Raw genomic sequence first — 56165 nt, 5'->3', positions numbered from 1 at the left:
CCTCGATCAGCGCCCGGCCGCGCTGGCGGCGGGTGGCGCGGTCCGGCTCGGAGCCGGAGGAGAGCGTCAACCGGGTGATCTGCTGGTGCAGTTCGGCCGCGACCTGGCGCTTGAGCTCGCGGGCGACCTGCGGGTCCACGACGGGCCGGGTGGCGGAGCCGCGCAGGTCCAGCGAGGGCAGCTGGGAGGGCACGGCGGTGGGCCCGGCGGCCGCACCCGGCGGGACGGGCTGCGGCGCGACGGGCTGCGCCGGGCCGGGCTGGGGCGCGACCGGGCCGGGCTGGTACCCGTGCGCCGGGGCGACCGGACCGGTCACCGGCGCGGGCCCGGTCACCGGCCCCGCCCAGGGCAGCGCGGCCGGATCGGCGCTGGGACGCTGGTGCAGGGGGCTACCGCGCACGGAGCACCTCGCCGGGGTCGTGCGGGTACGGCCCGTTCACGTTGTCCTGACTGTCTGTCACAAACGGCTGCTGGAGCGGGTACTGGTCGTCCGGATCGCCGTACGGGGCGGACTGGACGTGCGCCGGGAACGGCGCCGGCGCGGCCGGCTGCGGCGCCAGCCCGGCCAGCGGCGCCACCGGTCCGGTGGTGATCACCGGCGGGACGGGCTGCGGCGGGGCGTACGAGGGCTGCTCGCCCTCGGCCGTCCCGTAGCCGGAGCGGCCGGGCCCGGAGCGGCCGTGGGCCGCCGCACCGTACGGGCCCGGCGGGTACGGGCCCTGCCCATGCGGGGTCTGCGGGTACGGGCCCTGGGCCTGCGGGCCCGGCGCGTACGGGGTCTGGCCGTGACCGCCCTGCCCGTACCCCGGCCGGCCGCCCGGACCGTACGCCGACTGCCCGTACGGGCCCGGCGCGGGCGCGGGCATCGACGGCTGCGGCGCCATCGGCACGGGCGGGGTCGGTATCGGCGGGGCCGGGGCCTGGGCCGCCGGCATCGGAGCGGCCGGGACCGGCGGCGTCGGCACCGCCGCCGCGACCGGGCCCGCCACCGGGCCGCCCGCCGTCAGCTGAGCGGGCGCCGCGCCCGGCGCGAGCCGCTGGCGCCGGCGGCGGACCAGCAGCTGCACCTCGTCCGCCGCCGAGCGCGCCGTACGCATCAGCTCCGAGCGGATGAACCGCCGGTCGGTGGTGTCCCCGCCGTCGGAGAGCACCTTCGCCGTCCGGGGGGCGTGCGGCAGCACCCCGAGCACCGGCAGCCCGAGCTCCCGGGTCACCTCCGCCCGGGCGTACGGCCCCTCGGCGACCAGCAGCAGCCCGAGCGCGTCCGCGCCGGTGCCGGCGGCGGCCAGGTCCTCGGTCAGGGCGGCGAGCCGGGGCCGGACCGCGCTCAGCCCGCGCAGCGTGGTGCGCACGGTCGCCACCACCGCGTCGGCGCGGCGGGCCAGCACCGCGCTGTGGCCGGTGGCGCCGGAGCGGCCGAGGTCCACGATCACGTCGTAGCCCTGCTGTTCCACGCCGTGCAGCAGTTCGGCGAGCGGCTCCCAGGTGTAGGCGAGGCCGGGCGCCTGGGTGGGGTCGGTCAGCCCGGGCAGCAGCAGCCGTTCGGCGTTGCCCTCGGGCGAGAGGTCGATCAGCTGCTCCCAGATGGTCTGCGCGAGCAGCCCGCGCCGGTCGGCGACGGCCAGGTTGCGCAGCCCGTACACCGCCTCGACCCGGCCCTCCAGGGCGCCGGCGAGCACCGCGCCGCCGTCCGGGTCGGCCTCGACCAGCAGGATCCGCCGACCGGGCGGCAGCGGCCAGGACAGCAGCAGTGCCAGGGCGGTGGTGGTGGCTCCCGGTGCGCCCGGGCCGCCGACCACCGCGATCACGGCCATCAGGCGCCGCCCGTCGCGGCCGGTCCCCCGGACGTGGCGGCACCCGGCGTGGTCGCCCCGGGGGTAGGAGCGGCGGGGGCGGGGGCGGCCGAGGGCGCACCGCTCGGCGCCGGGTTCGGCGCGGCGCCGCCCGCCGCCCCGCCGCGCGGCGCGAGCAGCACCTGGATCCGCCCGCTCGCCACCCACTGCGCCAGCCGGGGCCCGTCCGCGGTGCCGACCGCCACGTCGATCACCTGGCTGCCGTCGGTGTCCACCCGGCCGACGGTGATCACCGTGGCGGGCAGCGAGTCGGCCCGGCCGTTGTCGGGGGTGAAGACGACGACCAGCTGCACGCCGGGCTGGAGCCGGCTGGCGGGCAGCTGGCTGCGCTTGGCCGACACCCCGACCACGATCTGCCCGGGCTGCACCGACAGTCCCTGCGCGAGGTCGGCCCCGGTGAGCATCGCGCCGCGCTTGAGGTCGGTGGCGGCCCGCATGCCGACCGCCTTCGTCCGGTCCTGGGCCGCCAGCGGGTGCAGCGCCGGGTCCCCCGCGATCCGGGCGACCACCAGGTCGTCCTCGGTGATCACCTGCCCCCACGGCACGTCCCGGGCCAGCGCCAGCACCGCGACCCGCTGGCCGGTGCTGTTGTAGAGGACGGCCCCGCCCAGCCCGCCGGCCGCGATCAGCGCGACCGCCATCGCCAGCACCGCCGGGCGCCGCCGCCGCGCCCGCATGGTCCGCCCGGGCGCGTGCGGCAGCCCCCGGCCCTTGCCCGGGCCGCCCTGCTCCGGCTGCTCCGGGAGTGCCACGGACGCCGCCGCGCCCGCGGAGGTGCCGGATCCCGGCGTCGCGAACGTACGGTTCTCCACCGGGTTCCGCCCTTCCCTCGTTCGTCTCTGGCTCGTCTGGCTGGTCTGGCTGGTCTGGCTGGTCAGTGCGCGGATCGCCGGGCCGGCGCGCTCAGTTGAGCACCTGCATCTCGGCGACCTTGAGCTCGAAGGGCTTGCTGCTCTGGTTGATGCCCGGGATGGTGAACTTCCGCGGGTTCGGCCCGCCGGTGACCACCACGGCGGCCTCCCAGTGCATCGTCACCGTGGCGCTGAAGACGCCGTTCTTCTCACGGGCCGAGCTGGTCCTGAACTCGTAGCCGCAGTCCGGGGACTTCGCGTCGCCGTACGCGGGGACGTACGGCGTGCCGGGCGTGGTGCAGGAGGTCTGGAGGTGGTCGCCGAAGCTCCAGTCCGCCTTCACCAGCCGGGGCGTGACGGTGACCGAGATGCCCGCGACCGACGCGTTGCCCGGTGCGGGCAGCGCGGCGTCGTCCGCCCAGAGCCAGACCGGGGCGTTGACCACCGCCGTTTTCTGGGGCGCGGCCCGGCCCACCGGGGGCCGGAAGCGGACCCGGTCGTAGGCGGTCTGGATGGCCGTGGCCTCCGCGTTGACGTTCTGCCCGTCCGGCGAGGTGGGCTCGAAGACGACCTCGGCGCCGCCCAGGCCCCCGTCGGTCTGCGGGCAGACCTTCGTGTAGAGCGAGCCGTCCTTCGGGTCGTGGCCGCCCCAGGCCGGGTCGCCCGCGGCCGGCGGGTTGTCCAGCGGGCGGAAGTAGCAGCCCTTGTCGCTGCTGAACCAGCCCAGCTGGGGGTCGTGGCAGGCCCAGGGAACGTCGTGGTAGCTGCACAGCTGCGGGCCGGTGCCCGAACCGCCGCCACCGCCGGGCTTCGATCCGCCGGGCGTCGTGGTCGTCCCCCCGGAATTGACGTCCACACAGATCACGTTCGGGTAGCACTGCTCGGCCCCGCCGCTCGGCGGTTCGTCCGCGGTCGCACCCACCGCCGAGGACAGCAGCAACCCGGCCGACATCGACGCGACGACCGAGATTCGCCGGGCCGGTTTCCGCGCGTTCAGCATGTCCGATCCACCTCCCGTTTGAAGTCGTAGATCAACCAATGTGCTTGGAACCAGCGCAGCGAAGCGGTTCCGACGTACCGGTTCAGGCGTGCTCCGGGATCCTTGGCGGCCCCGGTGACGGCATCGACGCGGTGCCAGCCGGACAGGTCGACGCAGTCCTCGATCACGGCGGTCTGCGGATCGGCTTTCAGGTCGACGGTCTTGACCACCGCGGAATTGCGCGGCGTTCCGGTCATCACCACTTTGGCGTCGCGCAGTTGCCGGAGGCTGACCAGGCTGTCGGACAGCGCCCGACCGGAGGAGTACTGCTCCAGTCCGTAACCGTCCGAATCCGACCGTCCGAACACCTCGGCCTGGGCCTGCCACCAGTCCTGATACGCCTTCAGGGCCAGCCGCGCCATGGCCCCTTCCGGACCGCTGGTCGGCGCGATCGAATCGTTTGCCGAACCACTCGAAGGAGTTAGCGGGTTCACTCCCGCGACGGTGGGCGCGGCCGACCCGATGCGATCGACGGAACCGCCCGCACCACCGCCCGCACAAGCACCGAGCAGCAACACCAGAACCGCCCCACCGACCCCAACCGCCCCAGGGCGCAACACATTTCCGCGCTGCCGCATGGCCCCACCTCATTGCGACCGACCTGATCCGTGATCCACGGCCGCCAGGAGAATTCCGCCGTCCCACCGGTGTTTCCGCTGGGGATCGATTCTTCGCCAACCCACCCCATCACGGCAACACCTCAGGCCCCCTGACCTTACGCGGAAGGCGGTTCCGTCGGGGCACTTTCCCGCCACAGAACGGCCAACAGTTCTTCGGAAAGCGACAATCCGGCCAATGCGCCCCGAACCGCGGCCCGATTGCGCATCAGGAGCCGCCCGGCGTGCGGCGGAACGAGCAGGCGCGCGCCAGGCGCACCCGAACTACCGGCCGGTTCCCCGCCGTCCGTCAGCGCGGCCACGGCCGGCTGGAGATCGAGCGGGGAGACGGCCGCGGGGGCACCCGGGACGCCCTCGCGCAGGACGGTGGTCAGGGCCCGGCTGAACGAACCCTCCCCGCCCGGCAGGACGGCGTCCCGGCCGCGTCTGCCCGGGGCGTAGCGGCTGCCCGGGCTGTAGCGGCCGATCCGGCCCCACAGCGGGACCCTCGAGTAGCTCAGCAGTTCGCCCGCGCCGTCCTCGCCCCGCTCCAGCGCCGCCCAGGCGTCCCGGTCGACCGCCGCGTCGACCAGCAGCAGCGCCTCCTCCTGGTCCCCGTGCACCATCGCGCTGACCACCCAGTCCCAGGCCAGGCCCCGGCGGTAGGCGTTGTCGGCGGTGCTGCCGGCGGTGACCAGGGCGAGCCGGCGGCCGCGCGGATCGGCCACCAGCTGGCCGACCAGGCAGACCAGCAGCCAGCGGCCGGGGTGCAGGGCGGCGTCCCGGACGGCGGTGAGCATGGCGTTGGCGTCCGCGTCCGGCGGCACCGTGGTGACCCGGCAGCCGGCCGCGCCGGTGTCGAAGCACATTCCGGGCAGCACCTCGGCGAGCAGCCGGGCACCGTCCGGCGCGAGCGCCGCACCCCCGAAGGCCCGGTCGGGCCCGCCGTCCGCCCCGATCACCACCAGATCGACCCCGCCCGCCATCCGGCCGTCCCCCTCCTGCACCATTTCTCCACCCGCCGGGCAGGCTACCGCCCCGGACGGCCGCCGACGGGGCTCCCGGCCCGTCCGCTCAGGGACCATGGGCCCTATCGATGCGGGCACCGACCGAGGACGATCGGACGCATGGAGCGTGAGGACCGTGTGGAGACCCTGAGCGAGGCCGAGTGCCTGCGGCTGCTCAGCACCGTGCCCGTCGGGCGCGTGGTGTACACCGAGCACGCGCTGCCGGCCGTCCTGCCGGTCTCCTTCGAGGTCCTGGACGGGCGGCTGGTGCTCGCCGTACGCCGGGGAAGTGCCACCGCGCGCGGGCTGGACGGCACGGTGGTGGCCTTCCAGGCGGATCTGCTGGACCCGGTCACCCGCACCGGGTGGAGCGTACTGGTGCACGGGCGGGCCGACGTGGTGAGCGACCCCGAGCAGGTCAGGCGGGTGCTGCGCTCCGGCCTGCGGCCGTGGGTGGGCGATCCGGAGCCGCTGTTCGTGGCGCTGGTGCCGGAGCTGGTGAGCGGCCGCCGGCTGTTCCCGGCCGGACCGGGCGTCCCGGGCGCCCCGGGGCTCCAGACGCGACGGCCGACGGGCGCGGGGCCGACGAGCGCGGGGCCCGTGAGGACCGCCCCCGTGAACACCGGTTTCCCGCTCGGCTCCTGACAGATACCGATGGGTAGGCATACGCTTCCGGCGTCCTGATCCCTCCCCGGGTCCGTCCCCCACCAGGAGCGCACCGTGACGACCTTCGCCTCCCTCGCCGAGCTGACCGCCGCCGTCGGCACCGAGCTGGGCACCAGCCAGTGGCACACCATCGAGCAGCGGCAGATCGACCTGTTCGCCGAGGCGACCGGTGACCACCAGTGGATCCACGTGGACCCGGAGCGGGCCAAGGAGAGCCAGTTCGGCTCGACCATCGCGCACGGCTACCTGACCCAGTCGATGATCCCGGTGCTCGCGAAGGAGTGCTACGCCGTCGAAGGCGTGCGGATGGCGCTGAACTACGGCTCCGACAAGGTGCGCTTCCCGGCGCCGGTGCCGGTGGGCACGGCGGTCCGGGCCACCGCCGAGCTGCTCTCGGCGACCGAGGTGCCGGGCGGGGTCCAGGCGGTGGTGCGGTTCACCGTGGCCAGTGAGCGGAGCGCCAAGCCGCACTGCGTCGCGGAGACGATCACCCGCTTCTACGTCTGACGGAGGGCGGACCGACGGGCGGTCGGGCCCGCGCTCCACTCGGCGCGGGCCCGCGCCGGGCCGAACCCGGGCACCGGCCCGGGCCGCCCTCCCCGGGTACGCCGATTGGACCGCGCGGGGCTCTCCACCAGGTCCGGACGGCCCACGGCGAGTAATCTCCGACGAGATGGTTGTCGTATCGCAGCAGCCCCACCCGCCGCTGTGCTGCGCGCCCCGGCACGCCCGGTAGCCGTGACCGTCCCTGGAGGAGCCGTGCCCCGCCCCGCCCCGTGGTTCTCCCGCCTCGCCGGTCTGACGTCGCAGCTCGCCCCGCCGTCCGCCGGCCCCGCGGCCGAGCGCGCCGTCCCCGGGCTGGCCGGACTGCCCCGGTCCGCCTGGCACCGGATCCGGACCGACGCCTTCGGCGCCGAGCCCCGGGGCGAACGGCTGACCCGCATCCGCCGCTCCCCGCACTTCGCCGACGGCGCCTTCCGCAACCCGGTGCCGACCCGCCGCCTGGTGTACGAGCGCAGCCCGCTGGAGATCCCCCGGGCCCAGCTGACCGGGGACAAGACCCGCCGGACGCCGACCGCCGCCGTCCCGGTGCACCGGCTGCTCCCCGTCGACCTGGCCGCGCCGCCCCGGTCCGGGCTGCGGCTGACCTGGCTGGGGCACGCCACGGTCCTGGCCGAGATCGACGGACGGCGGGTGCTGCTCGACCCGGTCTGGGGAGAGCGCTGCTCCCCCTTCTCCTGGACCGGCCCCAAGCGGCTGCACCCGGTGCCGCTGCCGCTGTCCGAACTCGGGCCGGTGGACGTGGTCGTGATCTCCCACGACCACTACGACCACCTCGACATGGGCACCGTCCGGGCGCTGATCGGGACGGGCGCGGCGTTCGCCGTCCCGCTCGGGGTCGGGGCGCACCTGGAGCACTGGGGCGTACCGGCCGAGCGGATCGTCGAACTGGACTGGTGGGAGTCGGCCGAGGTCGCCGGGCTGACCCTGACCGCCACGCCGGCCCGCCACTACTGCAGCCGGGGGCCGCGCACCAGCACACTGTTCCTGTGGGCGTCCTGGGTGGTGGCCGGCGGCGGGCGGCGGATCTTCCACAGCGGGGACACCGGCTACTTCCCCGGCTTCGCCGAGATCGGCCGTCGGCTCGGCCCGTTCGACGCGACGATGATGCAGGTCGGCGCGTACAGCGACTTCTGGCCCGAGGTGCACATGACCCCCGAGGAGGGCGTGCGGGCACACCTGGACCTGGGCGGCGAGCTGCTGCTGCCGATCCACTGGTGCACCTTCAACCTCGCGCCGCACCCCTGGGAGGAGCCCGCCGAGCGGGTGGTCACCGCCGCCCAGACGCTCGGCGCCCGACTCGCGGTGCCCCGCCCCGGCAAGCCCTTCGAACCGGCCGCCCCGCCCGCTCTGCGGCTGTGGTGGCGCGCCGTCGCCGCCGGCCCGCACGGCGTCCCGCAGCTGGTCGGCGAGCGGCCGGAGGAGGCGGTGGCCGACCCGGGGGCGGCCGGGGCGCGCGAACAGACGACGGCTTTCAGCGAACAGATTTCAAAATCTGTTCGCTGAAAGCCGCCACCCGGCCCGCGCCGCCCCCTCAGCCCGCGAGGACGTCCCGCAGTGCCCGGGTCTCCTTGACCACCCGGCCCGAGCCTCCGCGTTCGGCCGCCGCCGTCACCTCGGCGACCGGCCCGCGGGCCCCGGTGCGCCGGGCGCAGTCGGCGGCCAGCGCGATCAGGTCGCCCAGCCCGCGCGCCGACTGGTCGGCCTCGCCCAGCAGGACCGGCAGGGCCGCCCCGAGCACCGACCAGACCGTCGCCCGGGCGCCGGTCTCCGCCGCCGTGGTGAGCGCCGCCCCCAGCCGGCCGGCCATCACCGTGCCGCAGGCCACCAGGGCGCCGAGCTCGCGGCCGAGCAGCGCGCCGTCCAGGTCGCCGCGCGCGGCGAGCACCAGCAGGGCGTCCACCGCCGCCGTCCGGTCCTCGGCGTGCCGGGAGCCCAGGCCGTACGCCAGCGCGAGGTGCAGCGCGAGCCCGGCCGGGCCGCCGGCCTCGGCGAGCAGCGGGAGGTAGCGGGCGGCGCCGCGCTCGTCCTGGTCGGCGCCCCCGGCGAAGGGGTCGAGCCAGCGCGCGGCCAGCTCCTCCCGGTGCCAGGGGAGCATCGCGAACCAGTGCGCGACGGGCCGCCACGTCCAGCCGTACACCGTACGGGCCCGGGCGACGCTGGGCTCGGTGCCGTCCAGCAGGGCCCGCGGCTCGGCCGGGAGCCGCTCGCCGCCCGGCCCCTTCGGTCCGGCGCCGATGCCCGGCTGGGCGACGGCGATCCGCTCGACCTCCTCCCACCAGCGGTCCCCGTGCACGTTGGTGTGCCGCACCCCCTTGCCGGGCGCGAACACCACCCGCTCGGAGGGCTGCCCGGGCAGGCCGCCGGTGCGCAGCCAGTGCGCCAGCCACCGCCCGGCCGGGGAGGTGAGCGCCTCGGCGGCCTTCAGCACCGCCTCCTGGGCCCGCACGTCGACCCGCAGCAGGGCCTGGGACAGGTCGGCCTTCCCCGGTTTGACGCCCGCCGCCTCGTACCCGGCGAGCCGCTCGACCAGTTCGGCCGCGTCCAGTGCGCCGGTGGCGTCGGTCGGGGTGGCGAGCAGGTACGGCAGCCCGGCGTGGTGGACCTGCCAGGCGGCCTCCTCCAGGCGGGCGGCGAGGACGGCCCCGGGCACGGTGGTGTGTGCCCCGCGCAGCACGGAGCGGCCCTTGCGGCCGAGGTAGTCCCAGACCTTCCACGGCGGCGTCTCCCCGGCCACCGCGGCCACCACGTAGAGGATCTCCCGGGGCGTGCAGTCGCCCACGCTGTTGGTGCCGCGCCACGGGTGCACCCGGCGGACCGGCTCCACCGCCTCGGCCAGCGCCTTCCGGTCCAGGCGGGTGAGCCGGACCAGCCCGTCCAGCACCCGCTCGAAGTCCGCCACGGCGGGCTCCTGCGAGGCGAGCAGGGCGGACAGCTCCTCCGCGAGTTCCACCGCCGAGCCGATCGGGGCGCCGAGCGGGCGCGGTTCGGGGGCCGGCGGGAGGAGGGCGTTCCACCCGGTGTCCGGGTCGTCCCCGTCGCCGCCGACCGGCGCGCCGAGCAGGTCGCCCGCGCGCTGGTGGTGGGCCGGGTTCAGCCCCTCGGCGGCGGTCCGCAGCTCCGCCACCACCGCCTCCCCCGCCGCCTTGAGGTGCCGGGCCACCACGTTCAGCGCCCGTTCCTGGAGGGCCGCGTCGGGGTGCCCGAAGGCCTCGGCCGCGGCCAGCACCACCGGGCCGGAGCGCCCGGGCGCGCGCCGGGCGGCCTTGTCCAGCCAGGCCAGCTGGGCGCGGACCAGCTTCTTCTCGGTCCGGAACAGCACCACCGCCGAGGCCTCGGCGAGCACCTCGGGCTCGATCAGGCCGGCCTCGTCCAGCCCGGCGAGCACCTCCTGGGCGTGCCCGGCGAGCACCGACTGGCCGTCCAGCAGCGCCACCAGGTCGCGCACCCGGGCCGCGTACTCGGCCGGTGTCGGGCCGAGCGCCCGCAGCACCTCCAGGAGGGCCCGCTGGTCGGCCGGCTTGCCGCCGCGCAGCAGCCGGGCCAGGCAGCGGTCGAGCAGCTCGGCCCGGTCGACCAGGCCGGCCGCGGCCAGTTCGCCGATCGCCTCGGTCCAGACGTCGCCGGAGCGCGGGCTGTGCCGGTGCGTCAGCTGCCAGCCGATGTCCGCGAGTTCGAGCAGCTCGGGCAGCAGCACCGGGGTGAAGGCGTCCTGGCGCAGCTTCTCGGCCAGCGTGGGACGCGCGCCGCGGCTGCCGAAGTCGCTCACGCGGTCCGTCCAGCCCCGGACGAAGGTCTCGCCGCGCGGCACCTCGCAGCCGGTGCGCCGGACCACGGCCTCCATCACCGGGTACATCGACCAGCCCTGGTTGCGCACCGGCCGGACGGCGAGCCGGGCGACCACCTCGACCTGCCACTCCACCGGCTGCGCCTCGACGACCTGGTGCAGCACGGAGTTCCGGGCCCAGTCGCGGACGCCGAAGTCGCTGCCGGCCAGCCAGGTGGCGGCGGCGGCCGGGCCGGCGTGGCAGCCGGCCCCGGCCACCAGCAGGCGGCCCCTGGTCTCGGTCGCCTCCCGGGACCACTCCTGGCGCAGCTCCTTGCGCAGCGCCTTGAGCGCGGTCAGGGCGGCCCGCCGCTGGGCCGCGTCCAGCCCGGCCAGCAGCTCCGGTATCCGTGCCAGCCGCCCGGACCGGACGGTCGTCAGCAGGTCGTCGACCGGCCCCTGCCGGTCGGCCCCCTCCACCGTGCTCACGCTCCGGCCCCCTTCGTCCCCGCCGCCCCGGCTGCCGTCTCCCGCACCATGCCGACCGCGAGCGCGTGCTTGCACGGCCCGCGTCCGCCCCGGTACTTGCCCCACCACAGGCAGGTGCAGCTCAGCCGCCCCGACTCGTCCGTCCGCACCCGCTGGATGTGCTCGTCCACCGTGACGACGGCCGTCGCCCCGCCCTCCTCCAGCCGTACGGCGCCCACCTCGACCAGTGCCCGGGCGGCCCGCAGCCGGGGGTTGGCCGCCTCGGCCCGCCCGGCGTCGTACGGGAGCTGCCGGTGGAAGTACGCGGCCTCGGCGGTGTCGTAGCCGATCTGCCCGGCGGTGCCCAGCCGGGTGAGCGCGGCGCGGACCCGCTCGGGGCTCAGCCCGGACTGGGCGGCGAGGTCCCCGACCTCGATCCGGGGCTCCCAGGCGAGCAGCACCGCGATCAGCTCGGCGTCCCGTTCGGCCGTGCCGGTGGCGAGCGCGTCGAGCACCCCGCCCTCGCCGGAGAAGCCCCGGGCGGCGTCGGGCGACAGCGTCAGGGTCAGCCGCATGCCGGGCAGCACCGCCTCCCAGGCGGAGGCGGTCGGCTCCCCGGCCGCGACCGGCCCGTAGACCCGCAGGGCGAGCGCGTGCCGCAGCACCCGCTGGAGCGCCACCAGCCGGTCAGGCCCGGGCAGGCAGACCGCGCCGGGCACCGGCCGGGTGGTCGGCCGCAGCGTCCTCCCGGCCGGGACGACCCAGCCGACGCCGGCCCGCCCGCCGCGCGGCAGCGAGCGCAGGAACCGCACCGCCTCGGCGGCGGGCAGCTCGGCGCGCGGTTCGAAACCGGCGGCGACCACCTGGGTCTCGGCGAAGCCGCGCAGCCAGCGCTCCGGCAGCGGCACCTTCTTCTCGACCAGCGGGCCGTCGAAGGTGGTGACCTCCAGCGCGTCCGGCCCGACCGCGAGGTGCAGCGGGTCGGCCGGACCGATCCTGGTCAGCGCCTCGCGCAGCGGGTTGTTGACGTCCACGTTGGTGGTGCCGTGGCCGATCTCGTCCCCGTCGAGCCCGGCCCCGAGCACATCGAGCCGGGCGTAGACGCCGCAGCAGCCCGAGAAGGACTCGAAGCGCAGCCGGTCCCCGTTGGCGGTGACCACCGGGTCGAGCGAGGCACGCAGCCGCGGCTGGTAGTAGCGCGCGGCGGCGACGTCCGCGACCGCGAGCAGCGCGGCGGCGGCCGGCGCCGGATCGGCCAGGAAGCCCGCGAAGAAGCGCGGGTTGGCGGCGGCGCCGAGCGGGGTGGCGCCGCCGGAGGTGGCCAGGTCGAGGTGCCGGCCGTCGGCGCCGTCCAGGACGGCCGACGGGCGCAGATAGGCGTACGCGTGTGCGGATTGCGTCATGCCGAGCACGCTAGGTGAGGGCACTGACAATCCGTCGGGACGACCGCGGGGCGGCCTCGCGAGGGCGCCGGGAGGGCCTCGACCCGGCCGGACGCGGGGCCGGAACCGGGGATCGGACTGGAACGTGTTCTATGTCATCAGGCGAGCCCGCGGGCGGCGTTACCCAGGTCACACCACCACACGGTTGGCTTCTGCCACTATGGCCTCGTGACCGACCTCACCGAACCGCACGTCCGGGCCGAGCGGCGCGCCGTGCCGGCCGCCCCGTTCGCCGAGCTGCTGGAGATCGAGCGGCTGGACGAGAACACGTTCCGGGGCTGCTGCCACGCCGGCGCCCCGATGCGCGCCTTCGGCGGCCATGTCGCCGCGCAGGCGCTCGTCGCCGCCGGGCGCACCTGCGAGGACGAGCGCCCGGTGCACTCGCTGCACGGCTACTTCCTGCTGCCGGGCACCCCGGGCCACCCGATCGACTACCTGGTCGAGCGGGTCCGCGAGGGCCTCTCGTACACCACCCGCCGGGCGACGGCGCTCCAGCGGGGGAACGAGATCTTCACCCTCTCGGTCTCCTTCAAGCACCCCGAGCCGGCCGCCGACCGCCAGCGCCGGATCCCGCCGCTGCCGCACCCGGAGTCGCTGCCGAACGCCGTCGCCCTCCTGCCCGAGGAGGTCCGCCGGGGCTTCGCCGCGTCCGGCGGCTTCCGCGACCTCGACCTGCGGTTCGTCCCGGCGGACACCCCGGGGCTGCCGCCGGCCGTCCCCGGGCTGCTCCAGCAGTTCGTCTGGATGCGCACCGCCTCCCCGCTGCCGGACGGCGACCCGCTGCTGCACGCCGGCGCGCTCGCCTACCTGTCCGACCTCACCCTGGCCTCCACCGTCGGGCTGGACGTGCAGTCGAACTTCTTCCAGCGCACCGAGCCGCCCCGGCTGCTGATGGCCTCGCTGGACCACGCGATGTGGTTCCACCGCCCCTTCCGGGCCGACGAGTGGCTGCTGTTCGCCCAGCGCAGCCCGTCCTCCTCGGACGGCCGGGGCCTGGCGCTCGGCGAGTTCTACGACCTGGACGGCCGGCTGGTCGCCTCCGCCGTCCAGGAGGCGCTGGTCCGCGACCCGTCGTGACGCCCGAGGGCCCCCTCGTCACACCTCCGGCACCCCGGTGACCGCCGGACGAACGGAAGGGGGCCGGACGGCGTCATACTCCTGAGCGGCCCCGGCCCGTATCATGGTGCGGGTGACCAAGGTTGACCTGTCACCACGGCCGGTGGAGGCGATGTCTCCGCGTCAGCTCGAACGCCGCGAAAGCCTGATCGCGGCCGCGCTCGCCCTGGTGAACGAGATCGGCGTCGAGCGTATGCAGATGAAACAAGTCTGCGAGCGGTCCGGAGTCGCCCTGGGGACGGCGTACCGCTACTTCTCCTCCAAGGACCACCTCCTGGCTGCGGCGATCGCCGAATGGCACCGCCTGCTGCTGGCCGACCTGGTGGCCGAGCTGCGCGGACCGAGGGCCGGGCTCGGGGCCACCGACCGGGCCGTCCGGTTCGTCCGGGGCGGGATGCGGGCCTACCAGCGGCAGCCCGAACTCGCCCGGCTACGGGTGGCCGTGGCCGCCTCCACCGACCCCTTCGCCAGCGAGGCCCTGCAGGGCATGGCCCGGGCCGACAGCACCGCCCTGCAAGCGGTGACGGCCGAGGTGCCGGCCGCCGCGAGCGACCTGGTGCGGCACATCGTGGCCCACGCCTGGCAGGGCGAGCTGACCGCCTGGGTGACCGGCCGCACCACCCTCGGGGACGCCCGGCGGCGCCTGGAGGACGTGGTGCGGCTGGTGCTGACCCCGTACGAGACGCGCTACCCGGCCCCGTACGAGGTCCAGTCCACCGGCTGAGCCGCGCCGCGCCACGAGCCCCGCCGCCGGGGCTCCTGGCGCGGCTCGGACCGGCGCTCGGCTCAGACCACCGTCACCGGGTGGGCCACCACGGCACCGAACAGGTAGCCCTCCCGGTTGAACAGCGCCCGCTCGGGCTGGGTGTTCCCCCGGCGGTCCGTCGCGCGGGCGCGCAGCTCGTACGGGCCGGGCCGCCCGGGGCGCCAGTCGAAGCTCCAGCGCGTCCAGCCGTCGGCCCGCGGCTCGTCGCGCAGCTCGGCGCGCCGCCAGGTCCGGCCGCCGTCCGTGCTGACCTCGACCCGGCGCACCGCCGCCACGCCGGACCACGAGCGCCCGTGCAGCCGGTGCTCGCGGTCCGCCGCCAGCCGCGCTCCCGCGGCCAGCTCGAAGGCGCTCTTGACAACCTGGACGGTGAGCGGGTCGCCCCCGCCGGGCGGGTAGTCCGGGCCGAACATCCGGTAGAAGTCGGTGTTCCACGGCGAGTACAGCGGGTGGTCGGCGACCTCCACGCTGCCCACCCACTTGATCGAGGCGATGCCCACCCAGCCGGGCACCACCAGCCGGGCCGGGGCGCCGTGGTCCGGGGTCAGCGGCTCGCCGTTCATCTCGTACGCGAGCAGCACGTCGTCCAGCGCCTTGGCGATCGGCAGCGGGCGGCGCACCGGGCCGTAGTTGGTGCCGCCCGCGACGAAGTCCGGGTCCAGGCCGGTGGGCAGCACGTCCACCGCCGCCCCGGTCAGCCCGGCGGCCCGCAGCACCTCGGCCAGCCGGACGCCCCGCCAGCTCGCCGAGCCGACGCCGCCGAGCGTCCACGGCGTGCCCGGGACGGGCTGGCCCTGCTGGCCGGAGTAGTAGCTGCGGCCGTTGCCGGCGCACTCGATCAACGCGCTGATCCGGGTGGACGGCAGCTCCCGCAGGTCGTCCAGGCCGAACTCGACCGGGCGCCCGGCCGTCGGGGCGCCGCGCAGGCCGCTGCCGAAGAGCCTGAGGCTCCAGGTGTCCGGGTCGATCAGCGGGGTGCTGGTGTGGTTGCGGACGAAGAACCGCTCCACCGGCACGTGGCGTCCGATGGCGGCGCCGCCGTCGGCGCCGCGGAAGGTGTCCCAGCGCGTCTCCGCGTTGGTGCCGTGCGGCACGAACCACTCGGCGGGCAGCGGTTTGACGATCCCGGGCACGGGCCCGGACGAGGCCCCGGACACCGCCCCGGGCACCGGCCCGGACACCTCCTCGGCGGCCGCCCGGCCCGCGGTGACCAGCGGCGCGGCCGGGACCGGCGCGGCGAGCGCCCCGGCGGCGGAGGCCGCCCGCAGCAGCGTCCGGCGGTCCACGCCGTCGGCACGCGCGCCGTCCCGGGCGGCCCGCGTCGGCTCGGCCTGCCTCCGGTCGGTCTGCCTCCGGTCGGCGGGCGTCGGATCGGCCGGTGTCGGGACTGCTTCGTTCGGGGTGCGGACCTCGTCGTCCATGAACGGCGTTCCTTCCGTTTCAGCGTGGTCGGTTTCGGCGCCGCGCGCGACCGCGGCCGCCGCCGGGGCCCGCGGGCCGTCCTGGACGGGCTTCCGCTCCCCGGTCTGACCTACTCACCGGTGTGGACTCCTACCGTTCCCATTGTGTCGGCGAAACCCCGCCCCGCAGCGGAGCACCCCATGCCAGCCACCCCGCCCGCCCGGATCGTCCGGGTCCCGGCCCGGAACCGCCGCTCGCCCACGGGGCCGGGGCCGGCGCCCGGACACCTTCGATCTGGCCGGATACCCGCTCGGCGCCGCCGTCGCCGTCCGGATCGCCACCCGTCGCCCCGGGCGGGTCCGCTCGCTGCCACTGCTCGCCGGCGTGGCCGGGGCCCGGCCCGGTTGCGGACGCTCTCCGAGCTGTTCATCGACCTGGCCGACCAGCCGGACGAGCTCGCCCCGCTGCGGGAACATCCCAAGTCCCCGGCACCGGAGGGCTTCCGGCAGCGGTTCCGGCCCGCCGCCCGGACCGACGTCCGCGCCGAACCGGCCGCGACAGGCGTCCCCGCCCTGGTCGCCGGCCGGGCTGATCCCCGGCGTGCGCCCGGCCGAACTCCCCTGCGGGCACCAGCCGGTGGCCGGGGCGCCGCCCGAACTGCGCGACGTGCCGCCGGAGTTCCTCACGAGCCGAGCCTCCCGGGGGAACACCCCGGCAGGCGGCGGCGTTCGCCCGGTCATGCGCATCGGAGAACTCGCCCGCCTGACCGGGGTGTCCACCCGCCTGCTCCGCTACTACGAGGAACAGGGCCTGCTCCGGCCGGACCGCACGGCGGCCGGCTACCGCGAGTACGGCGAGGAGGACACCGTCCGGGTGTGGCAGATCCGCAGCCTGCTTTCAGCCGGTCTGAGCACCCGGGTGATCGCCGAGCTGCTGCCCTGCGCCACCGGTCCGGTCCCCGTCCTGGAGGCCTGCCCGGAGCTGCTCGCCATCCTGCGCGGCGAACTCGCCGACCTGGACTCCCGGATCGAGGACCTCAGCCGCAGCCGCCGGGCGCTCTCCCACTACCTCGCCACCGCGCGCGACTCCGGGCCCGACCACGGACGGCAGCACGGGCCCGGGCACCGGCACGACGACGGGCACGACTACGGCGAGGAGCAGGCGGCCTGACGGGACGTAGGTCCCGACCCCGCGCTTCCCCGGCGCGCCGTCCCTCCGCTCACGGAGCGGACTGGACATAGTGCGACATACAGCTTGAATCCGAGCGTGCCGACGCACGCCGAGTATGTCGAGGGGTCCATCCGATGAGCAGCCAGCCGCCCCAGTCCGACCAGCCCGTGGAGGAGCCCGACGAACCCGCCGCGACCCTTCCGGCCGACCGGGCGGTGTTCGGCATCGGCGCCGTCCTGGTCCTGGCGGTGGTCGCCTGGGGCGTCTTCGCCGAGGACTCGCTCGGCCGCACCTCCGACACCGCGCTCGGCTGGGTGCTGCACAACTTCGGCTGGCTGTTCGTGGTGGCCGCCGACGTCTTCCTGGCGCTCAGCGTGCTGCTCGCGTTCAGCCGCTTCGGCCGGATCCGGCTCGGCCGCGACGACGACGAGCCCGAGTTCTCCACCCTCGCCTGGATCGCCATGATGTTCAGCGCCGGGATGGGCATCGGCCTGATGTTCTACGGCGTCGGCGAGCCGCTCCAGCTCTTCGCCACCCCGCAGCCGGGCTCCGGCCTGGAGCCGCAGAGCGCGGCCGCCGCCCAGCAGGCCCTGGAGTTCTCGCTCTTCCACTGGACCCTGCACCCGTGGGCGATCTACGCGGTCGGCGGCCTGGCCCTCGCCTACACCACCTTCCGCAAGGGCCGGGGCAACCGGGTCTCCGCCGCCTTCGTCCCGCTGATCGGCCAGCGCGGCGCGGACGGCTGGGCCGGGCGGACGATCGACCTGCTGGCCGTGTTCGCCACCGTCTTCGGCTCCGCGACCAGCCTCGGCCTCGGCGCGCTCCAGGTCGCCGACGGGCTCGGCTACATCACCTCCGTCCGCAACACCCAGAACGCCCAGCTGATCATCATCGGCTCGCTGACGGCCGCGTTCGTGGTCTCCGCGTTCTCCGGGGTACACAAGGGCGTGAAGTGGCTCTCCACGGCGAACGTCGTGCTGGCCTCGCTGATCATGGTCTTCGTCTTCGTGGTCGGCCCGACGGTGTTCGCCCTGGACGCGATCCCCTCCTCGGTCGGCGGCTACCTCTCCGACCTGCTCGGGATGTCCACCCAGACCGGCGCCTTCACCGACGAGAGCTGGCTCGGCTCCTGGACGATCTTCTACTGGGCCTGGTGGCTCTCCTGGGCGCCCTTCGTCGGCACCTTCATCGCGCGGATCTCGCGCGGCCGCACCATCCGGCAGTTCCTGCTCGGCGTGCTGCTGGTGCCCAGCGGGGCGACGGTCATCTGGTTCTGCGTGATGGGCGGCACCGCGATCCGGCTGTCCACCACCGGCGCGGCCGACCTGGTCGCGACCATCCCGCAGGGCCCGGAGGCCTCGCTGTTCGAGATGCTGCGCGCGCTGCCGCTCGGCTCGGTGACCAGCGTGGTCGCGGTGCTGCTGGTGATGACCTTCTTCATCACCAGCGCCGACTCGGCCTCGCTGGTGCTGGGCTCGCTCTCCAGCCGGGGCTCGCTGCACCCGCGCACCTGGCTGGTGGTGGTCTGGGGCGTGCTGATGGGCGGGGTCGCGGCGGCCCTGCTGCTGGCCGGCGGGCTCACCGCGCTCCAGAACGCGACGATCCTGGTCGCGCTGCCGTTCGTGGTCGTGATGCTGCTGCTGTGCGTCTCGCTGGTGAAGGAGCTCCGCGAGGACCCGGCCGCCGCCCCCGCCCGCTTCCACCCTCCGCACGGCCTGCGGGACGCCGTCCGGGAAGTCGTCGGCGAGTCGGGCACACGCCGCTGACCTGCGCGTACGCCCCGCCCGGTGACGCGTGGGGCGTACGCGGCCAACCGACGCCCAACCCCCGTCCGGACTTCACCCGCACGTACCGACCGTTCACGCCGCCCTGGAAACCTCCCTGTCATGAACGCCAGCCCTCAGGCGCCCTACCAGGAACCGCGCTTCCCCCTGCCCCAACGGCACCGCCGGCTGCTCGCCGTCACCGCCGTACTCACCTCCATCGCCCTCGGCACCCTGGGCGTCGGCGCCACCGTGGAGACCGTCGAACACGGCCCCCTCGCGAGCGCCTCCGCCAGCAAGTAGCCCCTGCTCCACCCAGCACCGCGGTCCCGTTCCGGGCCCGGTGCTTCTTGCTTTCCGCCACCAGGCGGCGGAGCCGGGGCGGCACGGTGGGCGCCACCGCCACGGCGGCGGTCCGCTACGCCGGCTGTCCGGGGCGGGAGTGGCGGCCGGTGCCGGGCGTGGGGTGGAGGTCGGGGGCCGGGGCGTAGCGCGCGGCCGGGGGGCGCAGGCGCCAGGCCGGGGGGCGGGTGGGGTGGGGGGTGGGGGTGATCAGGGCGAGGCGGTGGAGCACGTCGAGGGCGTCCCGCCGCAGGGCGGTGCGGTCGGCGAGGTAGCGGGCGGGGAGGCCGAACTCGTCCGCGATGTCGCCGAGGACGCCGTCTATCAGCGCGTCCGGGATCGGGACGTCGCCGGCCACCGGCTCGTCGGGCAGCGGGCGGACCTCCTCGACCAGGCGCTCGACCAGCAGCAGGGCGGCCTGGGTGAGGGTGCCCCCGCCGGGGAGGGCGAGGTCGGTGAGCTCGGCGGCCGGGTCGAGCAGCGCGACGCCCTCGGCCCGCAGTTCGGCCTCCAGTCCGAGGAAGTCAGCGAGCGCCGCCGGTCCGCTGAGCCGGTGCTCGTCCAGCCAGGCGCGGTGGTCCTCGGGGAGGTCGGCGGCCAGGACGGCGGGCGTCTCGGCGAGCAGGCGGCGGACGGCGGTGGCGGGCTCGGCCTCGGCGGCGCGGCGGATCAGGTCGGCGGCGTCGTCGGCGAGGGCGGGCGGGCCGGCCGGGACGGCCCGGGCGAGTTCGCGGTCCACGGTCAGCACGAAGGAGTCGTCGGCCGGGCCCTCGACCGGCAGCTCGCCGAGCACCTGCCAGCCGGCCAGCGCGGCCAGCGCCATGGCGAGGTCGGTCGGTTCGGCGGTGAGTTCGGGGGCGGCGGCGTTCATCGCGTCGAGCAGCCGCCGGTAGCCGAGCTCCTCCGGGGCGTCGACCAACAGCGCGAGCGCGAGGGCGAGTTGGGCGTACCCGGCCGGGGTGAACGGAGTGCCGGTGACGGGGTGTTCGAGGCGGCGCGCGGCGCCGGGGCCCAGGCCGGCCTTGCAGAGCCGGGCGTGCCAGGGGCCGACCACGAGGCGGTAGCCGAGCAGGGTGTCGAAGCGCTCGGCGAGCCAGTCGCGGTGACGGCGGATCAGCGGAAAGCCGTCGGCGTGCGGGCCGGAGGCGGTGACCAGCGGGTGGGCGAGCAACAGCCGGGCGGCGATCCGGCGTTCGGCCGCCGGGAGCTCCTCGCCGGAACGATCCTGCGCCACGACGGTGGGCGGTGCCACCCGCGTGCGTTCGGGCCTGCGGTGCCGGCCCGGCCGGCCAGTCTTGGCCCCCGACCGGACGACGGGCAGGGCGGCGTCCCCGCGCCGGGCGCGGCGCAGTCCACCCTCGGTGCGGTCCTCGCGGGGGCGTACGGGCGTGGCCAAGTGCGCGGTGGGGCCGTGCCACCAGCTGACGCCGGGATCGGCGGCGGGCTCGGCGGCGGTGCCGAGGTGGCGGGCGGGGTAGAGGCCGAAGGAGGCGGTGCAGAGGTCGTCGGCGGTGCCGGGGGTGGCGGCGGCGAACCAGTGGGCCAGGCGCAGCAGCCCCGGGTCGGGCGAGAGCGTCGTGTCGACGGCCGGAGCGGCCGACGCCTGCGGGCCGTCAGCACCGCTCCCCATGGCCGCCCCCGGCGTCCTGTCAGCGGGACCGGAGGAGCGGCCCGCGTCGGAACCGGAGGCACCACCGGCGTCGGGGCCAGCCTCGGGACCGGCTTCGCGTACGGCGAGGACGGCGGCGGCGGTTCCCCGCCCTGCCCCGCCCGTGCGTCCGTCCGGCCTGCCGGCGGCCACCCGGGTGGCGCCGACCGCGTAGTCCTGCTGATCCATGTCGGGGTCCAGACTAGACGGTGCCCGGGCCACCCGACCGCAGCAACCGCCCTCCTGAGGAACTCTCCGCAAGAGCCCTCGAAGCGGCCGCCCGCGCTCCGCTCACCGGCCGCCCCGTCATCCGCCGCACCCCGCCCGGGTTACGCACCGGTAACCGACCCTTCCACCGCCGGTCCGGCTCCTCTAGGGTCGGTCCGAAGCAGCGGATCACCGAGAGGCGCACGCATGACCCTCCGTACCACCACCCGCGTCGGCCTCGGGGCGCGCCTGCGCTCGGCCACCGGCCTGCTGGGCGGCTTCGCGGCCACCTCGGCGGCGCACCTGGGCGCGATCGCCTCCGGCGCCTCGGTGCTCCAGAACGCCACCAAGCCGGCCCTGATGCCGCTGCTGGCCGCGCACAGCGTGGCGGCGGCCGCGAAGGCCGGGCGGGAGGCGCCGAAGCTGCTGGCACCGGCGCTGCTGCTGAGCGCGGGCGGCGACGTGCTGCTCCAGCTGAAGAACGACCCCGCGTTCCTCGCGGGCATGGGCTCGTTCGCGGCGGCGCACGTCTGCTACGTGACGATGTTCGTCCAGCGCGGCGCGCTCACCGACCGCCGCCGGGCCCTGGTGGTCGCGGCCGCGTACGCGACGGCCTGGGTGGCCCTGGTCGGGCAGCTCTGGCCGGACCTCGGGGACCTGCGCGTCCCGGTGGCCGGCTACAGCCTGCTGCTCGCGTCGACGGCCGTCACCTCGGCCGGGCTGGGCTGGCGGACCGGGCTGGGCGGGGCGCTGTTCCTGCTCTCCGACACGCTGATCGCCACCCAGCTGGCGAAGTGGCGGGAGCTGCCGGGCCATCAGTTCTGGATCATGGCGACCTATGTGCTGGCCCAGTACCTACTGGCCGACGGTACCCTCCGCCACCAGGACCGGCTGCACCGCGAGGACGCCGAACCGCGGACCGCCTGACGCACCGGCGCTCCGGAGAACCGGCACGCCGTCCCGACACGCCGCCGCGCCGCCGATCCCGTCGGGATCCAGCGGCGCGGCGCAGGGGCGCAGTGGGGCGCGAGGCCTTCAGGCACCGCGCCTCCGCAGCAGCCAGAAGCCGCCGGCACCGCCCGCGACCAGCGCGAGGCCGCCGGCCAGCTCCCCCGGGTTCGCCGCGACCGAGCCGCCGAGGCCGGTCTGCACGGCGCCGTGCGGGGCGACCTGCTGGTTGCCCGCGCCGGACTGCCCGAGCGAGCCGGCCCACTCCCCCGCGGCCTCGCCCCACTCGCCGAGACCCGGGTTCTTCTGGGGGTTCTTGTCGCCGCCCTTGTCGCCGCCCCTGTCGGGCACGGCCACGGTGGTGACCGTGACGCTGGTGGCGAAGGCCCCGCCGTCCGGGCAGGTGCCGTCGACCTTGCTGTCCCCGGCGTGCTGGCCGGCCAGCCGGGCGGAGCCGCTGTGCTTGCCGTCGGGGCCCAGGGTGAGGGTCGCCGGCCCTCCCTCGAAGGCGGCGGAGCGGGCGGTGATGGTCTTGGCGTCGGGCTTGTCCGACTTCTCGCAGGAGACCGTGACCGTCACGGTCTGGCCCGGTGCGGCCTGGGACGGGCTGACCGACGCGGAACCGTCCCTGGCGGATGCGAGGGGGGCCGTCAGGCCGGTCAGCGCCGTCGCGCCGATCAGGGCGGCGGCGGCCGTACGCATGGGGCGCATACCGGAACCTCCGGGATTCTCGGGCGCAGCCGGGGACTCCCATGTCCACGTGGTCGAGCAACTGCACCCGGTCATTCACCGACGGTAGGGACGCGCCCCACGCTCGGCCAGCGCTCACGACCGTTCGGGTTACGACCCGTGACCCGTCGTGACGCCCGCGGCGGGGCTCACGCGTGGCGCTCACCCGGAGTGGCGCTCACGCGGTGCGGCTCAGAGGTCGAGGTCCACCACGACCGGCGCGTGGTCCGAGGTGCCCTTGCCCTTGCGGGCCTCGCGGTCCACGTAGCTGTCGGTGACGGCCTCGACGAAGGGCTTGTTGGCGTAGGTGAGGTCGATCCGCATGCCCCGGTTCTTGGGGAAGGCCAGCTGGCGGTAGTCCCAGTAGGTGTACGGGTGGTCGTACTTGAGCGGGCGGGGCAGCACGTCCTGGAGGCCGATCCCGTCGAGGGCCGCCAGTGCGGCGCGCTCGACCGGGGTGACGTGGGTGAGGCCCTCGAAGGCGGCGGCGTCGAAGACGTCGTCGTCGGTCGGGGCGATGTTGAAGTCCCCGAGGACGGCGAACGGGCGGGGGCCGGCGGCGTCCTCGGTGGCGGCCTTGCGCAGCGCCTCCAGCCACTCCAGCTTGTACTGGTAGTGCGCGTGGCCGACCTCGCGGCCGTTCGGCACGTAGACCGACCAGACCCGGACCGGGCCGCAGGTGGCGGCGATGGCGCGCGGCTCGACCTCGGGCAGCAGGGCGCCGTCGGCGAAGTAGCCGGGCTGGTCGGGGAGGCCGCGCACGACGTCGTCCAGGCCGATCCGGGAGACGATCGCGACGCCGTTCCAGCGGCCGTTGCCGTGCGCGGCCGTCTCGTAGCCGAGCTCGCGGACCGCCTCGTACGGGAAGGCGTCGGCCGCGCACTTGAGCTCCTGGAGGCAGAGCACGTCGGGCTTGGCGCTCTCCAGCCACTCCAGGAGCTTGGGCAGCCGCGCGGTGACGGAGTTGATGTTCCAGGTGGCGATGCGGACGGTCACGGCGGGCGGCCTTCCCGGTGGTTCGGTGCGGACGGACATGCAGTCGGGCATACGGACGGGGTGGGCCGCCCCTCGTGCGGGAGGCCCACCCCGAACATACCGCCCGGCACCGACAGGCCGGCCCGGTCAGCCCGCGGGCCGGACCACCGCGGCCGAGCCGCCGCCGCGCCGCACCGGCTCGGCGGCGGCCACCCAGCGGCCGTCCGGCAGCCGTTCCACGCCGGTGGCGGCACCGATCTCGCCGCCGTTGACGAAACTGTGTCCGAGGCCCTCCAGCGCGGCCCGCTCGGGCAGCGCCAGGAAGGCGGGCTCGGCCTGGGTGGTGGCGCTGTTGCGCTGGCTGGCGCGCGGGGCGGCGATGGCCTGCTCCAGGCTCAGGCCCCGGTCGAGCCGGCCGAGCAGCACCTGGAGGGTGGTGGTGATGATGGTCGCGCCGCCGGGGCTGCCGGTGGCCAGCAGCGGCTCGCCGTCGCGCAGCACGACCGTCGGGGACATCGAGGAGCGCGGCCGCTTGCCCGGGCCCGGCAGGTTGGGGTCGGGGACGCCCGGGGCGAGCGGGGTGAAGTCGAAGTCGGTCAGCTCGTTGTTGAGCAGGAAGCCCCGGCCGGGGACGGTGATGCCGCTGCCGCCGGTCTGCTCGATGGTGAGCGTGTAGGAGACGATGTTGCCCCAGCGGTCGGCGACCGTCAGGTGGGTGGTGTTGGGGCCCTCGTACGGCTCGGGGACGGCCTGGCCGGTGTCGGCGCAGGGGGCCGGGTGGCGCGGGTCGCCGGGGGCGAGCGGGCTGGTCAGCGCGTGGTCCGGGCTGATCAGGCAGGCCCGGGAGGCGGCGTAGCGCTCGGAGAGCAGTTCCCTGGTGGGGACGTCGATGAAGGCCGGGTCGCCGACCCAGCGGTTGCGGTCGGCGAAGGAGATCCGGGAGGCCTCCAGGAAGTGGTGGTAGTACTGGGTGCCGCTGTACGTGGAGACGTCGCCGCCGTCCTCCAGGATGTTGAGCGCCTCGCCGACGGTGGTGCCGCCGGAGCTGGAGGGGGCCATCGCGTAGACGTCGTAGGCGCCGTGGGAGACGTGGGTGGGCGCCTGGTCGCGGACCCGGTAGTCGGCGAGGTCGGTGGTGTCGACCTTGCCGGGGCGGGCGTTGCGGCCGGACGCCGGGTCGACCGGCGGGTGCTGCACGGTGTTGGCGATGTCCTTGGCCAACTCGCCCTGGTAGAAGGCCTTGACGCCGTCCTTGGCGAGCAGCCGGTAGGTGGCGGCGAGGTCGGGGTTGCGCAGCACGCTGCCGGTCTCGGGGGGCTTGCCGTTCGGCAGGTAGAGCGCGGCGGTGGCCGGGAAGTCCTTGAACCGGGCGTAGTTGTCGGCGGTCTGGCCGCGGAAGGTGTCGTCGACGACGAAGCCGTGGTCGGCGATCCGCTCGGCCGGTTCGAGGTTCTGGGCGAGCGAGCGGGTGCCCCACTTGCGCAGTGCGGCGTCCCAGGTGGCGGGGGTGCCGGGGACTCCGACGGACAGACCGCTGGTGACGGCGTCGGCGAAGGCCAGCGGTTTGCCGTCCTCCAGGAACAGGCCGCTGTCGGCGGTGCGGCCGGCCGTCTCCCGGCCGTCGATGGTGTGCACCCGGCCGGTGGCGTGGTCGTAGTAGACGAAGTACCCGCCGCCGCCGATGCCGGAGGAGTACGGCTCGGTGACCCCGAGGGCCGCGGCGGCGGCGACGGCCGCGTCCACCGCGTTGCCGCCCTTGCGCAGCACCTCGATGCCGGCGGCGGTGGCGTCGGCGTCGACGGTGGCGACCGCTCCGCCCCGGCCCACCGCCTCGGGCGCCTTCGTCGGCGGGGTCGCGGCGCCGGCCGGTCCGACGCCGGACCAGACCAGCGCGGTGGCGAGCAGCAGTGGTGGTGCGAGACGGGTCAGAGCCCTCATCCGAATCCTCCTGAGTCTGCGTCAACTCAGTTGTTCCACAGGAGGGATGATCCGACAACCACACCGCGCCGCTACCAACGGGTAGTTGGCGGGGCGGGCGGGGGCGCCAGGAGAACAGCCGGCAGGCGCCCCCACCCCGCTACAGCGCGCTGCGCTCCACCCGCCGCCGCTTGATCGTGCGGAAGCGCCGCGCCACCTGCCGGGCCAGGTCGGCCGCGCCGACCAGGCCGGCCTCGTTGCCGAGGGCGGCGTGCACGATGGCGGCCTCCGGGCGGAAACCGCGCCCGGTGAGGGTGCGGCGGAAGGTGTCCCGGGCCGGACCGAGCAGCAGGTCACCGGCCTCGGAGACCCCGCCGCCGATCACGAAGCGGCCCGGGTCCAGCGCGGCGGCCAGGTTGGCGATGCCGACGCCGAGCCAGGTGCCGACCTCGTAGAGCAGCTCGGTCGCGACCGGGTCGCCCTCCTGGGCGGCCTCGGTGACCAGCGGCCCGGTGATGCCCTCGACCGTGCCGCCCGCCCGGGCCAGCAGCGGCTGCACCACCGGCGACTCCTCGGCGACCAGCTCGCGCGCGTCGCGCACCAGGGCGTTGCCGGAGGAGTACTGCTCCCAGCAGCCCCGGTTGCCGCACGGGCAGCGGTGGCCGCCGGGCAGCACCTGCATGTGCCCGAACTCGCCCGCCAGGCCGTACTTGCCGCGGTCCACGTAGCCGTCCCGGACCACCGCGCCGCCGATGCCGGTGCCCAGGGTGAGCATCACCATGTGGTCCTCGCCGCGCCCGGCGCCGAAGCGCCACTCGGCCCAGGCGGCCGCGTTGGCGTCGTTCTCCACGATCACCGGGAAGCGCAGCCGCTCGCTGAGCGCCTCCCGGAGCGGCTCGTTGCGCCAGTTGAGGTGCGGGGCGAACAGCACCTTGGAGCGGTCGGCGTCGACCCAGCCGGCCGCGCCGATGCCCACGGCGTGGACGTCGTGCCGGTCGGCGAGCTGGAGCACCAGCTCGACGATGACGTCCTCGACCACCTTGGGGCTCTTGCTCTTGTGCGGCGTGTCCGTGCGCAGCTTCTCCAGCACCTTGCCCTCGCCGTCCACCACCCCGGCGACCACCTTGGTGCCGCCGATGTCGACACCGATCGTGGGCAGCCGCAGTATCCCGGCGGGCAGGGCGCGGCGGCGGCGCTCGGCGCGCGGGCCGAGGCCGAGCAGGGTCGGCAGGACGGGTGGCCGGGTGCTGCCTTGGGAGCCGGTCACGGCTGCGGACGCTCCTCACGGGTGTCGGGTTCTCGGGGGTCGGATTCTCCGGAAGCCGATTCTCCGCCACCGGGGAGCCCGGTGCCGGAGCCGCCGGGGGCGGAGCCACGGGGGTCGGAGAGCGACGGTCGGGCCAGCTCGTGCGAGAGCTCGGCGAGGTCGGAGCCGCCGGCCATCTCGGTGGTGAGCTGTTCGAGGCTGATCTCGGCACGCGGATGGCTGCCCGCCATCCGGCCCCGCCGGAGCAGGGTGAAGTGGTCGCCGACCAGGTACGCGTGGTGCGGGTTGTGGGTGATCAGCACGACCCCCAGCCCGGCGTCGCGGGCGGCGGTGACGTACTTGAGCACCACCCCGGACTGCTTGACGCCGAGCGCGGCGGTGGGCTCGTCCAGGATCAGCACCTTGGCGCCGAAGTGCACCGCGCGGGCGATCGCCACGCACTGGCGCTGCCCGCCGGAGAGGGTGCCGATCGGCCGGTCGACGTCGTACAGGTCGATGCCCATCCGCGCGAGCGCGTCGCGGGTGGTGGCGCGCATCCCCTCGGCGTCCAGCCGCAGGCCGCCCCAGCGGCGCATGCCCTGCTCGGAGCCGAGGAAGAAGTTGCGCCAGACCGGCATCAGCGGGACGACCGCGAGGTCCTGGTAGACGGTGGCGATGCCGCGGTCCAGGGCCTGGCGCGGGGAGTCGAAGCGGACCGCCTCGCCGCCGACGGTGACGGTGCCCTCGTCGTGCTGGTGCAGCCCGGAGATGATCTTGATCAGGGTGGATTTGCCGGCCCCGTTGTCGCCGAGCACGCAGCTGATCTCGCCGGCCCGCAGGGTCAGCGAGACGTCCTGGAGCGCCCGGACGGTGCCGTAGCTCTTGCCGACGCCGTCGAGGGAGAGCAGTTCGGTACCCATGGCTTCCGTGTTCGTCGCGGCCCCCGTGAGGTCCGTGTTCATCGCGGCCCCCGCTCGGCCCGGCGCTTGACGTAGGCGTTCAGCAGCGCGGCCAGCAGCAGCATCGCGCCGAGGAAGAACTTGAACCAGTCCGGGTTCCACTGGGCGTAGATGATCCCCTTGCTGGCCATGCCGAAGATCAGCGCGCCGAGCGCGGAGCCGACCACCGAGCCGTAGCCGCCGGTGATCAGGCAGCCGCCGATGACCGCCGCGACGATGTAGATCAGCTCGTTGCCGACGCCCTCGCCGGACTGCACGGTGTCGAAGGAGAACAGCAGGTGCTGGCCGAGCACCCAGGCGCCGAAGCCGACGCCCAGGTACAGCAGGGTCTTCGTCCGGGCGACCGGCACGCCGACCGCGCGGGCCGCGTCCGCGTCGCCGCCGACCGCGAAGATCCAGTTGCCGAAGCGGGTGCGCAGCAGCACCCAGCTGCCGACCACGAGCAGGCCGAGCCACCACCAGACGGTGGCCTTGACGGTCAGCCCGCCGACGGTCACCTCGGAGGCGAACAGCCAGCGGCAGGCGGCGAAGCCCTCCATGTCGGAGATCGACTTGGTGGAGACGGTGCCGGAGATCGCCTTGGTGACGCCCAGGTTGGCGCCGGTCAGCATCAGGAAGGTGCCGAGCGTGACGATGAAGCTGGGCAGCCTGGTGCGGCCGAGCATCCAGCCGTTGAACCCGCCGATGGCCAGCGTGGTCGCCAGCGAGACCAGCACGCCGACCCAGGTCACCGCGGTGAACTGGTACGAGACCATCGAGGAGGTCAGCGCGGCGGTGGTGACCAGCACGCCAGCCGACAGGTCGAACTCGCCGCCGATCATCAGCAGCGAGACCGGCACCGCCATGATCCCGATGGTGGAGGCCGCGTACAGCACGGTGCCCAGCGAGGAGACCCGCAGGAACGGTTCGGCGACGACGGCGAAGACCGTGAAGACCGCGACGGCGGCGATCAGCGAGCCCAGCTCGGGGCGGGCGAGGAGCCGCCGCAGGGCCGGCGGACGGCCGTCAACCAGGCCGTCGTGGGCGAGGAGGTCGGGGGTGCTCACCTGGTCCCCCTCGCGACGTACTCGGCGAGCGCGTCGGCGTTGTCCTTGGTCAGGATCTGCGGACCGGTCTCGACGGGCTTGCCGCCGCCGAGCATGTTCAGGTTGTACTTGTACAGCCAGACCAGGTCGACGCCGGTGTAGCCCTGGAGGTAGGGCTGCTGGTCGACGGCGAAGCCGACGCTGCCGGACTTGAGCCCGGACACCACCTGCGTGCCCAGGTCGAAGGTGTCCAGTTCGACGGTGCGGTGGGCGTCCTGGACGGCCTGGAGGCCGGTGGCGGCCATCGGGCCGGAGAGGGTCAGCACGGTGTCGATGGACGGGTCGGCCTGCAGCTTGGCGGAGATCGCGGCGCGGGCGTCGGGCATGTCGACGCCGTTGACGTAGAGCACCTGGAAGGCTCCGCCGGACTTGGACTGGGCGCCGGAGCAGCGCTGCTCCTGGCCGACGTTGCCCTGCTCGTGGATCACGCAGAGCACGTTCTTGCGGCCGCGCGAGGCCAGCTCGGTACCGGCCGCCTGGCCGGCGGTGGACTCGTCCTGACCGATGTGGGTCAGCGCGCCGAACTTCTGCGAGTACTCCTGGCCGGAGTTGATCGTGATCACGGGGATGCCGGCGGCCTTGGCCTTGCCGAGGACGTCCGCCATGGCGTCGCCCTTGGCGAGGGTGACCAGCAGGCCGTCGACCTTCTGGTCGATGGCGGCCTGGACGAGCTGGACCTGGTTCTGGGTCTGCGCGTCGTTGGAGTACAGGAAGGTGATGTTGTCCTTGGCGGCGGCCTGCTCGGCGCCCTTGCGCACAGTGTCCCAGAAGGCGTCGCCGGCTCCGGCGTGGGTCACCATGGCGACCTTCCAGCGCGGAGTCGAGACGGCGCCGCCGCCGGTGGCCGCGGCCTTGGCGCGGGCCTCCTCGGCGCGTCTGCCTCCAGTACTGCTGCAACCGGCCACGGCGACCGCGAGTGCCAGGACGGCACACGCGGGCCAGAGGCGGTGGGACGGGCGAAAGCGGGTGATGCTCATCCCCATAGTCTCCCTGCCCGTGCCGCGCGGTATCGCACCGCCTCGCCCGGCAGCGCGAACGGCCTGGGAGGTAAGGTGCCCCGGGGGACCTTTCCTGGTAGTTCGCTGAACATCTGGTCCGGACGACGTCCGTTCGGGTGGCAGACTAGGCGCCGATCCGAAGGCGGTTCATCACAAGAAAGTGATGTTCCTCTCAGGTTCCGCACAGATTCGGACGGCAACCGATCACCGGTCCATCGCCGTCTGATGCCATTGACGTGCGTTCGGGCGAGTGGGCCCCGGGCGGCGTGCGACCCGGATACGAGAACTCGATGGAACTGACAGGTACGCCATTCTTCCTCCTCACCGTCATCCTGGTGCCGGTGTCCATCACAGTGGCGTTGCTGTTCTGGGGGAAGGTCGGCGGCCCGCAGCCGGTACGCTACCTCACCCGGATCGTCATGATCATGTTCTGCCAGGTCACGGCCGTCCTGATGGTCTTCGTGATGGTCAACAACGCCAACCTGATCTACGGCAACTGGGACGACCTGCTCGGCACCGGCAACCACGTCCGCGCGGTGCCCGTGGTGGCGCCGGTCGACCCGGCCGCGGCAGCCGCCGGCGGCCAGGGCGCCGAGCCCGCCAAGGAGCCGCAGAAGGTCAAGCAGAGCTTCGGCGGCGTGAACGACCCGCTCGTCCCGAACGACGTGCAGCGGACCGAGCTCAAGGGCCAGGTGTCCGGGGTCGACGGCGAGGTGCTGGTCTGGCTGCCGCCGCAGTACAACGACCCGGCGTTCAAGGACAAGAAGTTCCCCGTGGTCGAGCTGATCCCGGGCTACCCCGGCTCCTCCTCCACCTGGTACGGCACCCTCAAGGTCTCCGAGCAGCTCAAGCCGCTGATGCAGCAGGGCAAGGTCGCCCCGTTCATCCTGGTCTCGCCCCGCACGAAGCTGCTGAACAACCAGGACGCCGGCTGCACCGACATCCCCGGCAAGATCAACGCCGACGCCTGGGTCACCCGCGACGTCCCGCAGATGGTGCTGGACAACTTCCGCGCGGACCCGTCCGCGGACCGCTGGGCGATCGCCGGCTACTCGGCCGGCGCGCACTGCGCGGCCAAGCTGTCGCTGGCCCACCCCAACCGGTACCGGGCCGCCATCGCGATGTCCGGCTACAACGACCCGGCCCAGGAGCCGGACTCCCTGGTCGGCAAGGACGCCAAGCTGCGCGAGGCCAACAACCCGGTCAACATCCTGAAGACCGCCCCGCAGCCGCCGAAGGTCGCCCTGCTGGTCAGCGGCTCCAAGGGCGACGGCTACGAGGACGGCGAGGCGATCCGCGCCGCGGCCAAGGCCCCGACCACCGTCCAGGTCGAGGAGGGCACCGGCCCGCACACCACCGAGCAGTGGAAGAAGATGGTCCCCGCCGCCTTCCAGTGGCTGACCTCGGTCATCCCGGTCCAGTAGGCCGGCCGGCGACAGCGAACCGTACGGGAAGGGCCCGCCGCGACCGAGGTCGCGGCGGGCCCTTCCGCTTGTCCGGACGCGGCGTCAGGCCAGCTCCAGCGCCAGGTAGAAGTCCACCCGGTCCTCCAGCCGGGAGAGGTCACGCCCGGTCAGCTCCTCGATCCGGCCGATCCGGTACCGCAGGGTGTTCACGTGGACGTGCAGCTGGGCGGCGCAGCGGGTCCAGGAGCCGTCCGAGCGCAGGAAGGCCTCCAGGGTGCGGACCAGGTCCGCCTGGTGCTCGATGTCGTACGCGATCACCGTGTCCAGCAGCCGGCTGCGGAAGGCGCGGCGCACCTCGTCCGGGACGGCGGCCAGCAGCAGGACGTGCGAGGCGAGCTCCTCGGGGCCCGCGACACAGACCCGGCCGACCCGGGAAGCGGCGATCCGGCGGGCGTGCCGGGCCTCCTCCAGGGCGCCGCGCAGGCCGCCGGCCCCGGCCGCGGGGGCGGAGACGCCGAGGGTGATCCGGCCCTCCGAGCCGAGCCCGGCCTCCAGCGGGGCGAGCAGTTCACGCAGGGCGTCGGCGGGCACCGGGGCGTCCAGGACGGGCAGCACCACCACGGCGCCGGTGCCCGTCCCGGCGACCAGGGCGCGGTCGGAGGCGCCGCCGAGCGCCTCCTCCAGCACCGCCCGTACGGCGCCCTCCGGCAGGCCGGTGCCCTCGGCGCTGAGCACCAGCCAGGAGCCGTCCTCCGCCTGGGACTTGGCCCCGGGGCCCTCGTAGCGGGCGGCCATCGCCGAAGAGGCGTACAGGGCGCGGCCGACCTCGGCCGGGTCGGCGTCGCGGCGCAGCAGGGCGAGCAGTTCGTCGGCGAGGCGGCGGCGCAGCCGGCGGCCCTCGTCGCGGCGGTGGCGCTCGGCGGCGACCAGCCGGGCCAGGTTCTCGGCGAGCTGCTGGCGCTTGGTGGTCCACTCGGTGACGTCGCCGGCCACCGCGAGCACCCAGTCGGCCAGCAGGCCGCCGCCGGCCGGCGGCTCGTCGTGCTCGGCGGAGGCCGGGGCGGGCAGCAGCGAGAAGGAGCCGGCGGCCAATCGGGCCCGGTGCGGCGGGCGGCGGCGCTGGCGCTGGGCGGCGAGGTGGGCGCGGACCAGCTGGTCGCGGTCCTGGGCGGAGAGCCGGTCGGCGGGGCCTGCGATCACCGCACCGGTCGGGGTGAGCACCCAGCAGTCCAGGTCGAGGTCGCCGCCGAGCAGGTCGAGCACCGCGTCCAGTCCGCCGCCGCCGGCCGCCGAGACCAGCAGGCGGTGCCGGTCGACCAGGGCGGCGAGGTCGGCGGCGCGGTCGGCGGAGACCTGGCGGCCGATGAACTCGGTGACGGTGCCGAAGGCGATGTCGTCGGGGACGGCGAGCAGCGGCATCCGGTGCCGGCGGCAGGCCTCGACCAGGTCCTCGGGCACCGGGCCGACCTCGGCCTCGCCGGCCGCCAGGGCCACCGCGCCGCCGGCCGCGAGGGTGCGGACGAAGCGCTCGGAGTCGGCCGGGACGGTGCGCCAGAGCATGCCGGTGAGCACCAGTTCGCCGCCGTGCAGGTAGCGGCCCGGGTCCTGGAGGTCCGTCGTCATCACGCCGCTGACCTGCCGGTCCAGCTCTTCCTCGGCCGCGAGCAGGCGCAGTCGCGGGGCGCCGGGGGCGAGCAGGTCACGGACGCGCATCCGCGGACTCCTTAACGGGGGCTTGGGGGGAGGGTGAAGGGGTAACGATAGGGCCTGTCCGGCCGGGCGTCCGCCCGGGTCCGTAGCCCGCGCGTCACGGCCGGATTACGGTCGTAGGTAGCACCCGGCGGACACCTGGGCTGCGAGGTTCTCCTCCTTAGAGGAACGTACAGGATGCCGGGCGGGCTCACAGCCGGGGCTTCATGCCATCGGTGACTGCCAGCGGGCCGCGTCGCGGCGGTTCACTGGGCGACACGCCGCCGGGCACCCGGCGGGCGACGACTTGAGGAGACACCCGCATGGAGTTCCTTCGGCCCGCCACCTGGGACGAGGCACTCGCGGCGAAGGCCGAGTACCCGACCGCGCTGCCCGTTTCGGGCGGCACGGACGTCATGGTCGAGCTGAACTTCGACGTGCACCGGCCATCCGCGATTCTCGACCTGAACCGCATCACCGAACTCGCCGAATGGTCGAACGACGGCGAGGTGGTGAGGCTCGGCGCCGCGGTCCCGTACGCCCGGATCATCGCGGAGCTGTCCGGTCCGCTGCCCGGGCTGGCCCTGGCGGCCCACACCGTCGGCTCGCCGCAGATCCGCAACCGCGGCAGCGTCGGCGGCAACCTCGGCGCGGCCTCCCCGGCCGGCGACTCGCACCCGGCGCTGCTCGCGGCCGGGCGGGACGTGTTCGTCGAGGCGGCCTCGGTGCGCGGCACCCGGCTGATCCCGATCGACGACTTCTACGTCGGGGTGAAGCGCAACCTCCTGGAGGCCGACGAGCTGATCCGGGCCGTGCTCATCCCGGTGGCGGACGGGCCGCAGCAGTTCTCGAAGATCGGCACCCGCAACGCCATGGTGATCGCGGTCTGCGCGTTCGGCTTCGCCCTGCACCCGCGGAACGGGACCGTCGGCACCGGCATCGGTTCGGCCGCCCCCACACCGCGCCGCGCCGTCGAGGCCGAGGAGTACCTCCAGGGCGTGCTCGCCGAGCGCGGGCTGTGGGAGTCCGGGGAGCTGCTGGGAGCCGAGGTGGTCCAGCGCTTCGGCGAGCTGGTGAAGGCCGCGGCCTCGCCGATCGACGACGTCCGCGGCACCGCCGACTACCGCCGGCACGCGCTCGCCGTGATGGCCCGCCGCACCCTCACCTGGACCTGGAACGACTACGGCAAGCAGATCAGGAGCGCGGCATGAAGGTCACTTTCACCGCCAACGGCAGGCCCGTCGAGGCCGACGACGTGTGGGAGGGCGAGAGCCTGCTGTACGTGCTGCGCGAGCGGGTCGGCCTGCCCGGCTCGAAGAACGCCTGCGAGCAGGGCGAGTGCGGCTCCTGCACGGTCTACCTGGACGGCCTCCCGGTCTGCTCCTGCCTGGTCGCGGCCGGCCAGGTGCAGGACCGCGAGGTGCGCACGGTCGAGGGCCTGGGCACGGAGGACGGCGAACTGGGCCTGGTCCAGCAGGCGTTCGTCGACGCCGGCGCCGTCCAGTGCGGCTTCTGCACCCCCGGCCTGCTGGTGCAGACCGACGCGCTGCTGGCCGAGGACCCGCAGCCGAGCGACGACGACATCCGCGAGGCGCTGTCCGGCAACCTGTGCCGCTGCACCGGCTACGAGAAGATCATGGACGCGGTGCGGCTGGCCTCGGCCCGCACGTGCGCGGGGACGGAGGGCGCGGCGTGAGCGCGCGGACCATCCAGGGGCAGAAGAACCTGCAGAACATCAACCAGGCGGCCAAGGACGGCATCGGCGGCTCGCCGCTGCGCCCGGACGGCAACCTGAAGGTCCGGGGCGAGTTCGCCTACTCCTCCGACCTGTGGCACGAGGACATGCTCTGGGGCACGGCGCTGCGCTCGCCGCACCCCCGGGCGAACATCCTGTCGGTGGACGTCTCCGAGGCGCTCAAGGTGCCCGGGGTGTACGCGGTGCTGACGCACGAGGACATCCCCGGCTCGAAGTACTACGGCCTGGAGATCCAGGACCAGCCGGTCCTGGCCATCGACCGGATCCGCTACCACGGCGAGGCGATCGCGCTGGTCGCCGCCGACCACCCGGAGACGGCCCGCCGGGCGGTGAAGAAGATCGCGGTCGAGTACGAGGTGCTCACCCCGATCGTCACCGAGGAGCAGTGCCTCGACCCGGAGACGTACGGGTACGTGCACGAGCCGCACGAGTACAAGTCCCACGCGTACGGCAACATCTGCCACGAGCAGCGGCTGGTCTCCGGCCGCGGCGTGACCGACGAGGTGCGGGCGCTGGCGGACGTGGTCGTCAGCGGCGACTACGAGGTCGGCATGCAGGACCAGGCCTTCCTCGGCCCGGAGTCCGGCCTCGCGGTGCCCGCCGAGGACGGCGGCATCGACCTCTACATCGCCACCCAGTGGCTGCACGTCGACCGCCAGCAGATGGCGCCGGTGCTGGACCTGCCGGAGGAGAAGGTCCGGCTGACCCTGGCCGGCGTGGGCGGCGCGTTCGGCGGCCGCGAGGACCTGTCGATGCAGATCCACGCCTGCCTGCTGGCCCAGCACACCGGCAAGCCGGTCAAGATCGTCTACTCCCGGGACGAGTCCTTCTTCGGCCACGTCCACCGCCACCCGGCGCGGATGCACTACGAGCACGGCGCCACCCGGGACGGCCGGCTGGTCTACGCCGACTGCCGGATCGTGCTGGACGGCGGCGCGTACGCCTCCGCCTCCCCCGCCGTGGTCGGCAACGCGGCCTCGCTCGGGCACGGCCCGTACGTGATCCCCAACGTGCGGATGCACGCCATCGCGCTGTACAGCAACAACCCGTCCTGCGGGGCGATGCGCGGCTTCGGCGCGGTGCAGGCGGCGTTCGGCTACGAGTCGCAGATGGACAAGCTGGCCGCCGCCCTGGGCATGGACCCGGTGGAACTGCGGCAGCTCAACGCGATGTCCGAGGGCGACTTCATGCCCACCGGCCAGCAGATCGACTCCCCCGCGCCGGTGGCCGAACTGCTGCGGCGGGCCAAGGAGATGCCGCTGCCGCCGCCGCTGGACACCGAGCACCTGGACGTGCGCCGGCTGCCCGGCGCGCTGTCCAACACCTCGCACGGCGAGGGGATCGTCCGCGGCGTCGGCTACTCGGTCGGCATCAAGAACGTCGGCTTCTCCGAGGGCTTCGACGACTACTCCACCGCCCGGGTGCGGCTGGAGGTGATCGGCGGCGAGCCGGTCGCCATGGTGCACACCGCGGCGGCCGAGGTCGGCCAGGGCGGCGTCACCGTGCACGCCCAGATCGCCCGCACCGAGCTGGGCGTCGAGCAGGTCACCATCCACCCGGCCAACACCGAGGTGGGGTCGGCCGGTTCGACCTCCGCCTCGCGCCAGACGTACATGACCGGCGGGGCGGTGAAGCTGGCCGCCGAGGCGGTCCGCCGGGAGCTGTTCGACAAGGGGCGCCGGCGCTACGGCTGGACCCACGACGACCTGGTGCTGGCCGACGGCAAGGTGGTGTCGAAGAGCGCCGGCGCGCTGGTCTCCATCGTCGACCTGCTCGGCGACGAGGCCGTCGAGCAGACCCGCGAGCACCACCACCGGCCCACCCAGGCCTTCGACAAGGAGACCGGCCAGGGCTTCGGCCACGTCCAGTACACCTTCTGCGCCAACCGCGCGGTGGTGGACGTGGACGTGGAGCTGGGCCTGGTCAAGGTGGTCGAGCTCACCGCCGTCCAGGACGTCGGCAAGGCGCTCAACCCGCTCTCCGTGGTCGGCCAGATCCAGGGCGGCTGCACCCAGGCGCTGGGCCTCGCGGTGATGGAGGAGATCATCGTGCGGGAGGGCAAGGTGCGCAACGCCTCCTTCACCGACTACCTGATCCCCACCATCCTGGACACCCCGCCGATCCCGGTGGAGGTACTCGAACTGCCCGACCCCAACGCCCCGTACGGGCTGCGCGGGGTCGGCGAGGCGCCGACCGTCTCGGCGACGCCGTCCATCGTGGCCGCCATCCGCAACGCCACCGGGCTGGCGCTCAACCGGATCCCGGTCCGGCCGGAGCACCTGACCACCGAACGGCCGCTCTGACGGCCCGAGTTCGTCCTCCCCGGGGCGGCGACCGTCTTCCCCGCCGCCCCGGGGACACCTCCCACCGCCCGGAGGCGTCCCGTACACCCGCTGCCCTGCCCACGCCGGGGCCCGCAGCGGTGCGCACCACCCTCTGATGCACCGCGGGCACTCCCCCGCTGCTCAGGAGTGCCCCCGTGAGTCGATACGTCCCCCTACGCCGCTTCGTTGACCGGCGGTCAGGTCGGCTCGCCCACCCCAACCCCCTTTGACACTTGGGATGGACATGACCAGAATCCCCACGGAGCCCGGCACCACCGAAGACAGACCCGCCGAGGACGGCACCCGTCCGTCGTCCCAGGACGCCCCACGCCCCACCGGCGCACTGGACGCCTACTTCAAGATCTCGGCCCGGGGATCGACCCTCGCCAACGAACTGCGCGGTGGGGTCACCACCTTCATGGCGATGGCGTACATCATCCTGCTCAACCCGCTCATCCTGAGCGGCGCGGACGCGACCGGCGCCAAACTGGACCCCGCCGCGCTGACCACCGCCACCGCGCTGGCCGCCGCCGTCACCACCGTCCTGATGGGCCTGGTCGGCAACGTGCCGCTCGCCCTCGCCGCCGGGCTCTCCGTCTCCGGCGCGGTCTCCGCGCTGGTCGTCCCGCACACCACCTGGGCGCAGGCCATGGGCCTGTGCGTGATCTACGGCCTGCTGATCGTGCTGCTGGTCGTCTCCGGGCTGCGCGAGCGGATCATGAACGGCATCCCGCTGCCGCTCAAGCACGCCATCACCATCGGCATCGGCCTGTTCGTCACGGTGATCGGCCTCTACAAGGCCGGGTTCATGCACACCGGCGGCCCCACCCCGCTCTCGCTCGGCCCGACCGGCGAGCTGTCCGGCTGGCCGGTGCTGGTCTTCTGCGTCACCCTGCTGGCGATCTTCGTGCTGATGGCGCGCGGCGTCCGCGGCGCGATCCTGCTCGGCATCGCCGGCGGCACCGTGCTCGCGGTGATCGTCAACCGGGCCGCCCACGTGCCCGCCGGGGCCTGGCGGAACTCGGTGCCGGTCTGGCCCGGCAGCCCCGTCTCCGCACCGGACTTCGGCCTGTTCGGCCACGTCGACCTGTTCGGCGCGTTCGGCGGCCACGGCATGGGCGCGATCAGCGCCTCGGTCGCGGTGTTCACCCTGGTGCTGGCCGGCTTCTTCGACGCGATGGCCACCATCATCGGCGTCGGCACCGAGGCCGGACTTGCCGACCGGCGCGGCCGGATGCCCGGACTGTCCAAGGCGCTGTTCATCGACGGCGCGGGCGGCGCGGTCGGCGGCCTGGCGGGCGCCTCCGGGCAGACCGTCTTCGTCGAGTCCGCCACCGGCGTCGGCGACGGCGCCCGCACCGGGCTCGCCTCCACCGTCACCGGCGCCCTGTTCGCGCTGATGCTGTTCTTCTCGCCGATCGCCGGGATCGTCCCGGTCGAGGTCGCCTCGGCCGCCCTGGTCGTGATCGGCTCGATGATGATGAGCCAGGCCCGGCACATCGACTGGTCCGACCGCGAGGTGGCCGTCCCGGCCTTCCTCACCTGCGTGCTGATGCCGTTCACGTACAGCATCACCGCGGGCGTCGCGGCCGGCGTCATCTCGTACACCGTCATCAAGGCCGGGCTGGGGCGCTGGCGCGAGCCCGGGGTGCTGATGTGGATCCTCACCGCGGTGTTCGTGGTGTACTTCGCGATCACCCCGGTCAAGTCCTGGCTGGGCGTGCACTAGGCACCCGGGCGCCTTCGCCCTGTTCGCGCCCGCGTCGGGCAGGGCCTCGGGGCAGGACCGCCTTGGGCACCACGGCCGCCGTACGGGATCGTTTCCCGTACGGCGGCGTCTCCCGCTACTGTCGAAACCGTGTAAGGAGCCTCCCCCATGCAGGACATCGCCGAGCAGCTGCGGGCCTGGCACGCGTCCGGGCGCTCCTTCGCCGTGGCCACCGTGGTCGGCGTCTCCGGCAGCGCTCCGCGCGACCCCGGGGCGGCGCTGGCCGTGGACGCGGACGGCGAGGCGGTCGGCAGCGTCTCCGGCGGGTGTGTCGAGGGCGCGGTGTACGAGCTGTGCCGGGCCGCCCTGGCGAGCGGCGAGCCGGTGCTGGAACGCTTCGGGTACAGCGACGAGGACGCCTTCGCGGTGGGTCTGACCTGCGGCGGCGTCCTGGACGTGTTCGTCCAGCCGGTGGTGCCGGGGGCCGATGCCGGGCTGGACACCGGGATCGCGCACATCGCGGCCGGCACACCGGTGGCCCTGGTCCGGGTGATCGCCGGACCGGGCGGGGCGGGCGGGCTGGTCGGGGCCACCCTGGCGGTCACCGCGGACGGCGTGGCCGGCGCGCTCTCGCCCACCCCCTCGACGGTCGGCGCCCTGGAGCGGGCGATCGTCGTGCGGGCCCGGGCGATGCTGGAGGCCGGACGCACCGGCCGGCTGGTGCTCGGCCTGGACGGCCGCCCCTGCGACGAACACGGCCGGGGCACCGTCACCTGCTTCGTCGAGTCGTACGTGCCCGCGCCGCGGATGCTGGTGTTCGGGGCGATCGACTTCGCGGCCGCGGTGGTGCGGATCGGCAAGTTCCTCGGCTACCACGTGACGGTCTGCGACGCCCGGCCGGTCTTCGCCACCGCCCGCCGCTTCCCGGAGGCCGACGAGGTGGTGGTCGACTGGCCGCACCGCTACCTGGACTCCCAACTCGGCCGGATCGACGGACGTACCGTGCTCTGCGTGCTCACCCACGACGCCAAGTTCGACATCCCGCTACTGGAACGCGCCCTGCGGCTGCCGGTCGGCTACGTCGGCGCGATGGGATCGCGCCGCACCCACCGGGACCGCGCCGCCCGGCTCCGCGAGGCGGGGCTCACCGAGGCCGAACTGGCCCGGCTGCGCTCCCCGATCGGCCTGGACCTCGGCTCCCGCACCCCGGAGGAGACGGCGGTCTCGGTCGCCGCCGAGATCGTCGCCCACCGGCGCGGCGGCAGCTGCCTGCCACTGAGCGCCTCGGACGGGCCGATCCACCACGACCTGTCGCGCACGGGGACGGAGGGTGACGGGGGCGGCGCGGCCGGCGGCCCGGCACCCCGCACCCACGCGGCCTGAGCCGGGAGCGGCTCCGGCACCGCTCACGTTGCGTGGCCACCGGCGCGGCGGGAGGCTGGAGTTGCGGACTCGCCCCGAGCCCGGGGAAGGAGCGGGCATCATGCGCGCCCTGCTGGAGGTCGAAATCGACACCGCGGCCTCGAACAAGCTGATCAGCGACGGAACGATGGCCGAAGGGGTCCAGCGCATACTGGCCCAACTGAAGCCGGAGGCGGCCTACTTCCTCAACCGCAACGGGAGCCGCGGCATGGTCATGGTCGTCGACGTCCCGGACGAGGCCTCGCTGCCGTCCATCGCCGAGCCGTTCTGGACCCAGCTGAACGCCAGCGTCGACCTGCACATCTGCATGAACGCGGACGAACTCATGGAAGGACTGAAGCGTCTCGGCCGCTGAGCGGCCGGGCCGTCCCGCCTCAGTCGGTCAGCGCCAGCTTCACGCCGAAGCCCACCACCACCGCGCCGGTCACCCGGTCCATCGACCGCCGGGCGGCCGGCCGGCGCAGCCAGCCGCGCAGCACCCGGGCGAAACCCACCAGGACGGTCGACCAGAGCAGGCCCTCCACGACGTGCACGCAGGTCAGCGCCACACCGGCGGCGAAGTGCGGGACGCCGACCGGGATGAACTGCGGCAGCACGGCCACGTAGAAGACCCCGACCTTGGGGTTCAGCAGATTGGTCAGCGTGCCCCGCCGCCAGCCGTGCGCGAACCCGCCGTCCTCCGGCTCCTCCTCGACCGCCGCCTCACCGCCCCGGTTGCGCAGCATCCCGATGCCCATCCACACCAGGTACGCCGCGCCCGCCCACCGCAGGACCTCGTACGCCACCTGCGAGGCGGTGAGCAGCGCCGTCACCCCGGCCGAGGTCAGCGTCCCCCAGATCAGCGTCCCGGTCTGGATCCCCAGCACGACCCCCCACGCCTGCCGCCGCCGCCCCAACGCGGAGGTCCGCAGGACCAGCGCCGTGTCGAGCCCGGGCGTGAGCGTGAGCAGCCCCACGACGAGGGCGAAGGACCACAGGGCCGTTGTCATCTCCATGGGCCTCGATGCTCTCACAGCCCCGGAGGGACCTCGTCAAGCGGCCGTCGCTCAGTCCGCCGACCCCGGCGGGACGACCCACTCGGTGGAGCGCTCACTCACCCTTTTCCACCGGCCCGGTGAGATCGGGCAGCCCACCGTCCTCGAGCCAGGTCGTGAAGACCTGGCGCTTGCGACGCTTCACCGCATCCTCGAGAGCGGCGTTGACGGTGGCGGTCTTGGTCGTCGTACCGAAGATCTCCGCAGCCTCGGCCAGCAGGTCGTCGTTGATGTCCATCACGGTACGGGCCATGACCAACCTCCCGAGCGAAGCGGGGTCTGCGATATCGGGTTCGACCGTATCCGATATCGCAGGCCCCACGGGGCCCGATCGGCCGTTGTTCACCCGGTCAGGTGATGTTGAGGCGGGCGGCGAGGCGCAGCAGGCCGGGGCTGAGGCGGGAGAGGAAGCGGGCGGCCTTGGCCTCGGGGGTGACGGGGACGACGGGCCTGCCGGTGCGGACGGCGGTCACGATGGCGGTGGCGACCTTCTCCGGGGGGAAGCCGCGGCGGGCGTAGAGCTTCGCGGCGCGGGCCTGCTTGGCGGCCTGCTCGGTGGAGGTGGTGGCGGAGAAGGTGGAGGTGCGGGTGATGTTGGTGTTGACGATGCCGGGGCAGATGGTGGAGACGCCGATGCCGTGGCCGACGAACTCGGCGCGCAGGCAGTCGGAGAGCATGAACACCGCGGCCTTGCTGGTGGCGTAGGCGGTGAGCGCCTTGGACGGCAGGTAGGCGGCGGCGGAGGAGACGTTGACGATGTGGCCGCCCCGGCCGCGGTCGGCCATCAGGGTGCCGAAGGCGCGGCAGCCGTGGATCACGCCCCAGAGGTTGACGTCCAGGACCCGCTGCCACTCCTTCTCGGTGGTCTGCAGGAACGTCCCGGAGTGGCCGATACCCGCGTTGTTGACCATGACGTCGGGCACCCCGTGCTCGGCCGCGACGGTCTGCGCGAAGGCGTCCACCGCGGCGCCGTCGGAGACGTCCACCCGGTAGGCGTGCGCCGGCGGGCCGATCAGCGAGGCCAGTTCGGCGGTGCGCTCGGCGGCCGCGAGGTCGAGGTCGCAGACCACCACCCGGGCGCCGTCCTCGGCGAAGGCGAGCGCGGTGGCCCGGCCGATGCCGCTGCCGCCGCCGGTGACCACGACCAGCCGGCCGTCGCCCTCCTCGGGGCGGGCCCGGCCCTCGTCGGTGCGGGTGGTGAACTCGCGGACCAGTCCGGCCACGGTGGCTCCCTTCTCCAGCAGCGCCGACCAGTGGCCGGCGTGCAGCGTCCTGCGGGTCAGGTTCGGCGCCCAGCGCTCCAGCCCCTCGGAGAGGTAGGTGCCGACGTACCGGTCCCGGGTGAGGGTGATCAGCTGGACCGGCACCTCGGTCGGCCGCTCGCGCGGACTGCCCAGGGTGGGGCGGAAGTTGGCCCGGTACAGCTCGATGCCGCGGACCGCGTCGCGCCGCAGGGTGGGCTGCGGGTGGTCGGCGCGCGGGGTGACGTGCTCCAGGTCGCGCAGCACCCTCGGCCAGGCCCGGGCCAGGCCGAGGCGCCAGACGCCGGGGGCGAGGTAGGGGAGGTGGAAGGCGGTGATGTACCAGGAGTGCAGGCCCTGGTGGAGCAGCTGCCCCAGGTGGCGGGGGGTGGGGCGGCGCAGCCGGTGGCGCAGCCAGTGGCCCATGTGGTCCAGGCTGGGGCCGGACAGGGTGGTGTACGAGGCGATCCGGCGCTCGGCGCCGGGTGCGGTGACGGCCTCCCAGGACTGGATCGAGCCCCAGTCGTGGGCGAGCAGGTGCACCGGGCGGTCGGGGCTGACGGCGTCGGCGACGGCGAACAGGTCCTCGGCGAGGTGCTCCAGGCGGTAGCCGGACCGGTCGGCGGGGGCGGCCGACTCCCCGGCGCCGCGCACGTCGTAGCGGACCACGTGGTGGTCGCGGGCGAGGTCGGCGGCGATGTCGTCCCAGACGGTGTGGGTGTCGGGGTAGCCGTGCACGAGGAGGACGGTGGGGGCGGCCGGGTCGCCCTGCTCGAAGACGGCGAGCGGGAGGCCGCCGGAGTGGACGGTCCGGCGGCGGACCGGGGGCTTCGCCCGCGCCTGGGGCTTCGTCGGGAACGTCATCGGGTGGCCTCCAGGGTGGTCGGCTCGGCGGCGGTCGGCTCCGTGGTGGCCGGCTCGGTGGCGGCGGCGGTCCAGCGGCGGACGTGCGGCAGGTCGTCGTCGAGCCAGTAGGCGTCGTCCTCGGTGACCACCAGCAGTTCCTCGAACTTGATGCCCACGCCCCGGAAGCCGAGGTGCGGCTCGACCGCCCACAGCCCCGGGGTGGGCGCGTGCCGGGACGACCGCCCGTCGGCCCAGAGCGGCGAACGGCCGTGCAGCCGCTCGGTGACGAGCTCGCGGCCGAGGGTCTGGAGGGTGCGCACACCGAAGCCGAAGACGTTCACCCCGGCCGGGCCGCGCGCGGTGTTGCGGGTGACCTGGTGGCCGATCACCCGGCCCGGGTAGACCTGGTGGCGGTTGTCGTAGCCGTGCGCGGCGATCTGGGCGTCCACCGCGGCGTACACCTCGGCGAGCGGCCTGCGGGCCCGCACCTCGGCGAGGATCAGCTCGCGGTAGACCTTCAGGTCGGCGGCCAGCCGGTCCCAGACCCGGTTCTCGCCGACCTTGCCGCCGTAGCCGATGTCGGCGGTGTAGCCGTCCACCATGGGCGCGCAGTCCAGCACGTACGGCATGCCCTCCTCCAGCCGGCGGTTGCCGGCGAAGAACTGGAGCGGGGTGTGGAAGTGCCGGAACGCCGTCCGGTCGCCGAACCAGGCGAAGGGGACGTGGAAGAAGTCCTGCACCCCGACGGCTACCAGGCGGCGGCGCAACTCGGCGGTGGTCTGCCGCTCGGTGACGCCGGGTTCGATCCACGCGGCGACCTGTTCGGCGCAGTGGTAGGCGAGCTGCTGGGTCTCGCGGAAGCGGGCGAGGTCGCGCTCGGTGTAGCGGAAGACGGGGGTCGCTTTCGCCATGGCGGAGCTCCTTCTAGAGGTCGAGCACGAGGGTCTCACCGTCGGCGGCCCGGGAGACGCAGGGCAGCAGGGCGCCGGCGGCGCGCTGCTCGGGGGTGAGCCGGCGGTCCCGGTGGTCGGGCGAGCCGGCCAGCAGGCGGACCTCGCAGGTGCCGCAGAAGCCCTGGTGGCAGGAGTACGGGAGGTCCGGGCGGGCCTCGCACAGCACGTCCAGGGCGGAGCGGTCGGCGGGGACGTCGAGGGTCGGGCCGTCGGTGCCGAGTCGGACGGCGAACGGCTCGCCGTCGGTGACCGGGGCGGCGCCGAAGCGCTCGAAGTGCAGGGAGGCCGCCGGGGAGCCGTCCAGGGCGCGCTGCACGGCGGAGAGCATCGGGGCCGGGCCGCAGCAGTAGACGGCGGCGCCGCGCGGGGCGTGGGCGAGCAGTTCGGCGCCGGTGGGGACGCCGCCGTGCTCGTCGTCGGTGCGCAGCACCACCCGGTGCGGGTCGAGGGCGCGCAGCTCGTCCGTGTACGGGAGGGTGTCGGCGCTGCGGCCGACGTGCACCAGGCGCCAGTCCAGGCCGTGCCGCTGCGCCTCGCGGGCCATCGGGAGCAGCGGGGTGACGCCGATGCCGCCGGCCAGCAGGAGGACGGCGGGCTCGGCGCAGAAGGCGAAGCCGTTGCGCGGGCGGCGGGCGGTGAGCCGGGTGCCGGGGTGCAGGGCGTCGTGGACCTCGACGGACCCGCCGCCGCCCTCGGGCAGCCGCCGGACGGCGATGCGGTAGGCGGCGCGGTCGGCCGGGTCGCCGCTGAGGGAGTAGTGGCGCTCGCGGCCGGAGGGCAGGACGAGGCGCAGGTGGGCGCCGGGCTGCCAGCCGGGCAGCGGGCCGCCGGAGGGGTCGGCGAGCCGCAACTCGACGACGTCGGCGGCCGGTCGGCGGCGTTCGGCGACGACCAGCTGGAGCGGCGGGGTGGGACGGCTGAGCGGGCGCCGGGGGTTGCGGCGCAGCAGGGGGCTGCCGAGGGCCGGGGAGTAGCGGTCGCCGAAGGCGGTGAGCCGGCGCATGAAGCCGTCGGCGCGGGGGCGGCCGTAGAGGTCGGGGGGCGGGGCGAGCGGGTCCATCCGGCGGGGTCCTTGGGGTGAGGGGGGGAGAGGGGGCTGTCGCCCGCGTCAGCCGCGCCCGGCGGCCGCGCGGGCGGCCGGGGAGGCGGCGAGGTAGCCCAGCGCCTGGCTGGACGAGCCCTCCTGGGTCGGGTGGTAGCCCGGCCGCAGGTAGCGCAGCCCGGAGCGGACCGACTTGACCGGGTCCGGCAGCAGTCCGCGCTTGGCGATCCGGCCGGCCTCCCGCCAGGTGGGCTTGAGCCGCCCCGCCAGGGTGGGGTCGGCGGCGAGCAGGAACCGGGCGCCGCGCACCCAGAGGTGGACCAGCAGCGGCCCGGAGACGGCCATTCCGCGCACCCGGCGGAGGTAGCCCGGGTCCAGGTGGACCATCAGGTCGTAGGCGACGCTGCGGTGCTCGACCTCCTCCGCGCCGTGCCAGCGCAGCAGGTCCAGCATCGTCGGGTCCGCCTTGGCGCGGTCCAGGCCCGGGGAGTTGAGCGCCCAGTTGCCGAGGAAGGCGGTGAAGTGCTCGATCGCCGCGATGAAGGCGACCCGCTCGATGACGTTCTCGCGCTGCCGGGCCGGCGACAGCCCCGGCTTGTCGCCGAGGACGCGCTGGAACAGCCAGGAGATCTGCCGGACGTACGGCCGCGGGTCGAGCCCCTGGCCGAGCAGGTGGTCCAGGACCTCCTGGTGCGCCTCGGCGTGGATGGCCTCCTGGCCGATGAACCCGAGGACCTCCTCGCGCAGTTGCTCGTCCCGGATGAGCGGCAGCGCCTCCTTGAACACCTTGACGAACCACCGCTCGCCCTCGGGCAGCAGCAGGTGGAGCACGTTGATGACGTGGGTGGCCATCGGCTCGTCCGGGATCCAGTGCAGCGGCAGCCGGGACCAGTCGAAGCGGACGTCCCGGGGCTCCAGCACGAGGCTCTCGTGCACGCGTGCGGCGGGCCCGGCGAGGGCGGGGACGGGGGTGGAACGGGGCATGGCAGGCCCTCCTGACCTGGGGGCGGCGGCTCGGCTCCAGGGAAACGTACTCGCGGGTAGCCATCGGGACAAGGGGTTCGGCACCCCTTATCGACATCGAGTCTAATAAGTGACGCGCACCGTCGGGCGACGCGCGCGGCCGGACGCCATCGGACACCGTGGGGAAACGCGGGAAACGCGGGAGGCCCCACCGGTCTCCCGGCAGGGCCTCCCCGACGTCACGCGCGCGACGGCCGCCCCGCCGTCAGACCGCCATCGCCAGCATCAGCGGCGCCGCCCGGGCCGCCAGCAGCTCGGCGGCGGCCTTCAGCTTGTGGATGTTGTCCGCCGGCATCGAGGTGGCCAGGCAGCCGACCGTGCTGCCCGCCGTGATCGGCACGGCCGCGCACACCGTGCCCAGCGCGTACTCCTGGATGTCCAGCACCGGCACCGTGGCCGGCTGCCGCTCCAGCCGGTGCATCAGCTGGTCGGCGTCGACGACGGTGCGGGAGGTGAGCCGGGCGACCGGGTGCCGGGAGAGGTGGTCGCGCCGGGCGTCCGCGTCCAGCTGGCCGAGCAGGCACTTGCCGATCGCACTGGCGTGCGCGGTGGCCCGGAAGTCCACCCACTCCTGCACGGCCGGGGCGTAGTCGGCGGCCGAGACCGCCTCCACCGACAACTCCCCGTCGTGGTACCGGGTGAAGTACACGGCGGCGCCCAACTCGTCCCGGAGTTCGGCGAGCTTGCGGTTGAGCCGGGCCTTCACCAGCTGCTCCCGGTTGTGCTGGCCGAGCAGGGCGAAGGTGCCGCCCAGCAGCCAACCGCCGTCCTGGCACTGGAGGTAGCCCTCGACCTCCAGGATCTCGGCGAGCCGGCGCACGGTCGGCAGCCCGAGCGAGGTCTCCCGGGCGAGGGCCACCAGGGTGGCTCCGTCGGAGTGGCGGTCGACCGCCTCCAGCAGTCTGAGGGCGTGCTGCAGGGAGGTGAACGGGCCCGTCGGACCCTGGTCAAGCGCGGCGTGACGACCCGGGGCTGGTGTCGACATGTCGTCCCCTTCCGATGTCCCCCCACGGAGCGACCGCGGGCGCACACCAGCCTATCGACCCGGCGGCTCCGACGACTGCCGTCCGTACATATCCGTGGACAATCCGTGCAGGCCCACCGGCCGACCTGGGCGGACGCGACGGGCCCCTCCCCCACTGCCCGGGAGGAGGGGCCCGTTCCGTGGCCGCCGGGTACGGGCCCGGCGGCCGCGAGGGTGGCGGTGCGGAGGGTGGTGCGGACGGTGCGGGCGGGTCAGCCCTCGTCGCCCGCGCGCAACTTGGCGACGGCGGCGGCCAGTCGGGCGCCGTACTCCTCGTCGGCGGCGTGGAAGTGGGCGAGGTTCCGCTCCACCACGTCGTCGCGCGAGACCTGCGCCAGGAAGCCCGCGATGTTGCCGACCAGGCGGGTCTTCTCGCCCTCCGACATCAGCCGGTACAGCTCGCCGGCCTGGAAGAAGTCGTCGTCCTTGGTGTGCGCCGGGGTGGTGTAGGTGCCGGTGTGGCCGGTCACCTTGACCGGCGCGGCCGTCGCGTCGCCGGTCTGGGCCGGGCCGTCGTACGAGTTGGGCTCGTAGTTCCTGCCGCGGCCGGCGCTGTTGGCGGCCATCTGGCCGTCCCGGCCGTAGTTGGCGGCCTCGGTGGCGCGCGGGGCGTTCACCGGCAACTGGGTGTGGTTGACGCCGAGGCGGTAGCGCTGGGCGTCCGCGTAGGCGAACAGGCGGCCCTGGAGCATCTTGTCCGGGGACGGGCCGATGCCGGGCACGAAGTTGTTCGGCGAGAACGCGGCCTGCTCGACCTCGGCGAAGACGTTCTCCGGGTTCCGGTTGAGCACCAGGCGGCCGACCTTGACCAGCGGGTAGTCGGCGTGCGGCCACACCTTGGTGAGGTCGAAGGGGTTGAAGCGGTAGTCCGCGGCCTCGGCGACCGGCATCAACTGGACGTAGAGGGTCCAGGACGGGAACACCCCGCGCTCGATGGCCTGGTGGAGGTCGCGCTGGTGCGAGTCGGCGTCGCCGCCGACCACCTCGGCGGCCTGGTCGCCGTCCAGGCAGCGGATGCCCTGGTTGGTCTTGAAGTGGTACTTCACCCAGTAGGCGTCGCCGTCGGCGTTGACCCACTGGTAGGTGTGCGAGCCGTAGCCGTTCATGTGGCGGTAGGAGGCCGGGATGCCGCGGTCACCGAACAGCCAGGTGATCTGGTGGGTCGAGGCCGGCGAGTGGGCCCAGAAGTCCCAGACGTTGTCCGCCTCCTGCACGCCGGTGTACGGGTCGCGCTTCTGCGAGTGGATGAAGTCGGGGAACTTGATCGGGTCCTTGATGAAGAACACCGGGGTGTTGTTGCCGACGAGGTCGTAATTGCCCTCCTCGGTATAGAACTTGATCGCGAAGCCGCGCGGGTCGCGCACCGCGTCGCTGGCGCCCAGGTTGCCGGCCACGGTGGAGAAGCGCAGGAAGACCTCGGTGCGCTTGCCGACCTCGGAGAGGAAGCCCGCCCGGGTGTACCGCGCGACCTCGTCGGTGACCTCGAAGTAGCCGTACGCGCCGGAGCCTCGGGCGTGCACCACGCGCTCCGGGATGCGCTCGCGGTTGAACCGGGCCAGCTTCTCCAGCAGGTGCTGGTCCTGGATCAGCAGCGGACCGTACTCGCCGGCCGAGGCCGAGTTCTGGTTGTCGGCGACCGGGGCGCCGGACTCCGTGGTCAGGATCTTGGGCATGGAGGGTCCTTCAGGTGTCGATAAGCGCGGTGCGTGGAGAGTGAAGTGACGGATCATCAGATCCGTTCGCCGGAAAAGGTTCCCTGGGGTTCCCGACGAGCGGATCCGATGGGTCGTCAGTTTCCGAGCAGGCTCCGGACGACGGTCGCGGCCGCGGCCGCGGCCGGGTCGGCCGCCGGGCGGGCGGCGGTCAGCGCGGCGGCCTCGTCGGCGGTGAGACCGGCCCGGGTGAGGGCCGCGACGGCCTCGGCGGCCGGGAGGGCGTTGAACCAGCGCAGCGCGAGGGCCGCGCGGCCGGCCCCGGTGAGGCGGCCGGTGAGCCGGAGGCGGGCGAGGCCGCCGTCCGGGTGGACGTTGATGCGCACGTGGGTCACCGGGCGGCCGGCGGCGAGCCGGAAGCGGTGCCGGGTGTCGGGCTGGAGCCGCGTGCGGGGCAGGAGTTCGAACCACTCGCCGTCGGCCGGGTCGACCCCGGTCGAGGCGTCGAAGCCGATCAGGTCGGCCCAGCCGGGGGCATTGGCGACGAAGTAGGAGGTGTCCACTTCGGCGGCCAGGACCTCACCGCCCCCGGCCAGGGCGATCTGCACCCAGTCGTTGGCCTTGTCGCGCCGACGCCGGGTCTCCCAGCCGTCGCCCATGACGGAGGCGCGGCCGGGAGCGTTCAGGTTGTGCGGGGAGGAGAAGTAGCGGTCGGAGGCCGCCTCGGCCACGCCGCCGTACTCCTGGGCGGCCAGGTCGAAGGTGAGGCCGTCCAGTTCGCGCGGATCGGGCAGCACCTCGCCGTGCACCCGCAGCCGGGCGACCCCGCCGTCCGGGAAGATGTTCAGCCGTACGTGGGTGTAGCGGGTGCCGTCCGTGACGGCGAACTCGTGGGCGGTGTCGCCGTTGAGCGCGGTGCGCGGCACGATCGTGGTCCACTCGGCGTCCTGGAGCTCCTCGGGCGAGGGGTGGCCGGGGACGGACGCGGCCTCGACCGAGGCCGTCTCCGGGTAGTTGCCCGTGAAGTGGGCGGTGTCCACGATCACGCCGCGGACCACCCCGGCGGCGCCGAGCCGGACGATCGCCCAGTCGTGGTCCTCGTCGGTGGGGTGCGGCTGGTCGGCGGAGACGCCGCGGCGGCGCTTGGACTCCCAGCCGTCCATGATCTGGCCCTTGTGGCCGAAGGTGTGCGGGCGGAACGCGGCCGGCTTGGCGACCAGCAGGTTCTCGGCGTCCGCGAAGGTGTCCTCGTTGGTGGCGACGACGCCCGCCCCGAGCAGTCGGGAGGCCAGGTCGACCAGCTCGGTGAAGGGAGCACTCGGGGTGTCGGCAGTGGTCACTGACTCTCCTTTAGGCGCGTTCGGACGGGATGGGGGTGGCGGTGGTGAAGCGGGTGGGGTCGGCCTGCGGCCGGGCGAGCTGCCGGCCGAAGGGGCGGGCCGCCGGGTCCACCTCGCGGCCGCGCAGCCAGGTGGCGCGCACCGCGCCGGTGAGGGTCCGGCCCGCGTACGGGGTCACCGGGTTGCGGTGGTGCAGCCCGCTCGCGCGGACGGCGAACCCGCCGTCCGGGTCGAAGGCGACCAGGTCCGCGTCGTGGCCGGCGGCGATGGCGCCCTTGGTGCCGCTCAGGCCGACCAGTTCGGCCGGTCCGGCGGACATCCAGCGCACCACGTCGGCCAGGGTGTGGCCGCGTCGGCGGGCCTCGGTCCAGACGGCCGGCAGGCCCAGCTGGAGCGAGGCGATCCCGCCCCAGGCGGCCGCGAAGTCGCCGCTGCCGCCGTACTCGGGCAGCAGCTTGAGGTCGGGGGTGGACGGCGAGTGGTCGGAGACGACGGCGATGAACTCGCCGCGGCCCAGGGCCTCCCAGAGCGCGTCCCGGTTGGACTCGTCGCGGATCGGCGGACAGCACTTGAAGGCGGTGTCGCCGTCCGGCACCTGCTCGGCCGCGAGGGTCAGGTAGTGCGGACAGGTCTCGGCGGTCACCCGTACGCCGTCCTCGCGGGCCTGCCGCAGCAGCGGCAGCACCGCGGCCGAGGAGACGTGCAGGACGTGCACCCGGGCACCGGTGCGCCGGGCCGTGTCGAGCAGCCGGGCGACGGCCGCGGTCTCCGCGTCGGCGGGCCGGGAGGCCAGGAAGTCCCGGTAGTGGACGCCGGGTTGCTGCGGGGCGGCGGCGAGCACGGCCGGGTCCTCGGCGTGGATGATCGCCAACGCCCCGATCCTGGCCTGCTCGGCCAGCGCCGCCTCCAGGTCGGCGGCCTCGACGTGCGGGAACTCGTCCACCCCGGAGGGGGCGAGGAAGCTCTTGAAGCCGAACACCCCTGCCTGGTGCAGCGGTTCGAGGTCGGCCACGTTGCCGGGGACGGCGCCGCCCCAGAAGCCGAGGTCCACCCAGGCCTGGCCGTCGGCGGCCTTCCGCTTGAGCGCCAGCCCCGCCACCGTGGTGGTGGGCGGGATCGAGTTGAGCGGCATGTCGACGACCGTGGTGACGCCGCCGGCCGCGGCGGCCCGGGTGGCGGTGGCGAAGCCCTCCCACTCGGTGCGGCCGGGCTCGTTGACGTGCACGTGGGTGTCGACCAGGCCCGGCAGCAGGGCGGTGTCGCCGAGGTCGACGAGCTCGCCCTCGCGGGCCGCGAGCGAGCCGTACGGGGCCGTCCGGGCGATCCTCCCGTCCTGGATCAGCACGTCCGCGGGGCGCTCGCCGTCGGGCAGGACCGCCCGCCGGGAGCGGATCACCGTCGGCTGGCTGAAAGGCATGGGGGACCTCCGGATCCTGGGAGTCGAGGGTGTCGGAACACGGGGGAGGCGAGGGATTGCCGGGAGCCTAGGCCCGCCTTCAACAAAACGTCAATGGAGGAACGTCCGAGGGATCACCGCGCGGGAAGGTCGCGCACGCACCGGGGTTCAGTGCGACAGGAGCTCCTCGGCCAGCCGCTCCCCCGCGAGTTCGGCCAGCTCGGCGGCCCTGGTCATGCTCTCCCCCGGCCGCTCGGCCAGGTCGGTCAGGGCGATCGCGGCGGCGAAGCCGGCGGCCCGCCACTCGGGCTCGGAGAGCTCCAGCCGGCCCGCCACCGCGGCCACCCGGACCCCCGCCCGGGCGGCCGCCGCTGCGACTCCGGCCGGGGCCTTGCCGTGGAGCGTCTGGGCGTCCAGACACCCCTCCCCGGTCACGACGAGGCGTGCCCCGCGCACGGCCCCGTCGAAGCCCAGCAGGTCGAGCAGCAGCTCGATGCCGGGGCGCATGGTCGCGCCGAGCAGGGCCAGGGCGGCGAAACCCACGCCGCCCGCGGCGCCGGCGCCGGGCGCCTCCCGGACGTCCCGCCCGGTGGCCTCGGCGACCAGGTCGGCGAACCGGGTCAGCCCCGCCTCCAGCACCACCAGGTCCCCGCCGTCGGCGCCCTTCTGCGGGCCGTAGACGGCGGCGGCGCCGCGCGGCCCGAGCAGCGGGTTGTCCACGTCGCAGGCCACCACGACCTCGACCCCGCCCAGGGCCTCGGCCAGCGGGCCGGGGTCGATCTCCGCGAGCCGGCGCAACGCGGCGCCGCCGGGCGGCAGTTCGGCGCCGCCGGCATCGCGCAGCCGTGCCCCGAGCGCCTGCACCATGCCGGCGCCGCCGTCCGTACAGGCACTGCCTCCGAGGCCCAGCACGATCCGCTTGGCGCCGAGCGAGACCGCCTTGGCGATCAACTGGCCGACTCCGTAGGACCCGGCCGCGAGCGGGGCGGTGCGGCCGCCGGGCAGCCGGGCGAGGCCGGAGGCCTGCGCCAGCTCGACCACGGCGGTGTCGTCCCGGACGGCCAGCGCGGCGTCCACCGGCAGGCCGGTCGGGCCGGCCACCTTGGCCGGGACCCGGCTGAAGCCGGCCGCGAGCGCGGCGGCCAGGGTGCCCTCTCCGCCGTCGGCGACGGGCAGTTCGCGCACCTCGGTGCCGGGCGCGGCGCGCCGGATGCCAGCCGCGATCCGGGCCGCCGCCTCGGCACCCTCCAGGCTGCCCTTGAACTTGTCGGGGGCGACGACCACATGGCCCTGGTGGGGGGTGGGGGGCATGGCGCGCTCCTCGCTTCCGTACGGGTCTGGCGGTGGTTCCGGGACGTGCGTCCGGCTGACGTGCGTCCAGCATGGGCCCGGGTGCTCCGGGTGGCCAGCGCCTCGGCCGGGGCGGCCGGGGAGGCCGAGGCGGCCGGAGCGGTCGAGGGTGACCGTGGTGTCCGGAGCGGCCCGCTCCAGGAGGGTGCGCCCCTCCCCGCCGTTCCCCCCGTCCCGCTTCCGACGTACGAGGGGCTCCCCTCGGCGGGGAGGGGCCCTGGCGACGCGTACCAGGCACGACCGAAGTGCCCCCAGGGGGACGTACGCGTCACCGGCCTGGATCGACCGACGGGCGGGCGGATGAGCCCCGGCCCGCACGCCGGTCGGGTCCGGCCTCCTGGCGGCGCGGGCACGACCGGATAGGTACACGCCACCAGGAGGAGTTCGGGGCCGGGGGCTCCGCGCGGGAGCCCCCGGCGGTTACGCGACCTCGCGCCCGGAGAGCCGCTCGACGCCGCGCAGCAGCGCCGAGTGGTCGAGCGAGCCGTCGCCGTTGGCCCGGGCGGAGGCGACCAGCTGGGCCACCACGGCGCCGACCGGCAGCGCGGCGCCCACGGCGCGGGCGGCGTCGGTGACGATGCCCATGTCCTTGTGGTGCAGGTCGATCCGGAAGCCGGGGGCGAACTCGCGGTTCAGCATGTTCGCCCGCTTGCGGTTGAGCACGGTGGAGCCGGCCAGGCCGCCGCCGAGCACGTCCAGCGCGGCCGCGAGGTCGACGCCGGCGTTCTCCAGGAACACCACGGCCTCGGCGAGCACCTGGATGTTGACCGCGACGATCAGCTGGTTGGCGGCCTTGACGGTCTGGCCGGCGCCGGCCGGGCCGACGTGGACGACCGTGGTGCCCAGCGCGTCGAACAGCGGCCTGGCCTCGGCGAAGTCCTCGGCCGCACCGCCGACCATGATCGACAGGACGGCCTCGACGGCGCCGGCCTCACCGCCGGAGACCGGGGCGTCCAGGGTGCGGACACCCTTCTCCCTGGCGGCGGCCTCGACCCTGATCGAGGTCTGCGGGGTGATCGAGGACATGTCGATCACCAGGGTGCCGGGCCTGGCGTTCTCCAGCACGCCGCCCTCCCCCAGGACGACCTGCTCGACCTGCGGGTCGGCCGGGACCATGGTGATGACCACCTCGGCGTCCCTGACCGCCTCCGCGATGCTGCCGGCGCCGTGGCCGCCGAGCGCGACCAGGGCGTCGATCGGCGGCCGGGTGAGGTTGAAGCCGGTGACGTGGTGGCCGGCCTTGACCAGGTTGGCGGCCATCGGGCTGCCCATGATGCCGAGGCCGATGAAGGCGATCTTGCGGCTCATCGCGTCGAGTTCCTTACGTGTGCGGGTGGGAGGTCGGGTGGGTCGGCGGTGCGCTGCCCGCCGCTCGAACCGGGCACTGCCCGGCGGCGCGCCGCCGGGCGGCTCCGCTACTGGGCGGCGCGCAGCTCGCGCGGCAGCCACCCGAAGCTGTCGGCGCTGACGCCGCCGGAGGGGCGGTACTCCAGACCGATGGAGCCCGCGTAGCCCGCGGCCGTGAGCCGGGCGAACAGGTCCTCGAAGTCCAGCTCGCCGGTGCCGGGCTCGTTGCGGCCCGGGGTGTCGGCGATCTGCACGTGGCCGATGCGGTCGGCGTGGGTGTCGATGACCGCCGCCAGGTCCTCGCCGTTCCTGGCCAGGTGGTACAGGTCGCAGAGGAACCTGGCGTTCCCGAGGCCGGTGGCGGCGTTGACCCGGTCGACCACCTCGACCGCGGCGGCGGCCGAGACCAGCGGGTAGTCCGGCGACTCGGCCCTGTTCAGGGCCTCGATCAGCAGGACGGCGCCGATCCCGTGCGCGGCCCGCGCGGCGAGCACCAGGTTCTCCAGCGCGAGCGCGTCCTGCTCGGCCGGGTCGACGCCCTCGACCCGGTTGCCGTACAGCGCGTTGAGCGCGGTGGCGCCGAGCGAGGCGGCGAGTTCGGCGGCGACCGGGAGGTTGGCGCGGAAGCGGTCCCGCTCGGCGGGCACCGAGACGGTTCCGCGGGCGCCCTTGCTCAGGTCGTCCAGGAGGTTGAGGCCGGTGAGCCGCACGCCGGCGTCGGTGAACGCCTTGCGCAACGCGTCCAGTTCGGCCTGCGAGGGGTCATGCTCCGCGCCGAAGGGCCACCACAGTTCGGCGGCGGTGAAGCCGGCCGCGGCGGCCGCGACGGGGCGCTCCAGGAGCGGCAGTTCGCCGAACAGGATCGACAGGTTGACCGTGAAGCCGTGCTTGGCAGCCGCCGTCACGTCGCTCACCTCTCATCTCTCTTCCTTCATCCGCAACTTCCACGATCCGGAAGAGGGATTCTGTGTGGTGGAAGCATCTCCGGCCCGCCGAGCGGGTGTCAAGGGAGTCGCAACATTTTGTTGAAGCAGTCCCGAGGGGCCCTGCCGGGCGCCCCGAGGGCACGCCGGGGCAGTCCCGAGGGCACACCGAGGCCACACCGGCGGCGCGCCGTCCGCGGGGGCCGGACCGTTCGATCCCCCGACCCCTGCCCGCCCGCACCCCCGCTCGCTACAGTGACCCCGTGCGATTGATGGTGGAGTTCACGACAGAACCGTTCGAACTGGACACGTTCCCGGAGCACGCCGCGGCGGCTCGCCGGGTGGTCGACGACGCCGGCCTGGACGTCTCGGTCGGCCCCTTCGGCACCGGTGCCGAGGGCGGGGCCGAGCAGGTCCTCGCCGCGGTGACCAAGCTGCTCAAGGAGACCCTGGACGCCGGGGCGACCCGGATCTCGGTCCAGGTCAGCGTGCTGGGCGAGGAGGACGGTACGCCGTGACCGAGAACGTGGAACACCCGCTCGCCGCGGCGGTGAAGCCGCTGCTGGCCGCGGTCGGCGCGACGCACGTCCCGCTGGACGAGGCGAAGCCCGACGACGTGGTCCTGGAGTGGGAGGGCACCCCGGCCCTGGCCGTCCGACTGCCGCACCTGAGCAGCGCGTTGGACCGGCTGCTCGCCGAGATGACCCGGCAGTTCGACGGCCGCCCGCTGGCCGAGCTCGACCGCCTGGAGAAGCAGCGGGTCGTCGCCCTGCTGGAGGAGCGCGGCGCCTTCACCGTCCGCCACGGCGTGGAGACCGTCGCCTCCGCCCTGGGCGTCAGCCGTTTCACCGTGTACAACTACCTGAACCGCCAGGACGGCGCGAAGTCGTCCTGACACTCCGGCTCGACGCCCTCCGGGGCACGTGCGCGCCCCCGCCCCGGGGGCTTCCGAACGGGTGACCCCGCCGACACGACAGGACCGGATCGGCCTGCGGCGGGGCACACTTGGCGAATCGCACACGAAAGGGCCCGGCATCGGGGCCCGGTTCAAAACGTAACCACCAACCGTTCAACAAAGTGTTGACGGCCGGGTGGGGCCGATCTAGCTTTTCCGGGTGGCACCACTCTTCAGGAGGTCCACCCGTGACCAACCACCCCCACACCCTTGAC

The 56165-nt window shown here is 74.6% G+C and carries 50 protein-coding genes (2 of these 50 only partly in view); 19 read left to right on the top strand and 31 right to left on the bottom strand.

Annotated features, from left to right (window positions below; translation table 11 throughout):
• From ACFCY1_RS04495 to ACFCY1_RS04470, 6 genes are all read right to left on the bottom strand, one after another.
• On the bottom strand, positions 1-400 hold the 5' portion of the coding sequence (locus tag ACFCY1_RS04495) for a CpaF family protein (RefSeq protein ID WP_074004329.1). The gene continues 1241 nt to the left of window position 1, outside the view; only the first 400 of its 1641 coding nucleotides appear in the window; it begins with the start codon at positions 398-400; the stop codon falls past the left edge of the window.
• A complete protein-coding gene (locus ACFCY1_RS04490) occupies positions 390-1814 on the bottom strand; it encodes a hypothetical protein (protein WP_375873469.1) in 1425 nt (474 codons plus the stop codon). The genes ACFCY1_RS04495 and ACFCY1_RS04490 overlap by 11 nt, the downstream gene beginning before the upstream one ends.
• The gene (locus tag ACFCY1_RS04485) at positions 1814-2665 is read right to left on the bottom strand and encodes an SAF domain-containing protein (protein WP_117492594.1); all 852 of its coding nucleotides are present in this window, start codon (positions 2663-2665) and stop codon (positions 1814-1816) included. Before ACFCY1_RS04485 ends, ACFCY1_RS04490 begins: the two co-directional genes overlap by 1 nt.
• A 91-nt stretch (positions 2666-2756) precedes the next feature.
• Entirely contained in the window at positions 2757-3704 is a 948-nt protein-coding gene (locus tag ACFCY1_RS04480) for a hypothetical protein (RefSeq protein ID WP_049658834.1), read from the bottom strand.
• Complete coding sequence (locus tag ACFCY1_RS04475; protein WP_147409328.1) at positions 3698-4321, bottom strand: hypothetical protein; 624 nt, start codon at positions 4319-4321, stop codon at positions 3698-3700. The genes ACFCY1_RS04480 and ACFCY1_RS04475 overlap by 7 nt, the downstream gene beginning before the upstream one ends.
• A 137-nt stretch (positions 4322-4458) precedes the next feature.
• Positions 4459-5349 (bottom strand): hypothetical protein, encoded by an 891-nt coding sequence (locus tag ACFCY1_RS04470; RefSeq protein WP_049658838.1) that lies wholly within the window; start codon positions 5347-5349, stop codon positions 4459-4461.
• A gap of 117 nt (positions 5350-5466) precedes the next feature.
• Between ACFCY1_RS04470 and ACFCY1_RS04465 the strand changes: the two genes are divergently transcribed.
• The 3 genes from ACFCY1_RS04465 to ACFCY1_RS04455 all read left to right on the top strand — a co-directional run bounded on the left by ACFCY1_RS04465 (position 5467) and on the right by ACFCY1_RS04455 (position 8079).
• Positions 5467-5991 (top strand): pyridoxamine 5'-phosphate oxidase family protein, encoded by a 525-nt coding sequence (locus ACFCY1_RS04465; protein WP_375873468.1) that lies wholly within the window; start codon positions 5467-5469, stop codon positions 5989-5991.
• 75 nt (positions 5992-6066) lie between these two features.
• Positions 6067-6519 carry a MaoC family dehydratase gene (locus ACFCY1_RS04460; RefSeq protein ID WP_375873467.1) on the top strand — a complete coding sequence of 151 codons (453 nt, stop codon included), beginning with the start codon at positions 6067-6069 and terminating at the stop codon, positions 6517-6519.
• 351 nt (positions 6520-6870) lie between these two features.
• Positions 6871-8079 (top strand): MBL fold metallo-hydrolase, encoded by a 1209-nt coding sequence (locus tag ACFCY1_RS04455; protein WP_375873500.1) that lies wholly within the window; start codon positions 6871-6873, stop codon positions 8077-8079.
• A 28-nt stretch (positions 8080-8107) separates the two neighbouring features.
• On the opposite strand, the gene ACFCY1_RS04450 is transcribed toward ACFCY1_RS04455, so the two are convergent.
• Together ACFCY1_RS04450 and ACFCY1_RS04445 are read right to left on the bottom strand one after the other, a co-directional pair.
• Positions 8108-10828, bottom strand: coding sequence for a DUF6493 family protein (locus ACFCY1_RS04450; RefSeq protein WP_375873466.1), 2721 nt, complete (start codon positions 10826-10828; stop codon positions 8108-8110).
• Entirely contained in the window at positions 10825-12210 is a 1386-nt protein-coding gene (locus ACFCY1_RS04445) for an SWIM zinc finger family protein (protein ID WP_375873465.1), read from the bottom strand. Before ACFCY1_RS04445 ends, ACFCY1_RS04450 begins: the two co-directional genes overlap by 4 nt.
• A 207-nt stretch (positions 12211-12417) precedes the next feature.
• On the opposite strand from ACFCY1_RS04445, the gene ACFCY1_RS04440 reads away from it, so the two are divergent.
• Both ACFCY1_RS04440 and ACFCY1_RS04435 read left to right on the top strand, forming a co-directional pair.
• The gene (locus ACFCY1_RS04440) at positions 12418-13326 is read left to right on the top strand and encodes an acyl-CoA thioesterase (protein WP_375873464.1); all 909 of its coding nucleotides are present in this window, start codon (positions 12418-12420) and stop codon (positions 13324-13326) included.
• Positions 13327-13438: 112 nt separating this feature from the next.
• Positions 13439-14089 (top strand): TetR/AcrR family transcriptional regulator, encoded by a 651-nt coding sequence (locus ACFCY1_RS04435; protein WP_063780393.1) that lies wholly within the window; start codon positions 13439-13441, stop codon positions 14087-14089.
• Positions 14090-14151: 62 nt separating this feature from the next.
• Here the strand turns inward: ACFCY1_RS04435 and ACFCY1_RS04430 are convergent, their stop codons facing one another.
• Positions 14152-15552, bottom strand: a complete 1401-nt coding sequence (locus ACFCY1_RS04430) for a sulfite oxidase (protein WP_375873463.1) — start codon at positions 15550-15552, stop codon at positions 14152-14154.
• A 718-nt stretch (positions 15553-16270) separates the two neighbouring features.
• Between ACFCY1_RS04430 and ACFCY1_RS04425 the strand changes: the two genes are divergently transcribed.
• The 3 genes from ACFCY1_RS04425 to ACFCY1_RS04415 all read left to right on the top strand — a co-directional run bounded on the left by ACFCY1_RS04425 (position 16271) and on the right by ACFCY1_RS04415 (position 18768).
• Positions 16271-16702: a MerR family transcriptional regulator gene (locus ACFCY1_RS04425; protein WP_375873462.1), complete on the top strand. Its 432-nt coding sequence runs from the start codon at positions 16271-16273 to the stop codon at positions 16700-16702.
• 134 nt (positions 16703-16836) lie between these two features.
• Positions 16837-18468 (top strand): BCCT family transporter, encoded by a 1632-nt coding sequence (locus ACFCY1_RS04420; protein ID WP_049659793.1) that lies wholly within the window; start codon positions 16837-16839, stop codon positions 18466-18468.
• A gap of 120 nt (positions 18469-18588) precedes the next feature.
• The gene (locus tag ACFCY1_RS04415) at positions 18589-18768 is read left to right on the top strand and encodes a hypothetical protein (protein ID WP_049659792.1); all 180 of its coding nucleotides are present in this window, start codon (positions 18589-18591) and stop codon (positions 18766-18768) included.
• Between the two features lie 115 nt (positions 18769-18883).
• Here the strand turns inward: ACFCY1_RS04415 and ACFCY1_RS04410 are convergent, their stop codons facing one another.
• Positions 18884-20644 carry a DUF2398 family protein gene (locus ACFCY1_RS04410; RefSeq protein WP_375873461.1) on the bottom strand — a complete coding sequence of 587 codons (1761 nt, stop codon included), beginning with the start codon at positions 20642-20644 and terminating at the stop codon, positions 18884-18886.
• A 225-nt stretch (positions 20645-20869) separates the two neighbouring features.
• Here ACFCY1_RS04410 and ACFCY1_RS04405 point away from each other — a divergent pair, with 225 nt between their 5' ends.
• Positions 20870-21589 carry a lysoplasmalogenase gene (locus ACFCY1_RS04405; protein ID WP_375873460.1) on the top strand — a complete coding sequence of 240 codons (720 nt, stop codon included), beginning with the start codon at positions 20870-20872 and terminating at the stop codon, positions 21587-21589.
• A gap of 108 nt (positions 21590-21697) precedes the next feature.
• On the opposite strand, the gene ACFCY1_RS04400 is transcribed toward ACFCY1_RS04405, so the two are convergent.
• The 7 genes from ACFCY1_RS04400 to ACFCY1_RS04370 all read right to left on the bottom strand — a co-directional run bounded on the left by ACFCY1_RS04400 (position 21698) and on the right by ACFCY1_RS04370 (position 29498).
• Positions 21698-22321 (bottom strand): hypothetical protein, encoded by a 624-nt coding sequence (locus ACFCY1_RS04400; RefSeq protein ID WP_375873459.1) that lies wholly within the window; start codon positions 22319-22321, stop codon positions 21698-21700.
• Positions 22322-22531: 210 nt separating this feature from the next.
• The gene (locus ACFCY1_RS04395; RefSeq protein ID WP_049654497.1) at positions 22532-23374 is read right to left on the bottom strand and encodes an exodeoxyribonuclease III; all 843 of its coding nucleotides are present in this window, start codon (positions 23372-23374) and stop codon (positions 22532-22534) included.
• Between the two features lie 87 nt (positions 23375-23461).
• Positions 23462-25252, bottom strand: coding sequence for a gamma-glutamyltransferase (gene ggt / locus ACFCY1_RS04390; RefSeq protein WP_375873458.1), 1791 nt, complete (start codon positions 25250-25252; stop codon positions 23462-23464).
• Positions 25253-25391: 139 nt separating this feature from the next.
• Complete coding sequence (locus ACFCY1_RS04385) at positions 25392-26498, bottom strand: ROK family glucokinase (protein WP_049654486.1); 1107 nt, start codon at positions 26496-26498, stop codon at positions 25392-25394.
• Positions 26495-27397, bottom strand: a complete 903-nt coding sequence (locus tag ACFCY1_RS04380; RefSeq protein ID WP_234348494.1) for an ATP-binding cassette domain-containing protein — start codon at positions 27395-27397, stop codon at positions 26495-26497. Before ACFCY1_RS04380 ends, ACFCY1_RS04385 begins: the two co-directional genes overlap by 4 nt.
• Before the next feature lie 38 nt (positions 27398-27435).
• A complete protein-coding gene (locus ACFCY1_RS04375; RefSeq protein ID WP_049654484.1) occupies positions 27436-28482 on the bottom strand; it encodes an ABC transporter permease in 1047 nt (348 codons plus the stop codon).
• Entirely contained in the window at positions 28479-29498 is a 1020-nt protein-coding gene (locus tag ACFCY1_RS04370) for a sugar ABC transporter substrate-binding protein (RefSeq protein WP_049654482.1), read from the bottom strand. The genes ACFCY1_RS04375 and ACFCY1_RS04370 overlap by 4 nt, the downstream gene beginning before the upstream one ends.
• 362 nt (positions 29499-29860) lie before the next feature.
• Between ACFCY1_RS04370 and ACFCY1_RS04365 the strand changes: the two genes are divergently transcribed.
• Positions 29861-30943, top strand: coding sequence for an esterase family protein (locus ACFCY1_RS04365; protein ID WP_241853029.1), 1083 nt, complete (start codon positions 29861-29863; stop codon positions 30941-30943).
• 84 nt (positions 30944-31027) lie between these two features.
• On the opposite strand, the gene ACFCY1_RS04360 is transcribed toward ACFCY1_RS04365, so the two are convergent.
• Complete coding sequence (locus ACFCY1_RS04360; protein WP_074004317.1) at positions 31028-32638, bottom strand: PucR family transcriptional regulator ligand-binding domain-containing protein; 1611 nt, start codon at positions 32636-32638, stop codon at positions 31028-31030.
• Between the two features lie 299 nt (positions 32639-32937).
• Here ACFCY1_RS04360 and ACFCY1_RS04355 point away from each other — a divergent pair, with 299 nt between their 5' ends.
• The 6 genes from ACFCY1_RS04355 (at position 32938) to ACFCY1_RS04330 (ending at position 40179) form a co-directional block, all read left to right on the top strand.
• Entirely contained in the window at positions 32938-33825 is an 888-nt protein-coding gene (locus tag ACFCY1_RS04355) for a xanthine dehydrogenase family protein subunit M (RefSeq protein ID WP_049654028.1), read from the top strand.
• Entirely contained in the window at positions 33822-34310 is a 489-nt protein-coding gene (locus ACFCY1_RS04350) for a (2Fe-2S)-binding protein (RefSeq protein WP_049654030.1), read from the top strand. Before ACFCY1_RS04355 ends, ACFCY1_RS04350 begins: the two co-directional genes overlap by 4 nt.
• Positions 34307-36673: a xanthine dehydrogenase subunit D gene (pucD, locus tag ACFCY1_RS04345; RefSeq protein WP_198959433.1), complete on the top strand. Its 2367-nt coding sequence runs from the start codon at positions 34307-34309 to the stop codon at positions 36671-36673. Before ACFCY1_RS04350 ends, pucD begins: the two co-directional genes overlap by 4 nt.
• Before the next feature lie 265 nt (positions 36674-36938).
• Entirely contained in the window at positions 36939-38423 is a 1485-nt protein-coding gene (locus tag ACFCY1_RS04340; RefSeq protein ID WP_049654048.1) for an NCS2 family permease, read from the top strand.
• 147 nt (positions 38424-38570) lie between these two features.
• On the top strand, positions 38571-39785 hold the full coding sequence (locus tag ACFCY1_RS04335; RefSeq protein ID WP_375873457.1) for an XdhC family protein: 1215 nt from the start codon (positions 38571-38573) through the stop codon (positions 39783-39785).
• A 100-nt stretch (positions 39786-39885) separates the two neighbouring features.
• Positions 39886-40179, top strand: a complete 294-nt coding sequence (locus tag ACFCY1_RS04330; RefSeq protein WP_375873456.1) for a hypothetical protein — start codon at positions 39886-39888, stop codon at positions 40177-40179.
• 19 nt (positions 40180-40198) lie between these two features.
• Here ACFCY1_RS04330 and ACFCY1_RS04325 read toward each other — a convergent pair whose 3' ends face one another.
• From ACFCY1_RS04325 to ACFCY1_RS04265, 13 genes are all read right to left on the bottom strand, one after another.
• Positions 40199-40819 carry a LysE family translocator gene (locus tag ACFCY1_RS04325; RefSeq protein WP_375873455.1) on the bottom strand — a complete coding sequence of 207 codons (621 nt, stop codon included), beginning with the start codon at positions 40817-40819 and terminating at the stop codon, positions 40199-40201.
• Positions 40820-40913: 94 nt separating this feature from the next.
• Complete coding sequence (locus ACFCY1_RS04320; protein ID WP_049654040.1) at positions 40914-41111, bottom strand: type II toxin-antitoxin system VapB family antitoxin; 198 nt, start codon at positions 41109-41111, stop codon at positions 40914-40916.
• A gap of 97 nt (positions 41112-41208) precedes the next feature.
• Positions 41209-42963: an SDR family oxidoreductase gene (locus tag ACFCY1_RS04315; RefSeq protein ID WP_375873454.1), complete on the bottom strand. Its 1755-nt coding sequence runs from the start codon at positions 42961-42963 to the stop codon at positions 41209-41211.
• Entirely contained in the window at positions 42960-43856 is an 897-nt protein-coding gene (locus ACFCY1_RS04310; protein ID WP_375873453.1) for a M24 family metallopeptidase, read from the bottom strand. The genes ACFCY1_RS04315 and ACFCY1_RS04310 overlap by 4 nt, the downstream gene beginning before the upstream one ends.
• Positions 43857-43869: 13 nt before the next feature.
• Positions 43870-44958: a PDR/VanB family oxidoreductase gene (locus tag ACFCY1_RS04305; protein WP_375873452.1), complete on the bottom strand. Its 1089-nt coding sequence runs from the start codon at positions 44956-44958 to the stop codon at positions 43870-43872.
• A gap of 48 nt (positions 44959-45006) precedes the next feature.
• The gene (locus tag ACFCY1_RS04300) at positions 45007-45924 is read right to left on the bottom strand and encodes a metal-dependent hydrolase (protein WP_375873451.1); all 918 of its coding nucleotides are present in this window, start codon (positions 45922-45924) and stop codon (positions 45007-45009) included.
• Positions 45925-46168: 244 nt separating this feature from the next.
• Positions 46169-46948: an IclR family transcriptional regulator gene (locus tag ACFCY1_RS04295; protein WP_074004310.1), complete on the bottom strand. Its 780-nt coding sequence runs from the start codon at positions 46946-46948 to the stop codon at positions 46169-46171.
• A 251-nt stretch (positions 46949-47199) separates the two neighbouring features.
• Positions 47200-48660 (bottom strand): catalase, encoded by a 1461-nt coding sequence (locus ACFCY1_RS04290; RefSeq protein ID WP_375873450.1) that lies wholly within the window; start codon positions 48658-48660, stop codon positions 47200-47202.
• A gap of 116 nt (positions 48661-48776) precedes the next feature.
• Positions 48777-49979 (bottom strand): allantoicase, encoded by a 1203-nt coding sequence (alc, locus tag ACFCY1_RS04285; RefSeq protein WP_375873449.1) that lies wholly within the window; start codon positions 49977-49979, stop codon positions 48777-48779.
• Between the two features lie 10 nt (positions 49980-49989).
• Positions 49990-51396 (bottom strand): allantoinase AllB, encoded by a 1407-nt coding sequence (allB, locus tag ACFCY1_RS04280; protein WP_375873448.1) that lies wholly within the window; start codon positions 51394-51396, stop codon positions 49990-49992.
• A 147-nt stretch (positions 51397-51543) separates the two neighbouring features.
• The gene (locus ACFCY1_RS04275; RefSeq protein WP_375873447.1) at positions 51544-52686 is read right to left on the bottom strand and encodes a glycerate kinase; all 1143 of its coding nucleotides are present in this window, start codon (positions 52684-52686) and stop codon (positions 51544-51546) included.
• A gap of 459 nt (positions 52687-53145) precedes the next feature.
• Positions 53146-54033, bottom strand: coding sequence for a 2-hydroxy-3-oxopropionate reductase (locus ACFCY1_RS04270; protein ID WP_375873446.1), 888 nt, complete (start codon positions 54031-54033; stop codon positions 53146-53148).
• A 107-nt stretch (positions 54034-54140) separates the two neighbouring features.
• Positions 54141-54986 carry a TIM barrel protein gene (locus ACFCY1_RS04265; protein WP_375873445.1) on the bottom strand — a complete coding sequence of 282 codons (846 nt, stop codon included), beginning with the start codon at positions 54984-54986 and terminating at the stop codon, positions 54141-54143.
• 272 nt (positions 54987-55258) lie between these two features.
• On the opposite strand from ACFCY1_RS04265, the gene ACFCY1_RS04260 reads away from it, so the two are divergent.
• The 3 genes from ACFCY1_RS04260 to uraD form a co-directional block, all read left to right on the top strand.
• Positions 55259-55513: a thiamine-binding protein gene (locus ACFCY1_RS04260; RefSeq protein ID WP_063780213.1), complete on the top strand. Its 255-nt coding sequence runs from the start codon at positions 55259-55261 to the stop codon at positions 55511-55513.
• On the top strand, positions 55510-55890 hold the full coding sequence (locus tag ACFCY1_RS04255) for a helix-turn-helix domain-containing protein (RefSeq protein ID WP_049653753.1): 381 nt from the start codon (positions 55510-55512) through the stop codon (positions 55888-55890). Before ACFCY1_RS04260 ends, ACFCY1_RS04255 begins: the two co-directional genes overlap by 4 nt.
• Positions 55891-56138: 248 nt before the next feature.
• A protein-coding gene (gene uraD, locus ACFCY1_RS04250) for a 2-oxo-4-hydroxy-4-carboxy-5-ureidoimidazoline decarboxylase (RefSeq protein ID WP_375873444.1) crosses the window boundary here: on the top strand, positions 56139-56165 show its beginning. It continues 477 nt past the right edge of the window; the window shows 27 of its 504 coding nt (coding positions 1-27); its start codon is at positions 56139-56141; its stop codon lies off the right edge, out of view.

Origin of the sequence: Kitasatospora sp. NPDC056273, from assembly GCF_042268845.1 — a bacterium.
Classification (GTDB): domain Bacteria; phylum Actinomycetota; class Actinomycetes; order Streptomycetales; family Streptomycetaceae; genus Kitasatospora.
Note: the sequence above shows the minus strand (reverse complement) of the source record. Positions and strands in the feature narration are given on the sequence as shown.

Bases quoted from the DNA above. Each gene is read 5' to 3' on its own strand.
- ACFCY1_RS04490 (WP_375873469.1), bottom strand. From the start codon at position 1,814: ATGGCCGTGATCGCGGTGGTCGGCGGCCCGGGCGCACCGGGAGCCACC.
- ACFCY1_RS04480 (WP_049658834.1), bottom strand. From the start codon at position 3,704: ATGCTGAACGCGCGGAAACCGGCCCGGCGAATCTCGGTCGTCGCGTCG.
- ACFCY1_RS04475 (WP_147409328.1), bottom strand. From the start codon at position 4,321: ATGCGGCAGCGCGGAAATGTGTTGCGCCCTGGGGCGGTTGGGGTCGGT.
- ACFCY1_RS04470 (WP_049658838.1), bottom strand. From the start codon at position 5,349: ATGGTGCAGGAGGGGGACGGCCGGATGGCGGGCGGGGTCGATCTGGTG.
- ACFCY1_RS04465 (WP_375873468.1), top strand. From the start codon at position 5,467: ATGGAGCGTGAGGACCGTGTGGAGACCCTGAGCGAGGCCGAGTGCCTG.
- ACFCY1_RS04445 (WP_375873465.1), bottom strand. From the start codon at position 12,210: ATGACGCAATCCGCACACGCGTACGCCTATCTGCGCCCGTCGGCCGTC.
- ACFCY1_RS04430 (WP_375873463.1), bottom strand. From the start codon at position 15,552: ATGGACGACGAGGTCCGCACCCCGAACGAAGCAGTCCCGACACCGGCC.
- ACFCY1_RS04425 (WP_375873462.1), top strand. From the start codon at position 16,271: ATGCGCATCGGAGAACTCGCCCGCCTGACCGGGGTGTCCACCCGCCTG.
- ACFCY1_RS04420 (WP_049659793.1), top strand. From the start codon at position 16,837: ATGAGCAGCCAGCCGCCCCAGTCCGACCAGCCCGTGGAGGAGCCCGAC.
- ACFCY1_RS04415 (WP_049659792.1), top strand. From the start codon at position 18,589: ATGAACGCCAGCCCTCAGGCGCCCTACCAGGAACCGCGCTTCCCCCTG.
- ACFCY1_RS04410 (WP_375873461.1), bottom strand. From the start codon at position 20,644: ATGGATCAGCAGGACTACGCGGTCGGCGCCACCCGGGTGGCCGCCGGC.
- ACFCY1_RS04405 (WP_375873460.1), top strand. From the start codon at position 20,870: ATGACCCTCCGTACCACCACCCGCGTCGGCCTCGGGGCGCGCCTGCGC.
- ACFCY1_RS04400 (WP_375873459.1), bottom strand. From the start codon at position 22,321: ATGCGCCCCATGCGTACGGCCGCCGCCGCCCTGATCGGCGCGACGGCG.
- ACFCY1_RS04395 (WP_049654497.1), bottom strand. From the start codon at position 23,374: ATGTCCGTCCGCACCGAACCACCGGGAAGGCCGCCCGCCGTGACCGTC.
- ggt (WP_375873458.1), bottom strand. From the start codon at position 25,252: ATGAGGGCTCTGACCCGTCTCGCACCACCACTGCTGCTCGCCACCGCG.
- ACFCY1_RS04380 (WP_234348494.1), bottom strand. From the start codon at position 27,397: ATGGGTACCGAACTGCTCTCCCTCGACGGCGTCGGCAAGAGCTACGGC.
- ACFCY1_RS04370 (WP_049654482.1), bottom strand. From the start codon at position 29,498: ATGAGCATCACCCGCTTTCGCCCGTCCCACCGCCTCTGGCCCGCGTGT.
- ACFCY1_RS04360 (WP_074004317.1), bottom strand. From the start codon at position 32,638: ATGCGCGTCCGTGACCTGCTCGCCCCCGGCGCCCCGCGACTGCGCCTG.
- ACFCY1_RS04355 (WP_049654028.1), top strand. From the start codon at position 32,938: ATGGAGTTCCTTCGGCCCGCCACCTGGGACGAGGCACTCGCGGCGAAG.
- ACFCY1_RS04350 (WP_049654030.1), top strand. From the start codon at position 33,822: ATGAAGGTCACTTTCACCGCCAACGGCAGGCCCGTCGAGGCCGACGAC.
- ACFCY1_RS04340 (WP_049654048.1), top strand. From the start codon at position 36,939: ATGACCAGAATCCCCACGGAGCCCGGCACCACCGAAGACAGACCCGCC.
- ACFCY1_RS04335 (WP_375873457.1), top strand. From the start codon at position 38,571: ATGCAGGACATCGCCGAGCAGCTGCGGGCCTGGCACGCGTCCGGGCGC.
- ACFCY1_RS04330 (WP_375873456.1), top strand. From the start codon at position 39,886: ATGCGCGCCCTGCTGGAGGTCGAAATCGACACCGCGGCCTCGAACAAG.
- ACFCY1_RS04325 (WP_375873455.1), bottom strand. From the start codon at position 40,819: ATGGAGATGACAACGGCCCTGTGGTCCTTCGCCCTCGTCGTGGGGCTG.
- ACFCY1_RS04320 (WP_049654040.1), bottom strand. From the start codon at position 41,111: ATGGCCCGTACCGTGATGGACATCAACGACGACCTGCTGGCCGAGGCT.
- ACFCY1_RS04315 (WP_375873454.1), bottom strand. From the start codon at position 42,963: ATGACGTTCCCGACGAAGCCCCAGGCGCGGGCGAAGCCCCCGGTCCGC.
- ACFCY1_RS04310 (WP_375873453.1), bottom strand. From the start codon at position 43,856: ATGGCGAAAGCGACCCCCGTCTTCCGCTACACCGAGCGCGACCTCGCC.
- ACFCY1_RS04305 (WP_375873452.1), bottom strand. From the start codon at position 44,958: ATGGACCCGCTCGCCCCGCCCCCCGACCTCTACGGCCGCCCCCGCGCC.
- ACFCY1_RS04300 (WP_375873451.1), bottom strand. From the start codon at position 45,924: ATGCCCCGTTCCACCCCCGTCCCCGCCCTCGCCGGGCCCGCCGCACGC.
- ACFCY1_RS04295 (WP_074004310.1), bottom strand. From the start codon at position 46,948: ATGTCGACACCAGCCCCGGGTCGTCACGCCGCGCTTGACCAGGGTCCG.
- ACFCY1_RS04290 (WP_375873450.1), bottom strand. From the start codon at position 48,660: ATGCCCAAGATCCTGACCACGGAGTCCGGCGCCCCGGTCGCCGACAAC.
- allB (WP_375873448.1), bottom strand. From the start codon at position 51,396: ATGCCTTTCAGCCAGCCGACGGTGATCCGCTCCCGGCGGGCGGTCCTG.
- ACFCY1_RS04275 (WP_375873447.1), bottom strand. From the start codon at position 52,686: ATGCCCCCCACCCCCCACCAGGGCCATGTGGTCGTCGCCCCCGACAAG.
- ACFCY1_RS04270 (WP_375873446.1), bottom strand. From the start codon at position 54,033: ATGAGCCGCAAGATCGCCTTCATCGGCCTCGGCATCATGGGCAGCCCG.